The organism is Mucilaginibacter sp. JRF (genome assembly GCF_015223065.1).
Classification (GTDB): domain Bacteria; phylum Bacteroidota; class Bacteroidia; order Sphingobacteriales; family Sphingobacteriaceae; genus Mucilaginibacter.
In genome coordinates this window covers 57,672-115,342 of sequence record NZ_JADFBY010000005.1, presented here as the reverse complement: position 1 = coordinate 115,342, position 57,671 = coordinate 57,672, and the positions used below count along the sequence as shown (strand labels likewise).

Below are 57,671 nucleotides of genomic sequence, written 5' to 3'. Positions count from 1 at the left end.
CATTAAAATGGCGGTATTGGTCAACTCGTTAAAATACCTTATACCCATAGTTTTTATCCAGCTATCAACAAGATGCTGCGCTTCCTTAATTTCCATAAATCAATATCTTTATTTTTTTCCGGAAAGGAGTTTATTCCTTCACCTTTGTATCTATAGTGATGGTTACCGGGCCATCATTGATCAGGCTTATCTTCATATCGGCACCAAAAATACCGGTGGCGGTGGGTTTGCCGGTGAGTTTTTCCAGCTCAACTATCATTTGCTCATAAAGGGGAATAGCCTTATCAGGCCGGGCAGCACGAATGAAAGACGGACGATTACCCTTTTTAGTTTGCGCGAACAGTGTGAATTGCGATATCAGCAGTATGCCGCCATCAATATCGGCCAGGGCTTTATTCATCAGCCCGTTCTCATCACCAAATACACGCATGTTGGCTATCTTTTGGGCCAGCCACTGTACATCGTCGGTGGTATCGGCATCTTCAATACCTAATAAAACCAAAAAACCGGCTTCAATTTGCCCGGTAATATCGCCATCAACACGGCAGGCGGCCTCGCTCACTCGTTGTAGTACTGCTCTCATGCTACAATATTACAATGTTTAAACACTCCTGTTGTAAATAAAGAAATTTAACCATTGGTAAAAACCACGATTTAGCTTCAAAACAACGCAAGTGGTTTAATTTTATAACAACTGTTTATAAACTAATTGTAAAAAACGGCAACATTTCTTTTTTTAAATCCGTTAATAAGTTAAATATCAATCCTATGGCAAAGTTACGAGCATCATTACACAGCAGAGTCCACAAATGGATCGACAAAGTCGGGTTCAGGCTCAACTCACAAACAAGCAAAGATAATGTAACTACTAAGCATTATTTTTTTGAAACATTTAACTTAATAGAAAAAGAAAAAACAGATGATCCGGGCAAGTCAAAGTACTTATGCTTTGATGTTTACGGCGAAAAAATACCCGTTCGCTCGCTACTTGATCTACAATCGGCATTTTTTGATAATCTGAGTCAGCTTAAGTAAGTCCATGACTCAGATCCTGCGTTTCAAAGTAAGCACCACATGGTCGGTTTTGCCACTATGGTATATTTCGAGCAGCATGGTGCGCTCATGCCTTGATTTAAAAAGGTTGTCGATCTCCTCCAGGCTCATCTTGTAAACAGGTTTAAAGTTTATAGCTACTATCTCATCCCCCCGTTCAAGCCCAACATCATAACCGGATGAGCCTGGCTCTACTCTACTAATAATAATATGCTCCAGCCCCGGCCCCGAGGCATAATATTCAATACCCGTCATATCGTGTTCAAAAGGCTCCTTAAATCCGTATCCCTTTTTGAGGTATACGGCACCACCCGTATAATCAAACGTCACCTTAAAACGCTTTAAGATCTCCATACCTACGTTACCGTCCCGCGGTACCGATGGTTTGATATTGGTATTATTAGCATCCGGAAAGGCGGTAAGCGGCGCTACGACATGATAGCCACCCAGATCAAGCAGTTTTGCCCGGCTAATAAACCCGGTGATAGGCCCGTTAAGGCCCATACCCAAATTACCGGCGATGAACTTATCGGGCATACCTTTTTTTTGCAGCAGGTAATCGAGCGAGAGCGCATGGCCAGCCCCCAGATCGATCAACAATTTATTCATGGATGATGAACCATCGGGCAGCGTAACCTTGCTGATAAGGTAGGGTTTCTTTTCTTCGACCAGCAGCGGCACTTTAGTGCCTTTCCTTTTTATACGGGTAATGTCTTTAGGCCGATAGATGTTCAGTACTGTATCGGCAAAGTTTACCTGCACTATCAGGTTGTTAAAAAACTCGTAGCCTATAATTCCGTGAATTGGCATCCCCACAAAGCCGGACAGATTGAGGTTATCTGTTTTTAGTATAGCGGCAGATATACCATATCCCTTAACACCCGGTACGCTTACATCTAACTGACCGGTTATGTAGGCCTGAGCATCATCGCCCTCGCCGAGGCCGGGGATAGTAACCAGCCGTTTGTAGCTAATGTTTAATGAGTCGACTAATTTAGGCTCAGTGATCAGCATCAGCCCAACTCCCGAATCTAAAATAAAATTGTAGGGACCATTACCGTTTATGGTTACCGGGATGATTACAGAATTACGTTCGAACTTAAAAGGCAGCGTTACCTTTTTACGGGGACCATCAATATCAAAGTGCTGGGCTTGGGCAGTGCTTACCAATGCGCACCATATAGCAATAAAGCATAGTGCCACCCGTAAGCGGAACCGATGAGCGCCCGGAAATTTCAATTTGGTTTTATAACTGGTATATAAATTTACTAACTATACCAGCCATAAAACAAATTAATTATCAGGATTTTATTTCATCCTCGCATTCGGGTTTACCCTTATCGTCGGTATCGCATTTCAGCACACCTTCCAGTTCGGGGTTTTGCAGCGGCATTTCGGCGGTTTTGCTTTCATATTCTGTTTGCCTGATCACTACAGCATAAGGAGCCGGTTCAATACGGCTGCCCTGGGCTTCGGCAAATACTTGTGTAAACTCGGCGCCTACGTATAAAATGGCAGCGGTATAATATATCCAAACTAATATAATAATGATCGATCCTGCCGTGCCATAAATAGAACCCGTAGCTGTATATTGTATATATAAGCTGATAATATACTGGCCTAATATGAACAAAAAGGCCGTGAATATTGCCCCTGCACGCACATCTTTCCATTTTATTTTAACATCGGGCAATACCTTAAATATAATACCGAACAGCACGGATATCACTATCAGGGTGATAGCAAAATTAACAGCAAACAAGAATGTTTCTCCCAAAAAATCAGGCAACATTACCGCCAATTTTTTGCTAACCGCGCTAATAACAATGTTTACCAGTAAAGATGCCAGCAGCAAAAAGCCCAAACTAACTATAAGTGAAAATGATAAGAAACGGTTTTGCAACATTTTAACCCAGCCCTTTTTGGGTTTGGCTTTAACACGCCATATCAGGTTAAGTGAATCCTGTATCTCTAAAAATATACTGCTTGCACCAAGTAATAGTGTAACTATACTTATAACCAGACCTATGCCGCTTTTACCGGCTATATCCTGCGATGCTATAGTGCTTTTTATTTGCGCCGTTCCCTGTGGGCCTATATATTGTTGTATCTGCGCATAAAAATCATTACGAAAGTCATCCTCTCTTAAAAAAAGGCCGGCAAGTGATAGTACCAGCAGCAGCAATGGCGCTAACGAAAATATGGTATAATAAGCCAGCGATGCGCTCAGCTTTAAACCGTTATCGGCACCAAAATTACTGAAGGTGGCCATCAGTACTTTCCAAAATTGTTTAAGATATTCTTTGCTGAACATTTTCATAGGCGCACAGTATGTATTGTTTTTTGAACACTAAGGCTAACAGCCTTGCAGATAGTAATGTTTTACTGTAAAAAGCAATTATGATGCCTTTGAGGCATTATGCACGCAAAAGTATCATTACAATTGCGCAAAGGGAATGTTAAGCAGCTCAAAACGTTCCCAACCGATATAGTCAAAGTGCCACCATTCGCTGGAGTATACTTTGAAACCATGCCGCTCCATAACGCTACGAAGCAGTTGACGGTTGGTTCGCTTTTTTGCAGACAGGTTTTTATAATTAGCGGATGCTTGCGGGGTAAAGCTATCATAACCGGTAGGCATATCCAACTCGTGGCCGGTTTTAAGGTTGATAATAGTGAGATCGATAGCGCAGCCACGGTTATGGCGCGAGCCTTTGCGCGGGTCGGCAACAAAGGTGGTATCCTTAGCTATCTCAAAAAACTTAACGGTGATGGCATACGGGCGATAGGCATCATAAATTTTTAAGCCGAGGCCTTTCTTTTTTAATTCGGCCTGAATACTTTTTAACGCTTGTGCCACCGGCATGCGGGCAAAGGCCATAGCGCTATTATACACGCGCTGCCCGGTAAAGTTATTGGTTGTGGCGTACCGGATATCAAGCACCAAACCAGGGATAAAATCTTTAAGATTGACGAGCCGTTTTTCCGGATCAGCGTTAACCTGCTTTTTATAAGCCGTGTAGGCGGTAATTTTATTGCTATCGATATACTTGTATACCTGCGCACCGGCTGTGATGTTCAGCAAACAGAGCATACAAACCACAACCAGCAACCGCATAGGCATTATATGCTTGATACGATAAGCAAATCCAGATCTTTACAAGGGATGTTGAAACGCTCGCCCAAATGTTTATTGGTGAGGTGCCCCTGGTAAATGTAAACGGCGTTGCGCACACCGGCTTTTTGCCATATCACGTTCTTGATGCCACCATGATCGCCAATATCAACCAATATAGGGGCGAAAATATTAGTGAGCGCATAGGTTGCGGTACGTGCCACACGCGAGGCTATGTTGGGTACGCAATAATGTATCACATCGTACTTGCGGAAAACCGGGTTGGTATGGTTGGTAACCTCTGATGTTTCAAAGCAGCCACCCTGATCAATGCTTACATCAATAATCACCGAGTCGCGTTTCATGCGACTAACCGTTTCTTCGCTGATGATGCATGGGCTACGGCCTGCCTGTGCACGCAGCGCGCCAATGGCCACATCGCAGGTGGTAATTGCCTTTTCAAGCACTATGGGTTGTACTACCGAAGTAAATACCCGGCTGCCTATGTTATTTTGTAAGCGGCGTAATTTATATATAGATGGATCAAAAACCTTAACCTCAGCACCTAATGATATGGCCGTACGCGCGGCATATTCGCCTACGGTACCGGCACCTAATATTACTATCTCGGTAGGTGGTACGCCTGTTATGCCACCCAGCATTAAGCCTTTGCCTTCAAAAACATTGCTCAGGTACTCGGCGGCTATCAATATGGAGGTAGCGCCTACTATCTCGCTCATGGCCCGCACCACGGTAAGGGTACCGCCTTCATCAAGCAGATACTCAAAGCTGATGGCTGTGATCTTTTTATTGAGCAGGGCCTGTAAAATCTCGGCCTTCATGGTGGCCGGTTGCAGGGTTGATATCAGCAGTTGCCCCGGTTTCATCAGTTCTATCTCGGCCAGTGTTGGCGGCGCTATCTTGATGATGATGTCGGCCTCGTAAACGGTTTTGGTATCGTAAACTATACGGCCACCCTGTTCGCTGTAATCCTTATCCAAAAAGTTGGCGGCTTTACCGGCGTTGCTTTCCAGCATTACATCGTGCCCGTTGTTTACCAGCAACGCTACTGATAGCGGCGTTAACGGTATGCGGTTCTCCTGAAACGAAACTTCTTTAGGTATACCTATGTAGAGCTTGTTTTTGCGGGTTTTAACCTCCAGCATTGATTCCTGGGTTTGCATCAATGCCTGCCTTGCCACATCGCTAAAACCGCTGTATTTACCTGAACTCATTTGGCTTTCAATAAATTTTACGGATGTTGAAGATACAGAATTATTCAATAACCGGGCCTAAATATTTTCAACCTCAAGTTGTCGTTGGTTATCACTTAAAGCGGTGATGGCAACACGGGTATAATGAGCAGGCAGCAGATCAGGAATTTTTTCGGGCCACTCAATAAAGCAATAATTGCCTGAGTAAAAGTATTCTTCATACCCCATATCAAGCGCTTCGCTTTGGGTTTTAAGGCGATAAAAATCAAAGTGATACACCTTGCCATCAGCGATCACATACTCATTAACTATAGAGAATGTAGGACTGGTAACCGCCTCGGTAACACCAAGCGCGGCAGCCAGTTCCTTTATCAATGTGGTTTTACCCGCCCCCATATCGCCATAAAAAACAAATATTCTATTTGCTCCCGCATGGGTAATTATTTGTTGGGCAGCATCGGGTAATCCGCTTAGCGATAAAACGTTAATTTGCACTTAGTCACAATTTTCAATTAATAAAAATTCGCCATATGTAAACTAAAAGTGGTTACACATGGCGAATGACAAAATTCATTAAGTCAAAAATAATTATTTAGGTCCGTAAGTTGCTATCGGGATGATCATCTCCTCTAACGATATACCTCCATGCTGGAAGGTTTCGTTATAAAAGTTCACAAAGTGGTTATAGTTATTCGGGTAAACAAAGTAGCCATCGTTTTTAGCGAACACAAAGCTTGAGCTTACGTGCAGCTTAGGCAGCATGGCATCGTGCGGGTTACGTATGTGCAGCACATCCTTAGCGTTAAAGTTAAGGTTACGCCCTTGTTTATAACGCAGGTTGGTATTGGTATTACGGTCGCCGATGATTTTGCTTGGGTTTTTAACCTTGATAGTACCGTGATCGGTAGTAATGATCACCCTCACCTGTTTTTGCGCCAAAAACTTCAGCAACTCAAATAGCGGCGAATGCTCAAACCACGACAGGGTTAACGAGCGGTAGGCAGCATCATCGCTGGCCAGCTCGCGGATCATCTGCATATCGGTACGGGCGTGCGATAGCATATCCACAAAGTTGTAAACCACTACGTTCAGGTCGTTCTTCATCAGGTTGTTAACCGACTCGTTCAGCGAACGGCCTTCATCAAGGTTCAATATTTTATGGTACGAGAATTTGCACTCCTTACGTAACGATCGTTTAATGTTATCGCCCAAAAAGTCTTCCTCAAACAGGTTCTTGCCACCCTCGTCCTCATCATTCTGCCATTTATCAGGGAAACGGCGCTCCATCTCCAATGGCATCAAGCCCGAGAATATGGCGTTACGGGCATATTGCGTAGCCGTAGGCAGTATACTAAAGTAAATATCTTCTTCCTCCAGCCTGAAGTATTCGGATATAAGCGGATTGATGATACGGAACTGATCGTAACGTAGGTTATCTATCAATATAAAAAACAGCGGTTTGCCATCATCTTCCAATCTCGGGAATACCTTTTTCTTGAACAGTTGCGGTGAGCTGATCGGGCCACTCTCCGGGTTTTTTATCCAGTTCAGGTAATTCTTTTCAATGTACTTACAAAACTGCGTATTGGCCTCGGCCTTTTGCATGGTAAGTATCTCATGCATACCGGCGTCCTCCAACTGCTCAAGCTCAAGCTCCCAGTATATCAGTTTTTTATATACCTCTATCCATTCCTGGTAATCCAGGTTATCGTTCAGCGTCATGCCCAGCGTACGGAAATCCTGCTGATAGGCCATGGTTGTTTTCTCAGTAACCAGGCGTTTGTTCTCGGTAAGTTTTTTTATGGTGAGCAGTATCTGCTTTGGGTGTACGGGTTTTATCAGGTAGTCGTCTATCTTTGAGCCGATGGCATCCTCCATCAAATATTCCTCCTCACTTTTGGTGATGAGTACAATGGGCACATCATTATTTAAGCTCTTGATCTGCGACAGGGTTTCCAGTCCGGTTAAGCCCGGCATGTTCTCATCCAGAAAAACCAGGTCAAAGTAACCGTTCTTAAAAGCCTCAATGGCATCATTACCGCTGGTTACGGTAGTTACCTTATAACCCTTCTCGTTCAAAAAAAGTACATGGGGCTTTAAAAGGTCGATCTCGTCATCGGCCCATAATATGGTGGTATCTTGCATGGTATTCTTATTTAGTTGGGTTATAACCGTAAATTGTGGGTTTTGTTGTTCGTAAATAGAGGCGTTTAACAAAAAATAACAAATATAAGATACTTTAGTTAAGCATATTTAACACATTTGCACAGTTTTTTAAAGCATTGAATAAAAAGAAAATCATAAATGATCCGGTATACGGATTCATCAGCATACCTGAAGGATTGGTGTTCAGCTTAATTGAGCACCGTTACTTTCAGCGACTACGTTACATCAAGCAATCGGGGATGACACACATGGTGTATCCCGGCTCTATCCACACCCGCTTTCACCACGCGCTGGGCGCCATGCACCTGATGGGGCTGGCCATTGAAACCCTGCGCAACAAAGGCCATGAGATAAGCGAACAGGAGGAGGAAGCCGTTACCGTTGCTATACTACTGCATGATGTTGGGCACGGCCCTTTCTCGCACGCGCTGGAGAGCACCATTGTACAAGGCATTAGCCACGAGGATATATCGGCCATGTTAATGCAACGCCTTAATGTTGAGTTTGACGGCCGGTTGGATATGGCCATCAATATATTTAACGATACCTATCCGCGCCGCTTTTTGCATCAGCTGGTATCGGGCCAGTTGGATATGGACCGATTGGATTACCTGAACCGCGACAGCTTTTTTACCGGTGTTACCGAGGGCATTGTAGGCAGCGACCGTATCATTAAAATGCTTAACCTGCACAATGGGCAGATAGTGGTTGAGGAAAAAGGTATTTACTCGATAGAGAAATTCCTGGTAGCACGCAGGCTAATGTACTGGCAGGTTTATCTGCATAAAACTGTAATATCGGCCGAGCAGTTGCTGAACAAGATACTGGTACGGGCACGCGATCTGGCACTTGGCGGTAAAAAGCTGTTTTGCACACCGGCGCTATGCTATTTTTTGTATGATCAGATCAGCAGGGAAGAATTCATCCATAACCCTGAACACCTGGAGATATTCGCGCAGATGGACGATACCGACATAACATCGGCCATAAAAGTATGGGTTAACTGCGATGATGTAATACTGTCAACACTATGCCGCAACCTGGTTTATCGCAACTTATTTCACGTTGATATTACCAATACCAGTCCGGATGAAGCGGTGGTGCAAAACCTATTGCAAAAAGCAGCCGTATATTATGGTGTTAGCACAAACGATGCCGCCTTTTTTGTGTTTACCGATAAGGTATTGAATGATGCTTACAAGGTGGATGACACCAACATACGTATATTAATGAAGGATGGTAGCATAAAGGATATTACCACCGCCAGCGATAACGCCAACCTTACCGCATTAGCCAAAACCGTAACCAAATACATACTGTGCTACCCTAAACAATTGGCATAAAATATGAACGTTTGTACTATTTGTTGCTTTAATATTAACATATAACTTTGTGCGATGCAATTTACCGCCCAGCAGATATGCTTATTATTGAACGGAACTGTTGAAGGTGATGCCTTGGTAGCGGTTGATAAACTGGCTAAAATTGAGGAAGCTACACAGGGTTCCCTATCATTTTTAGCTAATCCCAAATACGAGCAGCACCTGTATACCACAGGCGCTTCGGTAGTTATTATTAATAAGGATTATGTATTAACAGCCCCCGTAAGCGCTACGCTTATCAGGGTTGATGATGCTTATAGTGCTTTTTCGGTATTACTTGAGCAGTATAACACCCTTAAACTTAATAAAACCGGTATTGAGCAGCCAAGCTTTATACATCCTACCGCGCAGGTGGGCAACAATGTATTTATTGGGGCATTCGCTTACATAGGCCCCAATGCCAAAGTGGGCGATAACAGCAAGATATACCCCAACACCTACATTGCCGATAATGTTACCATTGGCAGTAACGTTACGCTGTTTGCCGGCGTAAAGGTTTATTTTGATTGTGTGGTGGGCGATAACAGCATAATTCACTCAGGTGCCGTAATTGGCAGCGATGGCTTTGGCTTCGCCCCAAACCCCGATGGCTCATACAAAAAAATAAGCCAGATAGGCAACGTTATTATTGAGGAAGGTGTTGAAATAGGCGCTAATACGGCTGTCGACCGCGCTACCATGGGGTCGACCATTATACGCAAGGGTGCCAAAATTGATAACCTGGTGCAAATAGCGCATAATGTTGAGATTGGCTCAAATACGGTTATAGCCGGGCAGGCCGGTATATCAGGCAGTACCAAAATTGGCGACCAGGTTGTTATAGGCGGCCAGGTGGGTGTAGCGGGGCATTTAACCATATTAAAAGGCTCGCAATTTTCGGCGCAAACAGGGGTAAACAGCTCTACAAAAGAAGAAGGTAAGCAATGGGGCGGATCGCCTTACATGCCGCTTAAGGATTACTTTAAGGCTCATGTAAATATTCGCCGTTTACCAGAGCTTGAAAAGCGTGTGGCCGAATTAGAAAAAATAATTATTCAACTGCACAATGCTAAGTGATGAATGCAGTTAATGTTAACTATATGAACGTAAAACAACGAACTATTAAATCGCCTGTAACCGTTTCAGGCACCGGTTTGCATACCGGCGAAAAGGTTACCATGACCTTTAACCCCGCTCCCGAAAATCACGGCTACAAATTTCGTCGTGTTGATGTTGAGGGGCAACCGGTAATTGATGCCGATGTGGATAACGTTACCGATACATCGCGCGGTACCACCATATCGCAAAACGGCGCAAGCGTAAGTACCGTTGAACACGTATTGGCAGCCCTGGTTGGTCTGGAAGTTGATAACGTACTGATTGATGTTGACGGCCCTGAGATCCCGATTATGGATGGCAGCGCCATTGAGTTTGTTAACGCGTTAACAAACGATGGCTTTACCGAGCAGGAAGCCGACCGTGAATACTACCATATTACCCACAACATACATTATACCGAAGCCGACCGTAAAGTGGAGATGGTGGCCATGCCGCTTGATGATTACCGCTTTACCTGTATGGTTGACTATAACTCTGACGTATTGGGCAGCCAGCACGCCAGTATATCAAGCATTACTGAGTTTACTAAGGAAATAGCATCATGCCGTACCTTCTGCTTTTTGCATGAGCTGGAGATGCTGCTTAAGCATAACCTGATAAAAGGCGGCGACCTGAACAATGCCATCGTTGTTGTTGACAAGCAGGTTGATGATGAGGAATTAGCTCATCTGGCTAAACTATTTAACCGTAAGGATATTAAGGTTGCCCCGCAAGGCATCCTGAACAATATTGAGCTGCGCCACCAAAATGAGCCGGCAAGGCACAAACTGCTTGATATGATTGGCGACCTTGCATTGGTAGGCGTTCCGCTTAAGGGTCATATCATGGCGGCAAGGCCTGGTCATGCGGCAAACGTCGCTTTTGGCAAAAAAATAAAGGCCCTGATAAAAAAGGAGCGCAGCAAAAAATACATTAAGGTCTATGACCCGAACATGAAGCCGGTATATGATACCATGCAAATCATGAACATACTGCCGCACCGCCAGCCGTTCCTGATGATCGATAAGATATTGGAACTTACCAAAACTCACGTTGTAGGCTTAAAGAACGTTACCATGAACGAAGATCTGTTTATGGGTCATTTCCCCGGCGCACCACTTTTTCCTGGTGTGTTACAAATTGAGGCAATGGCACAAACAGGCGGCATATTGGTGTTGAATACCGTACCTGATCCGGAAAATTACATTACACTTTTCCTGAAAATAGAAAATGCGCGTTTTAAAGATAAGGTAACACCGGGTGATACCGTTATATTCAGGTGCGACCTTATAGCGCCTATACGCCGCGGCATCGCTCAAATGAAGGGTGTTGGCCTGGTTGGCGATCGCGTGGTGGTTGAAGCCGAACTGATGGCTCAGATAGTAAAAACAAAAAATAAAGAATAATACATGATACAGCCTTTGGCATATATACACCCGCAGGCACGCATTGCCGACAACGTGGTGATTGAACCGTTTGTGACCATACATAAGGATGTTGAGATTGGTGAGGGTACCTGGGTAGGCTCAAACAGCGTAATTATGGATGGCGCCCGTATAGGTAAAAACTGCCGTATATTCCCGGGGGCTGTAGTATCGGCTCCGCCGCAGGATCTGAAATACAAAGGCGAACCAAGTACCGTTACTATTGGCGATAATACCGTCATCCGCGAATGTGTAACCCTTAACCGCGGTACCGCGCTTGATAAGAATACCACCACCATTGGCAATAACTGCCTGCTGATGGCGTACGTACACGTAGCGCACGATTGCGTAGTTGGTAACAACGTTATCATAGCCAATTCGGTACAGCTTGCCGGCCACATCAATGTGTACGATCATGCCTTTATTGGTGGTACATCAGCCGTGCACCAGTTTGTGGAGATCGGTGCGCACAGCATGGTATCGGGCGGATCACTGGTACGTAAGGATGTACCTCCGTATACCAAAGCCGGTCGTGAGCCATTATCGTACATCGGCATCAACTCGGTAGGCCTGCGCCGCCGTGGTTTCTCTGCCGAAACTATTAACGAGATACAGGAGATATACCGTATCATCTTCCTTAAAAAATACAATGTTACCAAAGCCCTCGACATTATTGAGGCCCAGTTCAGCCCAACCGTTGAGCGCGACGAGATAGTAAACTTTGTGCAGAACTCACAAAGGGGTATTATGAAAGGGTTTGGGATATAGCAAGCAGTTCATAGTTTATGGTTCATAGTTAATAGCCGGATGATGCATTCGTTTCTGATATAAATTATTAACCATGATCTATTAACTATGAACCATGAACTAATGACCATCACCCTCACCGATATAGGACGACGCTTTAACCGCGACTGGATATTTAAGGGGGTGAACTATACCTTTACATCAGGTGAGAGTTATGCTGTGCTGGGGCCCAATGGCTCGGGTAAGTCTACATTGTTACAGGTAGTTAATTGTAGCTTGTCGCCATCAAAGGGTAGTATCATTTTTAATGCTGATGGTGCTGATTTGGAAGCTGAAAAAGTTTTTACACACCTTAGCTTAGCCGCGCCATACCTGGAGTTGATAGAGGAATTTACCCTTGCCGAGGTGATCGACTTTCACTTTAAATTCAAGGCATACAAAGCCGGTATCGACAAAAACACACTGATCGATTTGCTTAACATGCAAGCCAGCAAAAACAAGCTGGTAAAATACTTTTCATCAGGCATGAAACAGCGGCTAAAGCTGGCCCTTGCCTTTTGCTCAGATACGGCCATGCTGATGCTCGATGAACCTACCTCGAACCTCGATACACAGGGCGTTGACTGGTACCTAAGCCTTGTGGAGCGCTTCTCGGTCGGTCGCCTAACCATTATCTGCTCCAACCAGGAGCACGAGTACAGCTTTTGTAAACAGCAATTGAGTATAGTGGATTATAAGTAGAGATTTTAGACAGCAGATGTGAGATATGAGATAAAATCACACCTCTAAAAATTACTTAGCGGGTTTATAATTAACCCATTAGCGGGTGTGTTCAAGTACAAAATCTCAAATCTAACCTCTCAAATCTCAAATCAAATTCCTAAGTTTGCGCCTCAAATAAGATTTTTTTATGTCGAAGGCATCAGAAGTAAAGAACGGCAATATATTACGCTTTAACGGTGAGTTATTGCAGGTTGAAGAATTTTTACACCGCACACCGGGTAACTTACGCGCTTTTTACCAGGCACGTATGCGCAATGTTAAAACCGGCAAACTGGTTGAATACCGTTTCCGTACCGATGAGGAGGTTACCATTGCCCGTGTTGAAACCAATGATTACCAATACCTTTACGAGGATGGCGATGCGCTGGTAGTAATGGACAATACATCATACGAGCAATATAACATCCCTAAAGCCCTGTTTGGTGCCGCGGTACGTTTCCTGAAAGAAGGTGTGAACGTTATTGTTGCCTTCGAGAGCGAAGAACCGATCATGGCGCAACTGCCATCATCAGCCGAGCTGGAAATTACTTATACTGAGCCTGCCGTTAAAGGTGATACCTCAACCAACGCCCTTAAAAGCGCTACTGTTGAAACCGGTGCCGAAATTCGTGTACCTCTGTTCATCAACATTGGCGATAAGGTTAAGGTTGATACCGCTACCGGCGCTTATGTTGAGCGTGTTAAAAGCTAATTATCAATTCAATAATATTATAAGGATGCCTTCATTATCATGAGGGCATTTTTTATTTTCGGGCTTTTAAACACCATCACATAAAACACAAACCATGGGACTTTTCTCGAGCCTGTTGGGCAATGCCGGTGTGGCAAACCCCGACGAACTAAACAAAGAATACGCGAACCTATTAACAGACGGCGAAAACATTGAGATAGGCTTTAAGCTGATACGCGATGTATTCATCTTTACCAACAAACGCCTTATTTTGGTTGATAAGCAAGGCATAACCGGCAGCAAGGTTGAGTACCTCTCCATAGCCTACAAAAGCATATCAAGGTTCAGCGTACAAACATCAGGGCATTTTGACCTGGATGCCGAGCTGCGCATCTGGATATCGGGCGAAATACAACCCAGCCTCACCAAAAAGTTCAACAAACAAGTAAATGTTTACGATCTGCAACGCATACTCGCTCAGCACGTGTTGTAAAAGCATTAAAGACCGGGTTGATATCAAGCCCGGTCTTTTAATTTTAAAACAACAATAACACCTATCTAAAAACCCCGTTAAAGTTGCCCATACACACAATATTGCTATTTTTGCTATCGAACTCTTAAGCCTTAAATTTTCGATATGACTAAATTGAAGTTTAGATCAGATATTAATGCCCTGCGCGCAATAGCGGTTATTGGTGTTGTACTCTACCATTTTAAGGTGCCTTATTTTCAGGGCGGCTTTTCGGGCGTTGATATCTTCTTCGTAATTTCAGGTTATTTGATGAGTAAGATCATCATAACCGACATCAGCCAAACCAAGTTATCCCTCTCCAACTTTTACGGCAAACGCCTTAAGCGTATAGTGCCTGCGTTGCTTTGCATGATAGCCATTGTAATGCTGGCAGGTTATTTCCTTTTCTTTCCGGATGATTTCGCTTTCAACTCTAAATGCGGCTTTTTTAGTTTACTGTTTGTATCAAACATGTTTTACTGGAAAAACTCCGGTTATTTTGATCCATCGTCAGAAACCAATGTATTTCTGCACACCTGGTCATTATCGGTTGAATGGCAGTTTTATATGCTCTATCCAATAGTTTTGCTGTGGCTTAGCAAACTGGTTAAAAAGCGTTCGCTTTTCATCGGTATTTTTATTAGCGCCACTGTTCTTATCATCATAGCATCATTCGTTTTAGATAAAAAATACAGCCTTACCGCCTTTTATCTTTTACCAAGCCGATCATGGGAAATGATGATGGGCGGAGTAGCTTTTTTGCTTGAGCCTTATTTGAGCAATATCAAATTCAAAAAAGGTTATATTCTGTTATCATACCTCGTGCTGTTACTCGGCCTTGTGTTTTTAAAGGACAACATGGGCTGGCCATATTTTTACACGCTGATACCGGTAACCGCCACCTTTTTGACCATCACATTAAACAACGATTTTGATTTTTTAAAATTCGCCCCGGTACAATTCATCGGCAAAATATCGTACTCACTGTACCTGTGGCACTGGCCGGTGTATGTTTATTTTAACTATGTAGGCGTGCCATTAAATACACAGAGCATTTTGCTGATGATCTTTATTTCGATGGTATTGGGTACACTATCGTTCAGATTAATAGAATCAAGAAAGTACGAGAACAATACCCGGATATTGGTAACTGACATGGCATTAGCGCTGGTAGTATGTTCATTCGCCTATGTATTGAACAACCGGGCCATGTTTAGCGACGAATCGTTATACCTGTCAACATTTACAAGTACTCATCGTAAAGAACGTGATAAGCAATTTGACGAAGGCTGTTGTTTCTTAAACATCGTATATGATGGCGACCATGCTTTTGATACCGCTAAATGTGTTAAGGCCAAGCCTAACGAAAAAAATTATATATTGATTGGAGATAGCCACGCGGCACATTTCTCGCAATCGTTAAAAGGACTGTTCAACAAAAACAATACGCACCTTATACAGGCCACAGCCAGCCGATGCTTCCCGGTTTTGACTGAGAACGGTAATGCTAACTGCTTTGCCATGATCAATTATGTTTATAATGATTTTATCCCTAAAAATCGTGAGCAGATTGATGGCGTGATCATCAGCGCTAACTGGTACAACTATCGCGTGCCCGAAAAACAAATTGTTGACGATATTAAGAAAACAGTTGACCACATTAAAAAGCTAAACATTAAAGTGGTGGTTATTGGTCAAAATGAGGTGTACAATCTTTCGTATCCGTTGGTACGGGCTAAAGAAATACAATATGGTACCACGCTCACCAAAAACTTCAAACATCAAAAATCATTCGATATTAACAATTACCTCAAGGCAAACCTGGGTGCCGATTATATCAATATTATTAACGATGGTGATGTTCCGCCAATTGGCGAAAACAACACGCCTTACATGTTTGATGAAAATCATTACACCAAATACGGAGCTGACCTTATACTGAAAAGATTCATCGGTTCAGAAAAGGGCAGGAGCTTTTTTGGTAACGATCTGAGCAAAAACCTGCTTAGCTACAATGCCAAATAAAGGCTCGACTTACTCAAGCCCGATATTCGCATCCTGCTTCTGTCTCTTAACATAAAGCTCATCAACTAACACTATCACTACAGCCAGTATTGGAGTAGCTAATAATATACCCAGTACACCAGAAAGTGTTCCCATTAGTACCTGGCTGATGATGGTTAGCGCGGGTGGCAGGTCGATCATCTTTTTTTGCACCATTGGGGTGATGATGTTGCTTTCCAGCGTTTGTATCAGTATGTACATAATGGCTATAATGATAGCGGTATTTGCGCTATCCATAAAGCCCAGGAGCACGGCAGGTACCATAGCTATCAGCGGACCAAAGTTGGGTATAAAGTTGAGTAAACCTGCTAATAAGGCTAAGGTCAGTGCCATCGGGATACCAACAACGCTTAGTCCTGTAACCGTGAGTACAGCTATAAGACACATGGCCAGCAACATACCTTTCATCCAGCCTTTTAAAACAAAGCTCAACCTGTCTAACACTACATGGGCATTCTCTTTAGCTGCGGGTGGTACCAGTTTAATAATACCATTTTTGTAAAGCGATGGTGCGGAGGTGAAGAAAATACCGAGGAAAAGGATGATATACAGATCGCCAAGTACGCCAAAGCTGGTGCTGAAAAAGCTTTGAGCGGTAGTCATGAGCTGGGTGGCATCATATCCCGAAACATTTTTTACGAGCTTGGCGCCCCACGATGTTTGCTGTAATTTGGCCTGAGCTGCTTTTACTACCTTCGGAAATTCATCGCTCAATGAGGCTATTTGGTGTTGTATGGTATTACCCATAAACCAAAACAGGGTTCCTAATAACAGGAATGTGCCCAATACCGAGATAATGACACATGGCGCACGTTTCCATTTTGTCCAGCGTTGTATCATATCGGCAAAGCCGTGAAAAAATACGGCTATCAGCGAACCGGCGAATACCATCAGCAGCACATTAAAGGCCACACGCAGTATCAGTATCAGACAAACGGACAATGCCAGTATGCCTACTACTATCCATACTTTGTGCGCAAATGAAAGTTCATCATCGGCCTTGCCTGTGGGCCGGTTTCTTGGTTCTGCCATGTTTTTGTGTCTGTTTCCCTATCAAATACTTTTTGAATTGTATTTGTTTTGTGGCGACACAATTTTTATTCCGCAGCAGAGTAGCAGCGCAAAAACAAAGCGGGGCAACCTGATTGGCTGCCCCTCTTTTATAATTTAAGATAAAGCCTCGTTCAAACTTTCGGCCTGTTGTATTGCCGGTGGCGCGGCTGCTTTGTTCTTCACCATTACGCTAACGCGATATACCATGTACAGGCATAGCACAATGGCGGTACAAACCACATAGCCCAAAATATCATAATGCTGTAACGGGCCATGCTTATGCGGCTGGGTAACTATTAAACCCGCGCACAAGGCAGCAACACCGCCCGCCATTTGCTGTAGCGATGAGTTAACACTCATGAAAGCGCCACGGTCAACCATCTCCGGGATTGCCGTGGTTAAGGCTGTTGATGGGATGATACGGCCCATAATGCCGATGAACATGATCATGTTAAGCACCACCACTTCCCAAAGGGGCACGCGTGGTAGTTGGGTGTATATCAATATCATCACAATAGCTAATGCCGAACCTGCCGCGAAAAGTTTGAATTTATCATATCTGTCGCTCAGCTTACCTATCATCGGCATAATGATGATAGAGGCCAGTCCGCTGCATAAAAACACGGTCGGCAATTGCTCTTGCGATATGCCGATATTATTGATAAGATAGGCGCTACCGAAAGGCATCATCATAAAGCCACCAATAGACAGGAATGCCGTTGCCCAAAACCCGGTTTGGTATTTAGGGTTGGCTATGGAATGCCACAAGTGCACAAAAGGGTTTTTATCTTTTTGTAAGCCGATGTGTTTGGTAACGGGCTGCATCCTTAAAAGCACCACCAGGCCAATAACTATAGCCAGGAACACGATCATGATGAACGGCGCATGCCAGCCCCATTTGTTGGCAAAATATAACCCCACAGGTATGCCCAATACCTGGCTGGCGGCAAAGCCCATTTGTACCACGCCCATTACACGGCCGCGTTGGTTTATCTCAAAAACATCGGTAACTACGGCTAATGATATAGCGCCTATAACGCCACCAAACAAGCCGGTGAATATGCGTGCGCCAAGCAGCATCCAATAGCTATTGGCCAGGCCGCAGCATAGTGTGCCGATAATAAAGCCGCTGTAGAAAAACACCAGTAGTTTCTTACGGTCAAACCTATCGGCAAAGCCGGCGGCAAGCAGGCCCGATGCACCCGCGCTAAAGGCGTATGATGATACCACCATGCCAAAGCGAGAGGGCGTCATATCTAACGATTTCATCAGGATATCGCCAAGGGGCGATAACACCATAAAATCAAGCACCACGGTAAATTGCAGCAGTGCCAGTAGTGCTATCAGTAATTTTTGATAAGCGGTAAATGTTACCGCTGTAGTATCAGGTTTCATTTGTTATCAGTTAAATAAGTTCAATACACAGGTAACCTTTTTGGTTAACCAGTTCAATAACATCCATTGCACAAAGGCGGTGGGTTACAACACGCAGCACCTTATCGCAATCATCCAGATCAATGTGCCAATCGTTGATAGCCTCATCGGCATCAAGCAACCGGCTAATGTTGGCCTTATCGGTTGAGGTACTGATGTTGGTTTTAAAAACCAGCACCCCGGCAGGGTTTATTGACGAACCATCCATAAAAACATTTTTACAACGATCATTTTTTTAGCGCTTTCAATACCAGCTCAAAGGTTTGCCATATCATATCATTGGTTAATACGAATGACCGGCCGCCAATGCTACGCCCCTCGTTATGAAAACGCACCAAATTATACAGCGGCGCAAAAGCTACCGACCAATATACCTCCATCGGCATAGGGTTGATCTCGCCACGGTCGATAGCGTTTTTCATAAAGCGGCTCATCTTCACCTTAAACTCATCAAAGTAGCTCTCGTATATCACACTCTGATAGGTTGAACTTCGCAGCTGCTCAAAAAACAGTGTGGTTTGCTGGTTCTCTATCATATGTATTGAGCGGTTTTTCCACTGCTGTTTCAATCCCTCGGCAAAACCGGCTTCGGGGTCAAAATCATCCAGCATCATACTGCTCATGCGCTTGGCCTCCTCCTCGGCTATCTGTATAATAAGGTCATCCTTATCCTTGTAATAGATGTACAGCGTACCTACCGATATTCCACAGGCTTTGGCCAGCTTGTTCATACTAAAGCCTTCAAAACCTTCGCGCACCATCAACTCTATCGCTTTTTGTTTTACAAGCAATTGTTTATCAATATCCCTGCTTCGCATTAATTATTCTTTCATAAAGTAAAAATAAATGAATATTCATTTATTTAAAAATTATTTTAATGGGAATACAGTGTTAAGCTAATTTTTTATTGCGCTGTGCTATCCTTACGTGCGGGCTGGGTAGGCGCTGGTTTAACCGTAGCGGTATCTTTTTGAGGGATAACCGCAGGCATAATTACAGGGGCAGTGTTTAACGTGCCGTCAGTAACGCGGTTGCGGTTCTCATTCTTTAGATTACCGGGAAGCAGGTTGATGCTTGAATCTCGGGCTGTACTATCAGTAGCGTTCACCTTTTGCATAACCGCGGGATTTTGCGGAGCGCCCTTAACCGGAGGCTGCCCTTTGGCACCCGTAACTGGCTTAGACGCGGCAGCTTTTTTGGCTTCGGCGGCTTGTTGCACGGCGGCTTCAGCCCGTGCAGCGGCACGGTTGGCGGCCTTGCGTTTTGCCGAATTGATCACCATCTCTTTTGATGCCGGGCGCTCCTTTGGTTTCCATATAAAGCCTTTAAGTATGCGGTCATCTTCGGTTACTTTACCAATAGGCCCATACTTGGTATCAACTTTCGACATAAAAGCCATAGTGATAGGCTTATTAGCATTAAATCTGATACGCATACGACTGCTAAGCGAGCGCCCCATGCCGCTAACAACCTTGGTGGTGCTATCACGGTCAAAGTAAATACTCTCGGCATTGCCGTCAACAAACATTACGTTGAGCTTATTATCCTTGAAAAAGCCGCGCATTTTTTTACCGCCCACCTGGTTAAAGTGGGTCGAATCATCCTTATCCACATTGACCACAAATGAGTTATAATATATGTCCATATTGTCCAGCTTCTTATTCTTCATTTGCAGATTGATGGTATCGCCGGATAGTTGCGAGCCCTGCGTCCACATAATGGGTTTTATATAACAACGGATGGTGGAGTCGGCATAACTATAGAACATCGAGTCGGCTTTAGCCTGCAAGTCCGACTTATAGATCTTGGCATCGTGATAGGCGAATATCACCCTTACGCGGCTGGTATCGCTCAGCTTAACCTTGGTGGTCATGTAAACAGAATCTACCTTGCCCGGTACATTTCCCAGTTTGCGCGCGCTATCGGCTTTGGTGACAATAGCGCTATCGGGTTTACCCTTGGCGGTGCTATCCGTTTTTGCCGCGGCCTTTTTAAGTGCGGCACTATCAACCTTAACCGGTGCAGGTTTTGGTTTGCCGAATAACAGCGGAAGACGGTAACCGGTATCAAAACGCATTTTAGGCGGATCAACACTCAGCACCTTTGGCGATGTTTTGTAAACAATAGGTTTCGGTTTCGCGGGAACAGCGGGGCGTGCGGCGGTATCGCGCACGTTGGCCAGTCGTCGTAATTCCTGTAAGGCCTTCAGCTTTTTATAGGTGATGATCTGCGTTTCAAGCGTATCGGCACTCATGTATACCGAATCGACCTTGATGCGCTCGCCCTTCTCGTTAATAACAATGGTTGATGTAGAGGTTGGCACCGGTGTTTTTGACTTTCCGGCGGGCTTCGCTGCCGGTTTCTTCACCGTTGCCGCCGGCGCTTTTACCTCAAGTGGCTTTGCCGGTTTTTTGGGTGATACCTTTTCCAAACTGTCGGTTTTTATTTTGTCGAGCTTTTTGGTGGTATCGGTTTGTGTGGTGTCCTTTTCTTCGGTAACCAGTATTATGTAGGCATTCTCGGTAACTACGGTGCGTTCCTCCTTGCGGTTAAATACGCCGAGGTCGCCCTTCATGGTTACTTTCTGCTCCTTATCATTAAACGTAATATGCTTAACCGCACGCCCAAGCCCCAGCAACCGGTCGTAAAACAAAGTATCACCTTTTAACGATTTGGTGCCTTGCTTGTACAAATTGTTCTTGGTGAAGAAAGCTTGCTCGTTCACCGTATTGTAGGTTCCGTATTCGGTATACAGGGTATCTTTATCCTTAGCCTTGCCGTAAATATTGGTAGGCCCGTAAAAATAAGCAATGCGGCTGCCGCTGTTGTAGCGCATGGTATCGGTCTTGATCAGCGCGTCAACCGTGTTCAACACTACATCGTACCTAAAATAAGCATCGCGCGAACCGGCAAAGTAATAGCCGTTTTTACTGGTGAGGGTATTATCCTTATTGATGAGTTTACCGCCGCCGGTATACGTACCTATTTTGGTAGCTGTGTTATAGGTCAAATAATCAGTGGTTAGGATGGCATCCTTGTCGATCATCTTTACATTATTGGTAAGGATAGCCGTTTTGGTATTGCCGCTATAATTCAGCTTATCCGAGTAAATGTTCAGCGTATCGCCCTGAATGATGTGCACATTACCAAACGCGTCAAACATGTTCTCTTTAAAATACAGATAGGCACTGTCTGATTGCATCACCGTATTTTCATGAACAAAGGTGCCATTATAAATCTTCTGGACTTCTTTGCCGGAAATCCTGAAAACCTCGCTCCGATCAGACTTGGTAACCTGTACCTGCGTTTTCTTTTTTTGAGCAAAAGCTACGCCTGTGATCAGTAGCAACAGTAAACTTAAAAGGCATTTATTCACGTTGGCAAAATTAGTTTTTTGCGGGGCTTATTAAATTAATAATTTTGATGCATGCTCCCTGTTAAGCGTTTTACCGAATTTATTGAGCAAAATAGTCTTTTTACGCCTCAAAACAGCATTTTGTTAGCTGTTAGCGGGGGTATTGATTCTGTTTTGCTTGCCCGGTTATTCAGCGCGGCAGGTTACAGCTTTGGCATAGCACATTGCAACTTTGGCCTTCGAGGCAGCGAGGCCGATGCCGATCAGCAATTTTGCCTCGACCTGGCCACGCAACTTGGCGTACCATTTCATACCATCAATTTTGATACCACGCAGTATGCCAACGCTCATAAAATCTCCATACAAATGGCGGCAAGAGAGCTGAGGTACAATTGGTTCGAGCAAATAAGGCAACAATATAATTACCGCCTTATTGCGCTTGGCCACCACAAGAACGATACTATTGAAACAATATTGTTAAACCTTACACGTGGTACCGGCATTGCGGGCCTGCATGGCATATTGCCTAAAAACGGCGTGTTGGTGAGGCCCCTGCTTTTCCTCACGCGGGAGGAGATAGCAGCCATTGTTAAGGCTGAGGATATAGCTTATGTTGAGGATAGCTCGAACGCCTCAACCAAATACGCGCGCAATAAATTGAGGCACGAGGTAGTACCCAAACTGCGCGAGCTTAACCCCAACCTGGAGAATACTTTTGATAACAACCTGCGCCACTTTCGGCAGTTGGAGGAATTGCTGGAGCTAAAGGTTGCGGAGGTAAGGCACGACCTGTTTATTCCGCATAATGATGAGATTCATATAGCTGTTGATGCCGTTAAAGCCTTGCAGCCACAACAGCTGTTGCTGTACAAACTGCTGCAACCTTATGGTTTTACCGAACCTGTGGTTGATGACGTAATAGCTTCGCTGGATGCGCAAAGCGGCAAATGGTTCGCTTCGGCAACGCATAGGTTAACTGTTGACCGGGGCAAGTTGATATTGGTTGAAAACATCACTGCATCAACCGAAACAGTAATCATTAATGAAACCGACCACGAGGTGCGTTTTGATGGGCAACGTATAGCCATTTTGCATGATGATTCGCCGCTGATAGTTAAGGATAACCCTTTCGCGGTATCTGTTGACGCGGATAAGCTGATCTATCCGCTTAGCATTCGCCACTGGCAGCAAAGCGATTATTTTTATCCCCTGGGGATGAAAACCCGCAAAAAGCTAAGCGACTTTTTCATCAACCTGAAAATACCGCTACACAAAAAGCAGCAAAAACCGTTATTAGTGAACGGCAACGGCGATATTATGTGGGTTGCCGGTTACCGGCCCGACGAACGCTACAAGGTAAGCCACAACACTAAAAAAGTTACTATATTCGAACTGTTTAAATAAGGCATGAGCGACAAACCTGTTTACATCGAGAAACAATACCTGGGCAGGGAGTTTATCCCGCTAACTATCAGGCTGGTACTGGCCATGTCGTGCTTTGCGGCCTACTTTTTTACTGAGGGTAATAATAGCAATGGCGATCTGCTTATTGTAGTAGGCTTCGCCATTATTATCATCTCCATCATTATGGGCTTCTTGCTGCACTTTCGTACCCGTGTGCAAAACAAAAGCATTATGCTGGATGGTTTGTGGACCACCCGCCTGGTAAAAATAGATCTGAACAGTATTGTTAAGGCCGAAAAGGGCACTTACAGCCGTTACCTGTTCAATAACCCGGTTTACAATTTGCATACCCGCGGCACCATCCGTTTTTATGCGGGCGGGCGTGAGGCTATTCACCTTACCGATCGCGATGGTTTGCTGTACATCATCGGGTCGCAGCATGCCAATGAACTGCTAAGGGCCATCCTTAGCGAAATGAGGCGATAACCTGATCATCGCTTCGCTGTACTATTAATTTTTTCTGCATGTCATCATCACTTCGTATCATATCGCTTTTACCATCAGCTACCGAAATTATTTGCGCTTTAGGCTTGGAACAAAACCTGGTTGGCCGCTCGCACGAGTGCGACTACCCGGAGAGCATACAAAACCTGCCTGTTTGCACCGAAGCCAACATTCCGGATGGGTTGAGCAGCGGCGAAATTGATAGTAAGGTAAAAGAGATACTGAACGACGCGCTATCGTTATATACCGTAAAAAAAGATGTGATCAGGGAATTACAGCCTGATATCGTTATAACGCAGGACCAGTGTGATGTTTGCGCCGTATCATTACCCAAGATACAGCAGGCATTGCAGGATCACCTCGATAAACCGGCTCAAATAATATCATTACAGCCCAATAGTATTGATGATATGTTGGCCGATATTAAGCGCGTATCATCAACATTAAATGTGGCTGATGCCGGTGATGCGTTGATAGAAGACCTGGAGGAACGCATCAACATTATTCGCCATAAGTTAAAATTTATTGACGCTAAGCCTACCGTAGCTTGTATCGAGTGGTTAGACCCACTAATGGTATCAGGCAATTGGATACCCGAATTGGTAAGCATTGCCGGTGGTAAACCTGTATTGGCCGATGCCGGTAAACATTCGCCGTATGTGGATTGGGATGATATTCGCCTGGCCGACCCGGATGTTATTGTGCTGATGCCTTGCGGCTTTTCTATCGACCGCACCATGCGCGAAATCAGTTTATTGTTAGATAAACCCGGCTTTGCCGAGTTAAAAGCCATTAAAAACAACCGGCTTTATATTGCCGATGGCAACCAATATTTTAACCGCCCTGGCCCACGATTGGTCGATTCGTTAGAGATCATGGCCGAGATTATCAACCCTAAGCAATTCATATTCGGGTTTGAGGGCAATGGCTGGATAAAATTCAGCGTATAAATAAAAACGGCCTTTAGCGCATTGCTAAAGGCCGTTTTTGTATAGAGATGCTTACCATTAAAACTCCGCGTTTTTAGGGAACCTTGGGAAAGGTATAACGTCCCTGATGTTACCCATACCGGTAACAAACAGCACTAAACGCTCAAAGCCTAAGCCAAAACCGGCATGTGGGCAGGCACCAAAGCGGCGGGTATCCAGGTACCACCAAAGCTCCTCTTTAGGTATGCCCATCTCGTCCATACGTTGTTCCAGTTTGTCCAAACGCTCCTCACGTTGCGAACCACCTACAATTTCGCCAATACCCGGAAACAAGATATCCATTGCGCGTACCGTTTCGCGACCATTGGCGTCCGGCTCGTTCTGGCGCATGTAAAATGCTTTGATCTCCTTCGGATAATCCGTCAGGATAACCGGCTTTTTAAAATGTTTTTCAACCAGGTAACGCTCATGTTCTGATTGCAGATCGGTACCCCAGCCCTCAACCAGGTACTGGAATTTCTTTTTCTTGTTCGGGGTCGATTCCTTTAATATATCGATAGCCTCGGTGTAAGTAAGGCGCACAAAATCGTTATCCAGGCAAAATTGCAGTTTTTCAAGCAGCGTCATTTCTGAGCGCTCGTTCTGCGGCTTTTGCTTTTCTTCTTCCTGCAAACGCTGGCTCAGGAATTCAATATCCTCGAGGTTCTTATCCAAAGCGTATTTGATCACATACTTCAGCAAGCCTTCGGCCAGATCCATGTTATCATCCAGATCATAAAAAGCCATTTCGGGCTCTATCATCCAAAACTCAGCCAGGTGGCGGGTAGTATTCGAGTTTTCGGCACGGAAGGTAGGGCCGAAGGTGTAAATGTCGCTCAGCGCCATCGCACCCAGTTCGCCCTCTAACTGGCCAGATACGGTAAGGTTAGTGGCTTTGCCGAAGAAATCCTGTTTGTAGTCGATCTCGCCCGTTTCGGTACGCGGAATGTTATCCAGATCAAAGTTGGTTACCTTGAATGCTTCGCCTGCGCCCTCTGCATCCGACGCGGTAACAACCGGGGTATGCAGATACACAAAGCCACGCTCCTGAAAAAACTGGTGTACCGCGAACGACAAGCTGTTACGCACCCTGAACACCGCGCCAAACGTATTGGTACGGAAACGCAGGTGCGCTATTTCGCGCAAAAACTCCAGGCTGTGCTTTTTAGGTTGCAGCGGGTATTTTTCCGGGTCGCTATCGCCCAGTATTTCTATCTCTTTAGCTTTAATGTCGATTTTTTGGCCTTTACCCAGTGATGGCACTACGGTACCGGTTACGCTTAAGGCCGCGCCGGTGGTAATGCGCTTCAATAAAGCGGCATCGGTATTCTCAAAATCAACAACTATTTGTACGTTATTATTGGTTGAACCATCGTTTAAAGCTATGAACTGATTGTTGCGGAAGGTACGCACCCATCCCTTTACGGTTACATCAATGTTGGTATCATCGCTCTCCAACAAGGCTTTAATCTTAATTCTCTGGCCCATGATTTTATATTATTTGAGCGCCAAAAATACAATTATTTAGACAAAGCCAACCTGAATTGCCCTTTTGAAAAATAAAATTCCGGATCGGGGTTTCCGGGCAAACTCGTCATCCTTGTTTTCATGTTAACCGTTAGGGTTCCACTTAAAATACCGGTGGTTTCATCGTACTCATCCACATCAAACGAGTTGACGGGCGAAAGATCGGCATAGTAATCGATCCCGTTTTCGTTATAAAACCGGCAATTGGTGCCTGCCAGCTTGTAACTGCCCTTGCCCTTAAAGTCTTCAATTAGTAAAATAAAGCTTTCCGAAGTGGATTTTGCTTCTAAATATAGCACCCCACGATTTGATAAACTAACGTATGGCTTTCCAACCCATGCAGTATCACTCTTGAATCCGTACACATAAAAATCAGGCAATTGCGGGGCAGCAGGTGCATCACAGCATACCTTTTCGCCCTTTGAGCATGATGACAGTGCGACCATCACGATCGCTATAAAAAAAATAATATTTCGCATATAGATCTGCGTGCAATTTCGGATTAATGCACCATCAAACCAATTATTTTGGCAGATCAACCCTGAATTTGCCCTGCTTTATATTCAAATTTGTTGACGATGAACTTTCGCGCGTGGGATACTTCATGGTCAGGTTAGCGGTTACAGTACCCTCAATAACTTTTTTTGCTTCGTCGTATTTGGTAATGTTCAGCGTACCGCCACTATTACCTGTTGAATATTCGCCTATTATTACATCGCCGCCTACCGTTTCAGTGTATCGTGCCTGATCGGTACCGAGCGTGTATTTGCCTTTGCCATTAAACTTCATTTTAAAGGTTACATGTTGCTCGCCTTTTGACGCGTGCACATACAACGTATCCTGGTAATATGATGTTTGCAGTGATGATGCCCAGACCTTATCCTTCAACTTCATCTCGATATAATTTTGTTTATCGGGCGATAAACTGTTTTTATTACACGCGGCTAATAACAGGGTTACAAAAGCCAGCATCACTATCGTTTTTCTTATCATACTTATTCAGATAAAACTATATTATTGGTAAGGTATATCTACCCTGAACTTCCCCTCAATAAAACTCACCTCATTATCCAGGCCGGAGCTTGCGTAACGTGGGTTTATAACAAACGTAGCGCTGAATTCGCCTTCGGCAAATCCCCTGGTAGCATCGTACCGGGTAATATTAATATAATTTGAGCTTGAGGCTGTGGCGCGGTATTCGGCACTGGTTACATCGCCGCCCGTAGTAAGGGTAAATACACCGTTTTGAGGAGTGATAGGATATCTGCCTATGCCTGTCGGCTTAATGTTAATGATCAAATGCTCCTCCTTATTAGTACCGTATATAGCCACCGAATCCTCATAAAATATTAATCCTGTTCTGCCGGCCTGCCATGTTGTGTCGGCCTTTTGGGCACGCATAAATATCGTGTTATCCTCTGGTGCGTCGCAGCACACCTTTTCGCCTTTTGAGCAGGCCGTTAAGGCAAATGCGGTAAATAGTATTAAGTATAGTAGGTTTCTCATTCGGTATATCATTCCCGGCAAAGCTATAATTCTGATGTTAATTAATTATTTAGGTATTGCTGCCCTGAATCTGCCCTTTGTAAAACTTATAGTATCAGGAAGATCAGCATTAGAGCTATTCGCTATTTTTACAAATTTAGCTTTAAACTCGCCATTAATATAGTATGTGGCCGGGCTGTATGTAATTACATTAATATAGTTAGAGGTATCGGCAGTTGCACGGTATTCACTTGCGGTGGTATTACCCTTAAGTGTAACATTATATATGCCGTTTATAGGAGTGATAGCGTATTTGCCTGTATCAATAAGTTTAATGCTTAACCTGAGCTTTTCGCCATTGGCGCTTGCGATTAAAACAAGTGAATCTTTATCATGACTTAATGCTAATTCATTTGTTCGCCATGTAGTATCGGCTTTTGTAGCACTTATAAAGTTGCCCGGTTTGGCACAGCAGAAGATAACATCATCATCTTCTTTTTGATCTTTTGAACACGCTGTAAATAAGCTTGCCGCGGCAAGTAATGCAATAAGTAGTTTGGCTTTCATAATTGATCGGTTTTTAGGTGATTATAAATTATTACGATAATTCCTGCACAAACGCTACAACATCATCACATTTAATTTTTTGTAAGTTTGAGGTCTGTTATTTCACCAGTTTAATGAACCCGAAGCTTAGCCTCGCCATAGGCATTATATTTATATCCTTTTCGCCCATATTTGTGAAGCTTGCCGCCGAGCCGGCCATCACCGCGGCCTTTTACCGCATATTTATGGCCTGGATATTTTTGCTGCCCTACTGCGTAGCCAAAGGCCTACTGAAAATTGAGCGGAAGGATCTGACCATCACCCTCATCTGCGGTATCATCTTCGCTGCCGATATTGCCGTTTGGAATATATCCATACTAAAAATAAGCGCTACCGTATCAACCCTGTTGGCTAACCTGGCGCCGGTATGGGTGGGGCTTATCAGCTTTTTTATTTTGCGCAAGCAAACCGGCAAATTGTTTTGGGCGGGTACGGTTATCGCTATCATCGGCATGGTGGTATTGGTAGGCTTTCGCAACATACTGGCGCTGCACATTAACGATGGCGTGCTGCTTGCCGTGCTGGCCAGCTTTTTTTACTCGCTGTATATTGTTATCAGCAAGGGTGTATTGCAGCGGGTAAATACACTCACCTTTATGTTTTACAACATGCTGGCTTCCATGATATTTTTATTGGCGTTGGGTATTGGAGGCGGGTATAACCTAACCCATTTCCCGGCGGCTACGTGGCTTTACTTTTTGGCTACAGGCCTTATTTGCCAGCTTGCCGGGTGGATCACCATTAACTACGCCATTAAGTTTTTGGCGCCTACCAAGGTATCCATCACCCTGCTTAGCCAAACCGTGGTTACGGGTTTGCTGGCCGCTGTAATGCTGCACGAAAAGCTTGGCCTTGCCGAAATTGCTGGCAGCCTGATAGTACTTGGCGGTATAGCCATTACATTTTTAAAGCCCTCACAATCAAAAATTTCTTAATTTAACGTTTACAACAAGTTAAGGCATTGCCACAATTGCCCTACCTTTGCATTTTAATATCATGATCACCAAAGCTACCGTTGACCGAATAATGGAAGCCACCGACATTGCGGAGGTTATAGGTGATTTTGTGCAGTTAAAAAAGCGCGGCGCTAACTACATCGGCCTGTCGCCTTTCAGTAACGAACGCACCCCGTCGTTCTCGGTATCACCGGCTAAGGGTATTTTTAAGGATTTCTCGTCGGGCAAGGGTGGTTCGGCCATTACTTTTTTGATGGAGCTGGAGAAGTTCACCTACCCCGAAGCGTTAAAGTGGCTGGCCAAAAAGTATGGCATCGAGGTAGAGGAAACGGTTGACAGCGCCGAGAACCTGGAAGAAGCCAACCATCGCGAAAGTTTGATGATCGTATCGGGTTTCGCGGCTAAGTTTTTTCAGGATAGCATGTGGGAAACCGACGAGGGCCAGAGCATTGGCCTGAGTTACTTTAAGGAGCGCGGCTTTTCCGCCGAAACCATGCGCAAGTTTGAGCTTGGATACTCGCCCGACCAATGGGAGGCTTTTACTTCGCAGGCCATAAAGGAGGGTTACCAGGCGCAATACCTGGAAGAAACCGGCCTATCAGTAAAGCGCGATAATGGTGGCATGTACGACCGTTACCGTGGCCGGGTAATGTTCCCGATACATAGTTTTACCGGCCGGGTAATAGCCTTTGGTGGCCGTACCCTAAAAAGCGACAAAAGCGTACCCAAGTATGTAAACTCTCCCGAATCGGAGATATACCATAAATCGAGCGTACTTTACGGACTGTACTTTGCCAAAAAGGCTATTCGTGATGAGGATAATTGCTATTTGGTTGAGGGTTATGCCGATGTTATTTCGGTACATCAGGCAGGTATCGAAAATGTGGTGGCCTCATCGGGTACCTCATTAACAGTTGAGCAGATCAGGCTGATTGGCAGGCTCACCAAAAACGTTACCATTTTATACGATGGCGACGCGGCGGGCATCAAGGCATCACTGCGCGGGTTGGATATGATATTGGAGGAAGGCCTCAACGTTAAGGTAGTGCTGTTTCCTGACGGGCACGACCCTGACTCGTATGTACGAAGTGTGGGTACCAATGCCTTTAAAACCTACATCGATCAAAATAAAAAAGATTTTATTCTATATAAAACCGGCATCCTGCTAAAAGAGGCCGGTACCGACCCTATCCGCAAGGCCGGGGTGATACGCGAAATTGTGGAGAGCATCGCCAAAATACCTGATTCTATCAAGGCATCAGTATTTGTTAAGGAGTGCAGCCACATTATGCAGATCGATGAGCGCGCACTACTATCTGAGCTGAACAAAATGCGTATGGCCAAGGCCAAAAAAGATTCGCAGCAGCAATACAACCATAACCAGCGCGCATCGCAACAGCACCCGGACATGCCGCCCGAGGATCTGTTTTTTGATGAACCGGGAGCAGCACCCGCAACACCATCTATCGAGAAAAGGGAGGAGGCTTACAATCAGGAGCGGGAGATAATCCGTTTACTGTTATTGTACGGCAACCGCATGATAGATTGGGATGGCATTGCCAACACCTACATAGGGCCGTTTATGATAGCCGAACTGAGCGACGTTACCTTTGACAGCGCCGTTTGCAAAGCATTTGTAGAAGATTATCGCCGTGAGGTAGAAAATGGCGTACTGCCTGATGAACAGCATTACATTCACCATAAGGAAAAGGGAATAGTTGACCTTACGGTTACTATGATAGCCACCAAATACATTTTGAGCGAGAACTGGTACGATATGCACAACATATCAGTACCCGACGAGCAGGTGAACATGAAGGCTACCATATTAGGCGCTATCTTTCACCTTAAAAAACATAAGGTCGCTCAAATTTTAGAGAATCTGCGTAAAGAACTACAAAACACCCCAAGCGAGCAGGATCAGGAAATATTGCTTAACCAGTACATGCGCATGAAAAAGGTTGAGAAGCATATATCCGATTATCTGGGCTCGGTAATTCTAAAATAAATGGCTGTACACCTTGAGCTTGGCAAGCGGGGCGAAACATTGGCCAAAACTTATCTGGAAAATTTGGGTTATGAAATACTGGATGAGAACTGGACCTATGGCAAGGCCGAAATTGACCTGATAGCTTATAAAAACAGGGTGATTATATTTGCCGAGGTTAAAACCCGTACCGGAACCGGTTTTGGAGCGCCCGAGGATTTTGTTGACAACCGCAAGCAACGCCTGATGGCACAGGCTGCCGACGAGTACATCTACATAACAAACCACCAGGGCGATGTGCGTTTTGATATAATTTCGGTACTGTTTAATAAAAGCGGAAATTACACGTTAAAACATATTGAAGATGCCTTTTGGCCATCTGCTGATTTATAAATATGAACAAAAAACTTAAACTTTTTTTAGCCGGAGCAGCACTGTTAGCCATAGCCAGCTGTGGCGACGACAAACCAAAATCTGCCGATATCGCTATTAGTCCGGAGGCGGGCACAAGCATTAATTCAGGCAAAGAACTTTCGGTTAAGGTAACTCTGCCCGATGGCATGACCGCCGATTCAATAGTGTATATGTTAGATACCCTGCACATTGGTTCGCGTAAAGATACTACTGCCATTACCGTTAAAACCGATGGCATGCCGCTGGGTAATAAGGTGATCACTGCCAATGTATTTACAGGCGGCAAAAGCCAGGAAGTTACCAGCAATATTGTATTACTTGCCGCCAAAGCGCCGGAGGTTTACACTTTTAAGGTTGAAAAAGTTTTTCCGCATGATACTTCATCATACACCGAAGGCCTGGAATACCATGATGGCTTTTTATTTGAGAGCGACGGCGGTTATCTGACCCCTCCGGAGGGCGAGGATGTAACCGGCCAGTCAAGCCTGCGCAGGGTTGATCTGAACACCGGCAAGGTAGTTCAGCAAACCATGATAGACCCGAAAGTATTTGCCGAGGGCATCACCATAGTTGGCGATAAAATTGTACAGCTTACCTACAAAGAGAAGATAGGCTACGTGTACGACAAAAAATCTTTCAAACAACTAAAAACCTTTAGCTACACCGCTGGTACCGAAGGTTGGGGCCTATGCTTCGACGGCGAAAAGATCTACAATACCGATGGCAGCAACAGCATTTTACTGTTGGATAAAAATGATTACCACCAGATAGGCGCCATCAATGTTTACGATAACGAGAAACAGATAGACCAGATAAACGAGCTGGAATACATTGACGGCAAGTTGTACGCCAACGTTTACATGAAAGACGATATATTGGTTATCGACCCTAAAACCGGTGCCGTATTAGCCAAAATTGACATGAGCGCCCTGTACCCTAAAGACAAGCGCAACGCCAATGCCGACGTACTTAACGGTATAGCTTACGATGCCAAAGGCAAACGCATCTTCGTAACCGGCAAAAACTGGGACAAACTTTTCCAGGTAAAGTTTTTAAAGACTTCGGAGTTGCCGTTGTAGCACCCTCCTAAACGGCGAAGCCCTCATGAGCACCATCTAAAAAAATTCATAGCGAATAATCCTCCCCGAGGGGGAGGACTTCAATACCATTTTAACAAGTATGTCATTTCGAACGAGGTACGAGAGAGAAATCTATCTGCGTTCATAGCAAAGCGACAGATTTCTCGCTATCGCTCGAAATGACAAGGTTAGATGGGGTGTTATGAAAACCGAATCAATCTTTTTGAACGGTTTGTGAACCCCTCCCTGCCCTCCCCAGGGAGGGAATTGATCTTGATTCAAAATCACGTCATTGCGAGGGACGAAGCAATCTCTTTAGGATATTCCAACGGGACAAGTCGCTCGAAGATTGCTTCGTACCTCGCAATGACGCGGTGGTGAAAATGGGGTAATCTTGACGATTGACCTAACATAAAAAGCTACTGAAAACAGAAAAGGGCCTGCATAAGCAGACCCTTTTTCATATTAACATAATAAACTAAAAACTACTTCTTTTCTTCGCCGCCAAAGAGTTTTGATTTGTCTACTTTCTCTACTTCCTCATTATCCTTCAAGGTTTTTGATATGGCCGAGTATGGTGCTGATACTACCTCGTCGCCTGCTTTTAGGCCCGATAGTATCTGGATATAGGTATCATCCTGAATACCGGTTTTTACCGGCACCTGTTTTACTTTACCGGCGTTGTATACAAATACAAAGGTTTTAACGGGTTCGCTAAGCTTTTTCGCTTCCTCATCGTCATCATCCTTTTTAGGGGCGGCGTTCTTCTTTTCCTCGATACGTGTGGTTACTGATTGTATGGGTACCGACAAGCTTTTTACGTTGCTGGTCTTGATCTCGACAGTAGCGGTAAGTCCCGGACGGAATGGCGACGGGCTGCCTGCCTTATCGCTCATCAATGCTTTGTACGATTCAGGATTGATCCTCACCTTAACAGTGAAGTTAGTAACCTGATCGGCATTGGTACCTACCACGTTGGCCGAGCTGCCTATCTCAATAACCTTGCCCTTGAATTTTTTACCCAAAAAGGCATCTACCTCAATATCCGACTCATTGCCCACGGCTACACGGTTAATATCGTTCTCGTTAACATCAACATTAACGTCCATGGCGTTCACGTCAGATATGGTCATGATGTCCGTACCCGCCATTTGGATGGTACCCAGCACACGCTCACCTTTTTCAATAGATAGTTTTGATACCACACCATCCACCGGAGAGTAAATTGAGGTTTTAGCCAGATTATCCTGAGCCTCTTTTACCGAAGCCTGTGATTGATCCAACCCAAATTTTGCACCGATAACGCTTTGCTTTGATGCTTCAAGGCTGGCTTTGGCGCTTTCGTAATTAGCTTTGGCAGTTTCAAACTCAGCAGCGGTAACTACCTTGCTATCATAAAGCTCTTTATTGCGTTTGTATATTGATTCCTGGTTGTTAAAGTTAGCCTCGGCCTGTTTTAGCATTTGGGCTGAGTTGCCCACGGTGGCCTTTTGGGTATTGTATGATGCCACGGCACGCTCATAGCCCGATTGCAAAATGTCAGGCCTGATACGGCATAACAGCTGGCCTTTTTTAACCACGTCGCCTTCCTTTATCGGCAGGTCAACCACCTCGCCTGATACCTCGGCACTTATTTTTACCTCAACATGCGGCTTTACCTTACCACTTGCCGATACCGATTCGGTTATGGTACGGTCGGCAGCCTTTTCGGTTGCTACCTGTGTTTTATTTGATCCGCCTAAAAAGCCGGACACTTTGCCGATGATCAGCAGTACAACAAGTACCCCGGCAATTATCAGAATATATTTTGTAGTCTTTCCCATGATTCAGTTAATAGTTATAGCGTAATAGGTTTTCCCAGATAATAATCGATCACTTTGCTTCTGAACACCATTTGGTAGCGTGCCTGTATCATATCAAACTCAGCTTTGTTCAGGTTGGTTAACGAGGTATTCAGATCAAGCGAATTTACTAAACCTACATTAAACCGTTGCAATATGGCGTTATAAGCATCCTTATTGGCCTGGTAGGTTTGCTGTGCCGATACAGAGCGTTTTTGGGCCGCCTGCACATCCCACACAGCCTGGTAAATGATCTTACTCAGGTTATTGCGCGATAATTGTGCCTGAACTTCGGCATTTTCATATTGAATTTTTGCCTTGCGCACCGCGGTACGGGTAGCAAAACGCCTAAAGATAGGTATCTGCAAGCTCACCCCTATTGATTGATAGAAATTATCGCTCAACTGGCCAAATACATTTGGCTTATTAAATGGCGTTGCAAATGCTGGCGTAACAACCGTATCGCGGGTCGCATTATTAACCACGCCTATCGGGTTGAACTCGCCGGTAGCGTAAGGCTGACCGGGGCGCTGATAAATGCTTGAATAGTTTGATCCTAATGAAGCGAACAATACCAAATTGGGATAGTAAGCGCCTTTGGCAACCTTTACCGCTTGTTTTAATACATCGCGCTGTAATTCGGCCAGGCGAACATCGGGGTTTACGGTAAGTGCCGTATTCAATACATCCTGCGCATTGAACAGGGATTGTACCGATAGCTGGCTAACATCAGGCCTAACCACCTCTATTGGTGTTTCGGGCGGCATTTCCATGTATTGTTTCAACGTAAGTACTGATAGCTCCAGCTGGTTTTGCGCGTCGGTACGGTTAAGCTCGGCGGTTGATAGTTGCGATTTGGCTTGCGACAGATCAACAACGGTTTGGTTACCGGCCTTAAAGCTGATATTAGCACGATCAAGCGTTTGCTTTGAAATAGCGATCTGCTGATCGGCAGCCGTAAGTAAATCCTGATTGGTTAATACGGTAAGGTAAGTGGTCACTACATTCAGTATCAGGTCGTTTTTAACCTTGGTAGTGTTGGTACGGTCGGCCTCTAATTGTATCTTGTTCTGGATGATCTGGTTACGCAGCTGCCCGCCCTGGTACAACACAATTTGCGATGTTAACGAGCCAAAGGCCGTAAAAATACGCTGATTGGTGAACGAGTAGGTAGACTGATCTAAGCTTCGGCCCCAGTTGAATGAACCTTGTGTGTTCACATTCAGATCGGGCAGCCGGTTGTATTTTGATTGCTTCAAATCCTCACCGGTAAGGGCTTCGCTTAACTGCGCCTGCTTAATGGTGAGGTTACGCTCCAGCGCCAGTTCAACGGCACGTTGCAGGGTTATCTTTTCCTGAGCGGCGGCGTTTAATGCCGGTATGCTTAGCATCAGCATTAAAAATATAGCCCTCAAGCTTTTTAGTATATGGTGTTTCATAAGTGCCTTTTAATGGATTAGCCGGTTTTAGGTTGCTCCTGTACTTAACTTATATTTTATAAATGAAACATTTGCTTATTTTGTACCTATGTACCTGTTTAAAACTCCGCGCCTGCTAAAATTACTGTACCCCAACCTAACGTGGGACATAAAAACCGACAGCCGCAGTATTTTTTTGACTTTTGACGATGGGCCTATACCTATTGTTACACCGCATGTATTAAATATTTTAAAACAGTACCAGGCTAAGGCTACCTTTTTTTGCATTGGCGATAACGTGCGCAAGCATCCGGATATTTTTGAGCAGGTAAAACGCGGGGGGCATGCCATAGGTAACCACACCTTTAATCACCTTAAAGGATGGAAAACTGATGATGACACCTATACCCAAAACTTTAAACAGGCTGATGACCTGCTGCATACCAACCTGTTTCGCCCGCCGTATGGGCGTATAAAACGCTCGCAGGCGGCAAGGTTAAAGGCGTTGAACCCAGAGCTGGATATTATTATGTGGGATGTATTAAGCGGTGATTTCGACATGACGCTTAAACCCGAGCGCTGCCTTAAAAAAACCATTAAATATACCCGACCGGGCTCCATTGTGGTATTTCATGATAGTTTGAAGGCCTTTAACCGCCTGGAGTATGTGCTGCCCAGGGCATTGGGCTTGTGGAAAAGCCAGGGTTACACATTTGAGTTGCTGCCCGTGCAAACACTTTAAGTTTATATCTTTGCCAAAAATATATACATAAAAAATGCTTCAGGTAAATTACATCCGCGAGAACAGGGAACAAGTGCTGGAACGCCTGGCTGTTAAAAATTTTAAGCAGCCCGAACTGGTTGACATCATTATTGAGCTTGACGAAAAACGCAGGCAAACCCAAAACCTGTCCGACAGTGTATCTGCCGAAGCAAATGCCGCCGCCAAAAAAATTGGTGAGCTGATGCGCACCGGTCAAAAGGAAGAAGCCGAAGCCATTAAAGCCAACACCGGCAAATGGAAAGAAGATATTAAGCAATACGGTGAGCAACTTAACGCTTTGGAGGCCGAGCTGCAACAAAAGCTGGTATTGCTGCCCAACCTGCCGCACAGCTCGGTACCCAAAGGCTTAACGCCCGAGGAGAACGAGATTGTATTAGAGCATGGCAACAAACCCGAACTGCCGGGTAATGCACTGCCGCACTGGGAACTGGCGGCTAAATATAATTTGATAGACTTTGAACTGGGTGTTAAGATAACCGGTGCCGGTTTCCCGGTTTACAAAGGCAAGGGTGCCAAACTGCAACGCGCGCTTATCAGCTTCTTTTTAGATGAGGCCGAAAAGGCCGGTTACAGCGAAATGATAGTGCCGCTGCTGGTTAACGAAGCATCGGGCTTTGGTACCGGACAGCTGCCTGATAAGGAAGGACAGATGTACCATGTAGGTGTTGACAACCTGTACCTGATACCTACCGCCGAAGTACCGGTTACCAACCTGTACCGCGATGTGATATTAAAAGGTGAAGAACTACCGGTTAAAAACTGTGGTTACACGCCATGCTTCCGTCGCGAGGCGGGCTCATACGGTGCCCATGTACGTGGCCTGAACCGCTTGCATCAGTTTGATAAGGTGGAGATAGTGCAGGTAGTACATCCTGATACATCATACAGTGTGTTAGAGGATATGAGCGCTCACGTGCAAGGCCTGCTGCAAAAGCTGGGTTTGCCTTACCGTGTGCTGCGACTTTGTGGTGGCGATATGGGCTTTGCATCAGCCTTAACTTACGATATGGAAACCTGGAGCGCGGCACAACAACGCTGGCTGGAGGTATCATCAGTATCAAACTTTGAAACCTTCCAGAGCAACCGCCTTAAACTGCGTTTCCGTAATGCTGAGGGTAAAACACAGTTAGCCCACACTTTGAACGGCAGCGCCCTGGCCCTGCCACGTATTGTTGCTACCTTATTAGAGAATAACCAGACAGAAGACGGCATCAAAATACCGGAGGCATTAGTGCCTTATACTAAGTTTGACTGGATAAAGTAATTTTAGTCCACCCCGTCATTACATTAACTATCTAACTTGTCATTTCGAGCGATAGCGAGAAATCTGCCTGCGTTTACAGCAAAGCGACAGATTTCTCCTCGTACCTCGCTCGAAATGACAAAAAAGTGGTATAAAAAAAATAAAAAAGAGCGTAGGGCTGGCAGAAAACCGGGCCAGGGAATATGGCCTTGCGGGCGGAAGGTTTTTCTGCCTTGACTTTTGGTTACTTTGTGTCTAAGACAAAGTAACTGGGCTCTGCGCCCAAGAGCAGACTGACGATAATTGTAAGCACAATCCCTTAAATTAAGCACAGCACCTTCATTACTTGTCCTCAATTTCTTTTGAGCGATCAAAAGAAACAAAAATCGCCGGCTGTTTAATTTTCTATTAAAGTCAGTGCATTTTCAGTGCTACCCGAAAATTAAAAGGCCGGTGGGATTGAGTATGATTGGTTTGTGACTTTATCAAAAAAATATTGTCATTTCGAGCGATAGCGAGAAATCTGTCGCTATGCAATAAACGTTTGCAGATTTCTCCTCGTACCTCGTTCGAAATGACAAGTATTTGTTAACTCCCTCTCCTGAAAGAGAGGGCTGACGTGGAGCCTACCTCCAAGCCTTATACTGATTGATCAACCCGTTGGTTGAAGCATCGTGCGTGGTAATATCATCAGCGGTACGTAACTCAGGGAGAATTTTACCGGCAAGTTGCTTGCCCAGTTCAACACCCCATTGGTCAAAGCTGTAAATGTTCCAGATGATGCCTTGTACAAATATTTTATGCTCATACATGGCTATTAATGCGCCCAGCGTGTGCGGGGTTATCTTTTTAACCAATATAGAGTTGGTTGGGCGGTTGCCTTCAAATACTTTAAATGGCGCTAATACTTCTATTTCAGCATCGCTTTTGCCTTGTGCTTTTAATTCGGCTACCACTTCTTCTTCAGTTTTGCCGTTCATTAAGGCTTCGGTTTGAGCGAAGAAGTTTGATAGCAGTAAGGTATGGTGCTCGCCAACCGGATTATGCGTTTGTGCCGGAGCAATAAAATCGCAAGGGATCAACTTAGTACCCTGGTGTATTAATTGATAAAAAGCGTGCTGGCCATTTGTACCCGGCTCGCCCCAAATAACCGGACCGGTTGAGTAATCAACCACCTTGCCGTTACGGTCAACATACTTGCCGTTACTTTCCATATCGCCTTGCTGAAAATACGCGGCAAAGCGGTGCATGTATTGATCATACGGCAAAATAGCCTCGGTTTCTGATTCAAAGAAGTTGTTATACCAAATACCTAACAAGGCTAATATAACCGGTACGTTCTGTTCAAATTCGGTATTACGGAAGTGGTTGTCCATAGCATGGGCGCCACCAAGCAGCTCCTCAAAATTATCAAAGCCGATGCTTAACGATATGGAAAGACCGATAGCGCTCCACAATGAGTAACGACCGCCTACCCAATCCCAAAAACCGAACATGTTAACGGTATCAATACCAAACTTGCCCACAGCATCGGCATTGGTTGATAGTGCCGCGAAGTGTTTGGCAACATCAGCCTCAACAGCGCCGCTCTCTAAAAACCAGTTACGGGCGGTATGGGCGTTGGCCATGGTTTCCTGCGTGGTAAAGGTTTTGGATGCGATCAGGAATAACGTAGTTTCCGGATTAACAGTTTTCAGCGTTTCGGCAATGTGCGTACCATCAACGTTTGATACAAAGTGCAGGTTCAGGTGGTTCTTGTAAGCTTTCAAAGCTTCGGTAACCATTACCGGCCCCAGGTCTGAGCCGCCGATGCCGATGTTCACCACATCCGTTATCGGTTTGCCGGTATAACCTTTCCACTCGCCGCTTATTACGGCATTGCTAAACTCCTTCATGTGCTGTAGTACCGCATTCACGTCGGGCATTACATCCTTACCTCCGGCCAAAACCGGGGTGTTGCTGCGGTTGCGCAGGGCGGTATGCAATACTTCACGACCTTCGGTAGCGTTTATCTTTTCGCCGTTGAACATGGCCTCAATGGCATCCTTAACGCCGCACTCTTTGGCCAGCTGTATCAGCAGGGCGATGGTTTCATCGTCGATACGGTTTTTAGAGTAATCAAGCAATATCTCCTCAAATTGGATAGAGAACTTGCTGAAACGATCGGCATCACCGGCAAAAAGCTCACGCAGGCTTTTAGGAGCGATATCTATGTAATGATCAGTAAGGTACTTGAACGCGTTGGTTGTGGTAAAATCAGTTGAAGGTAGCATAGTGATCTAAAGTTTTTTGACAAAATTAACTTTTTGAGCTACTTATAAAAGCTTTTAAAGTAAACAGCGCGTCACGTTTTTAGCAACAACTTGTTATGCGCATGTTTTTTGCCCGCTGTTAAAACCGTTTTGTTAATAGCCACGTTTACAAATTTCTATATTTGCCATATGACCAAGGAACAGATACAGGATTTAAGGGATAGAACAGCTTCCCTGAGGAGGCATCTTTGACATTGATGCCAAGCTTGAAAAACTGAACGAAGAACAGGAAATAACTATAGGCCCGCATTTTTGGGACGCCCCGAAAGAGGCCGAAAAGGTACTGGCATCCATCAAAGCCAAAAAAACATGGACCGACGCTTATCAGCGTGTAGCATCAATTGTTGATGACACACAGGTATTGTACGAGTTTTACCAGGGTGGCGATGCCAGCGAAGCTGAAATGAAGGAGCAGTTTGATACCGCCATTATAGCCATTGAGGAGCTGGAATTTAAAAACATGCTATCGGCAGAGGAAGACCAGCTGAATGCCGTATTGCAGATAACCGCCGGTGCCGGTGGTACCGAAAGCTGCGACTGGGCCAGCATGCTGATGCGTATGTACATTATGTGGGGCGAAAAAAATGGCTACAAGGTTAGTGAGCAGGACTCGCAGGAGGGTGATGTGGCCGGTATAAAAACCGTGACCCTGCAATTTGAGGGCGATTTTGCTTATGGCTACCTTAAAGGAGAGAATGGTGTACACCGCCTGGTGCGCGTATCACCGTTTGATGCCAATGCCAAGCGCCATACCTCATTCGCATCGGTATACGTATACCCATTGGTTGATGATACTATTGAGATAGAGGTTAATCCGGCCGACATCGAGTTTGAAACCTTCCGCTCGGGCGGTGCCGGTGGGCAGAACGTGAACAAGGTGGAAACCGCTGTGCGTTTATACCACAAACCATCGGGCATTATTATCAAGAACCAGGAATCGCGCTCGCAGTTGCAGAATAAGGAGAACGCCATCCGCCTGCTTAAATCTCAGTTATATGAGATAGAGATGCGTAAGCGTATGGAAACTACCAATGCCATTGAGGGTAACAAGAAGAAAATAGAATGGGGGTCGCAAATACGTAACTATGTGTTGCACCCTTACAAGCTGGTTAAGGATCTGCGTACCGACCACGAAACATCAAATGCGCAAGCTGTACTTGATGGCGACATCAACGACTTTTTGAAAGCCTACCTGATGGAATTTGGCGGCGATAAGTAACCGCGTTTTTGGCATCGATTTTGAATTATACAAAGCCCTTAACAATAAATTAAGGGCTTTTTTAGTTTAATAAGTTTCGGCATTTATGAGGTGTGTAAAGAATTAACATTCTTTTAAAAAATAAATGCTTGATATTGTGAGTAATACAGTTTAATTTTAACCACCCCTAATTAACTGAGCATGACACGACAACGTTTTAAAAACGTACTACTTGTAGCCCCCGACAACTGCCCTCGTCGTTTAGCAGCTGAATACGATTACGTAAAGCATATAGCTGACCCTGCCCGTATATTCCCGGTAATATTTGAGATGAAGCCCGACCTGATCCTGTTTGATCATGAGTACATCAAAACTGATATTGAACGGATAGTTCGTCGCCTGCGCATGAACACCTTTTACAAAAAAACCAAAATTTGCTGTTACAAGCTAAAACCCCATACCGAAACGGATGAACTGCTGAAAGCCATCGGCGTAAATAATTTTATTTATCCCGAGGACTTATACACCGATAGCACCGAAAAGGTAAACATATTTACCGCCATACTGGATGCCTCGCTGATGCGGGTGTTGGCTAAGTTGGCGTAAGCTTGATTTTAAGAGTCCTTTATTATTTATGTCATTTCGACGAAGGAGAAATCTCTCGCTTTTTAATAAGCGCAGACAGATTTCTCGCTATCGCTCGAAACGACAGGGTTAAAACAGAAGCACAAACCCTAAATAACCTCTATTACCGGCATCAGAAATGCCCGGAGTAGCACAAACCCTGCCAAAGCACAAACTTTCACCGGGCAGGGCGTAGCCGGCGATTTTTGTTTCTTTTGATCGCTCAAAAGAAATTCAGGACAGGTAATGAAGATGCTATGCTTTTATGAACAGTTTGTACTTTATTTCACAGGTTGTGCTTCTACTATCGTCAGTCTGCTCTTGGGCGCAGGGCCCAGTTACTTTGTCTTAGACACAAAGTAACCAAAAGTCAAGGCAGAAAAAACCTTCCACCCACAGGCCATACTCCCTGGCCCGGTTTTCTGCCAGGCCACCGCTCTTTTTTGAAGAACGCGTCATTTATAAAAAGTCCTCCCCTTGGGGGAGGATTTAGGAGGGGTTGTACGAGGCGCAATGAACGTATACAGATTTCTCCTCCGCCGAAATCACATAATTATTAAAGCGGCATCGAAGTCCTCCCTCTCGGTGAACATTTACAAAGAGCACTCTTTTTCTCCCTCTGAAATATATTTCATTACTTTGTTGTCCTGCTTTTAAATGGTGAAAACATTTTTGGGCGGAGGCATATTTTATTTGTAATGCAAAAGCAACCTAAAAAAATAGCGGTAATTGGTGGCGGTAGCTGGGCAACGGCTAACATCAAGATACTGACCGATAATAATACTCCCAAAGAAATATACTGGTGGATGCGCAGCGCCGAGGCAGCAGAGCATATCCACAAATTCAGGCATAATCCTAATTATTTGAGTTCGGTTGAGATAAAGGTTCCGGCGGAAAATATATCTACCGATATAAAATACATTATCGGCGCTGCCGACATGATATTGCTTAATGTTCCCGCGGCTTTCTTAAAGGATGCGCTTCGGGGTATTACGGCTGATGATCTGAAAGGGAAAAAGATCATATCGGCCATTAAGGGTATAGTGCCGGACGAAAACCAGATCATCGGTGAATTTTTACAGCAGCACTGCATGATACCGGCAAGCGACATCATCGTGATCAGCGGGCCATGCCATGCTGAAGAGGTGGCGCTTGAAAAGCTATCGTACCTCACCATAGCCTCGCAGGATGTTGAACTGGCTACCGAATTCGCGGGCATGTTCAGCAACAGGTATCTGAAAACCATCGTGTCCGACGATATATATGGCACCGAATGGTCGGCTGTTTTGAAAAACATTTATGCCGTTGCCAGTGGTATTTGCCATGGTGTGGGCTATGGCGATAATTTCCAGGCGGTACTGATATCAAACGCCATTCGCGAACTGAAAGACTTTTTGGATGCCGTACATCCTATTGATCGTGATATAAAGGAGAGCGCCTACCTGGGCGATCTGTTGGTTACCGCCTACTCACAGTTTAGCCGCAACCGCACCTTCGGTAACATGATAGGCAAGGGCTACACCGTAAAATCGGCACAGTTGGAAATGAACATGGTTGCAGAGGGCTATTACGCCATTAATTGCCTTTATGAAGTTAATAAGCAATACAAGGTGCACATGCCTATTTGCAACGCGGTGTATGCTATATTGTATCAAAAGAAATCGCCGGTAGTAGAGATGAAAAACTTGGCAGAGAAATTGAGTTGATTAATCAACTTAATTATCTGTAACCATGAAAAATATATTAAAAGTTGCTGTTGTAGCAGCTGGCTTGCTGGCCTCATCATACGGCCATGCACAAAGTGTAGGCAAGGATGTAAAAAAGACGGCCAAAAAAGTAGGCAATAAAACATCAGAGGTGGCCTCAAAAGGAGCGTCGTCAGTAGTTGATAAAAAATATGATGGCAAGGCCGGGCCAAATAACGAAACCATCTTTATCGATAAAAACTCGGCCTATTACTACATCAACAAAAAAGGCAAAAGGGTTTACATACCTAAAGATCAACTGCGAGATAAGGTTGAATAATAGAAACGCCCCGCTGAATAATCAACGGGGCGTTTCCATTTTATAAGGTCAGCGTAATTTATGATTTACGTTGCGGGTTATTTATATCAAGCTTTTCGATTATGCCGGTTACTACTTTAGGCAGATCGTTAATGGCTTTTTGCGGGTTGCGCACTTCGCCTACACCGTAACCACGCCATACCATTTTACCGGTTTTACGGTCTATCAGGTCAATAATAACGGTGCCTTCGCGGTATGGTACACGTTCGGCAAAACCGCCGCCGCCACCCCAGCCGCCGTAGCCCCAGCCACCGCCCCAAAACGGACGATAGCCCCAGCCACCCCAGCCGCCCCAACCAAAGCCGAAGCCCGGGTAACCCCAGCCGCCCCAGCCACCACCATAGTAGTTGGTTTTATAACCACGGCCGGTCATGGTGGTATAGTTCACCAATAGGTCGGGCTCGCCTGTTTGTTCAACAAGGCCTTTTGCTTTCAAAGCTTCAACGGCCGCGTCCTTAATGTTGGCGTCGGCAATATCGTTAGCGTAAATTTTACGTGGATTGTTACTTGGTTTTGGCGCTTCAACAAAGCCAAAGCTGCGGTACACGCTCAGGTTAGTTTTGTTTTTGGCAGCGGTATAGTAACGGTAGTTTGAGCAGGCGCTTAGCCCGCCAAGCAGGAACAACACCAGCCCTGCGTATATCAATCTTTTCATGACGCTTATATCTCCCTTTTTTGTTTAGACATTTGGCACTATAAATGGTTTAACATCTTTTTAAATATTTTTACGACAGATACTTACCCACTATTGGCATACGGCGCCCCATACCAAATGCCTTTGGCGATACACGCAAAATAGGCGGCGTTTGGTAACGCTTATGCTCGGCGGTATTTACCAGCTTTATCACCTTGCGCACAATAGCTTCATCGTAACCCATCTGTATTATCTCTGACGATGAACAGCGGTTCTCTACATACTCCTGCAATATCTTGTCCAAAACATCATATTCGGGCAGCGAATCAGTATCTTTTTGATCTGGCCTTAACTCTGCCGATGGTGGTTTGACGATAGTATTCTCAGGTATAATCTCGCGCTCGCGGTTCAGGTACCTTGCCAGTTGGAAAACCTGGGTTTTAAACACATCGCCAATTACTGATATACCACCGCACATATCGCCATATAAAGTGCCATAACCCACGGCAGCCTCGCTTTTGTTGGATGTGTTGAGCAGTATATAGCCAAACTTATTACACATGGCCATCAACAACACGGCACGACTGCGCGATTGTATATTCTCCTCGGCAATATTGAAGGGCAAGGTTTTGAATTGCGGCGCCAATGCCGTTTCAAAGGCATCGGTAACATCTTTTATAGCGATAGTTTCTGACTTACAGCCCAAATTACGCACCAAATCCTCGGCATCTTTTAGTGAATGATCTGTTGAGAATTTTGATGGAAGCAACACTGCCATCACATTCTCCGGACCTAAAGCCTCGGCAGCCAGCGCACACACCACCGCCGAATCAATACCACCCGACAAACCCAGGGTAGCCCTTGTAAAGCCCGATTTATGAAAATAATCGCGGATGCCTAAAAGCAAGCCTTGATGTATCTGCTCAATATCAATAGGGCGGGTAGGTTTAACGCCTGATTGATGATCGAAGCTAACCGCACCATCAGCATCCAAGGTATAATAAGTGATGCTTTCCTCAAAATAAGGTAGCTCGTCGAGCAGGTTCCCTCCTTTGTCAAACACCATTGATCCTCCGTCGAATATCAGCTCGGTTTGCGCGCCTACCTGGTTCACATAAAACAGCGGCAGGTTGTAGCGGGTGGCATTATCTTTTAATATCTCAATACGCTCCTCATCATGGTTATAAGCAAACGGCGAGGCTGCTATATTGATCATTACCGTTGGTTGCTGCTGTATCAGCGTATCCATAGGGCGGGTAATGTACAGCGGATTTTCAATGGTATTCCATAAGTCCTCGCAAATAGTTAGCGCTATGCGGTGACCCTTAAAATCGATACAGTTAAACTCGGTCGAGGGTTCAAAGTAGCGGTATTCATCAAATACATCGTAGTTTGGCAACAAAGCCTTATCTACCCGGTGTTGTATTTTCCCTTCGCTGATAAAATAGGCTGAATTACTCAGATCCTTACCCTCGGGTTTATTATTCTCCGTTGGGATGCCTATAATGCAGGCAATATCGATACACTCCTGCGCTATTTTTTGGGCGGCATCTTCGCAAAGGCCTATAAACTCGCGGAATTCCAGAAAATCGCGCGCGGGGTAACCGCATACGCATAGTTCGGCAAATACAACCAGGTCGGCACCCTCGCCCTTAGCCTTTTTGATGGCCGAGATTATCTTTTCTGTATTCGAATCAAAATTACCTATATGATAGTTAAGCTGTGCTAAAGCGATCTTCATGAGAATGTATACTTATTTTTTAAGTTTGTACAGAATGAGCATGATACCCACCCGTAACAAAGCAAAACAAATTTACTTAATTTTTAGCATCATACTGCTGTTTTGCGCCTGTGGCGACAGCAAAAAGGTTGATGTAAGTAATATTGACCTCAATGTTACCATTGAGCGTTTCGATCAGGATTTTGATAAGATGGCCGTAAAGCCCATGCCACAGCAGGCCGCTTATCTGCAAAAAAAATACGGCAGCTTTTACCAGGATTACGTTGAGCGTGTATTACAGGCCGGCAGCGTTGCCGATACCGCCTACTTTGGCACACTGAAACAGGTATTCGCGGGTAAGGCCTACCAGGATCTGAAACACGAGGTCGATTCGGTTTACCCGACGATGGACATGCAGGAAGCTGAGCTGACCGATGCCTTCAGGCATATTAAATACTACTTCCCGCAGTTTAAGCCGATGAAGGTTTACGCTTACTTTTCGGGCTTTCAGGCGCAAACATCTATTGGTGATGGTTATGTGGCCATTGGGTTGGATATGTTTTTGGGGGCGAAATCAAAATTCTATCCCGCGCTGGTACAATCGTATCCGCATTATTTATCGCGCCGCTTTACGCCCGATAATATTACCCCGCGTGTGGTAGAGGCTGTGGTGCGCGAGGATATGTTCCCCGAGAATAAAGCAGATAAAAGTTTGCTGGCCCGAATGGTTTACAACGGCAAGATCATGTACCTGATGGATCAGGTATTGCCCAACGTGCCCGACAGTACCAAGATAGGCTACACCACCAAACAACTGGAATGGTGCAATACCTTTAAAAAAGACATTTGGGCTTATTTTTTGGATGAGAACCTGCTGTACAATGCCGATTACTTGCAGATACAGAAATACCTGACCGAAGCCCCCTTCACTCCCGGTCTTGGTGAAAAAAATGAGTCGGCACCCAAGCTGGCTGTTTGGACGGGTTGGCAGATAGTCCGCAAGTATATGGAAAAGCACCCCGACACTACCCTGCCCCAACTGATGGCCGAGCGCAACGCGCAGAAGATATTGAACGAATCGAAATATAGACCGTAAAGCCTGATGCTATAAAATAGAAACGGCTGCCTTATTGGGCTGCCGTTTCTATTTTATAGCATCAGCCAATTATTTTGTAGGTATAAGCTTCAGCAAAGCGCCCGGGCCTTCGCTCAGGGCGTAGATGTAACCGTCAGGGCTTTCGGTTACGTACCTGAAACGGCCCTTGTTTTGCAGCAAGCGTTGTTCTGATTTATATTCAGTGCCATCAAGCGTTACACGGTTAATGTGCATCAGGGCAAGCGCGCCTACCAGCAGGTTACCTTTCCAACCCGGGTATTTATCGCCGGTTACAATGCTTAAACCACAGGTAGCAATTGATGGTACCCAATAATGCTTAGGGTTTTCAATACCCGGCAATTCCTTATTAGGTGTAAGCACTGTACCATCATAGTTAATACCGTATGATGTTTTTGGCCAACCGTAGTTCTTACCTTTCTCTATCAGGTTAAGCTCATCGCCGCCTTTAGGGCCGTGCTCAACTTCCCAAATACGATTGTTAACCGCATCGTAAACCATACCCTGCGGGTTGCGGTGCCCTAAAGTCCAGATAGAGCCATGCGCGCCTGCCTGACCAACAAACGGATTATCGGGCGGAATGCGGCCATCATCAAATAAACGGTGAATTTTACCGTGGTCGTTATCCAACTCCTGCACCTTTGGTTGTGTACCACGCTCGCCCGAGCTTACGTACAGGTAGCCATCCTTATCAAACACTACACGGCTGCCAAAGTGAAAATCGGCACCGATGTATGGCTTCGCGGTATAAATATCAGCCAGATCGGTTATGGTATTCCCTTTAAGCTTAAAACGGGCCAGGGCTGTAGTAGCACCGCCTTCAACCGGTTTTGAGTAGGTAATGTATATCCAGCCGTTCTTTTTATAATCGGGGTGTAGCTTAATATCCATTAAACCACCCTGCCCTTTGTTGAATACGGCAGGTACGCCTTTCAGCTTTTCGCCGGTGAATTTGTCGTTCTTAAAAACCAATATCTCCCCGGCACGCTCGGTAACCAGCATACGGCCATCGGGCAGCCAAACCATACCCCAGGGATTGCTTAACTCGGTGTAAATGGTTTTTACGGTAAAGCCGGTACTATCGGCAACAGTGGTTTCCTTAGTTTTTTTACTGTCGGCAGGATTCATGCTGCACGACAGGACTATAATTGCCGAAGCCAGTAAGGCCGGCATAAAAAGTTTCTTCATAATGGTATTATAAGGTGATGGTGGAATTTTCAAGCATAAAGCTACACCATATACTTATAAAACGTATGTACTTTTTTAGCAAAAGCCTCTATTGTATCAACCAAATTACGAAGCGTACAACCTTGGCATTTAAGCTTGAGCAATAAATATTCTAAATACATATGTAACCGGTATTTATATGCCTGCAAACAAAACATTTTGTGTTTATGCTCTATTATAGTACCGGATATTTTTCATATTTGTTATAATTCTTTACTTAAAAATACAATTCCCCCCTTATGTCATTTAATGTTGATCTGAATAATTGCGATAGAGAACCTATTCACATTCCCGGTCAAATTCAACCGCATGGTTTTCTGATCGCTGTTGATGATGAATTCATCATCCGTTATCACAGCGAAAACGTTAGTGACTTTATACAAGGGCTACCCACCCGTTTGCTCGGCAAACACCTTGACGAGGTAGAATATGTGCTTTACCCCAGCGAGCAAACAGGCTACATTAGTCAGCTGATCACCCTGGGTAAAAACACCAAAACATTTGAGCAGATCAACCCTTTTCAATTCGAATTTAACGGCCGGGACTATTACCTGATCATACAACCGGTAAATGATCTGTATTTATTGGAATTTGAGCTTGTAACCGCCGAAATGAGTGTGGATATGCAGAAGATGATCGGCCGATCAATATCAGAAATGCTGGCCGACAAGAACTTGCAAAACCTGCTTAACAACTCGGCCGAACAGGTAAAGAAAGTTATAGGGTACGACCGCGTGATGATTTACCGTTTCGCGGCCGACGGGCACGGCGAGGTTATTGCCGAAGCTAAGAACAACCATTTGGAACCGTGGTTGGGTTTGCATTACCCGGCATCAGACATACCCAAGCAGGCCCGCGAGCTTTACAAGCTCAATTTTACCCGCCTTATTGCCGATGTTAATGCCATACCCTCAAAAATAATTACCCTTGCTGATGGTGAGCCGGAGCCTTTGGATCTGACCTGCTCGCAATTACGCGCGGTATCGCCCATCCATATTCAGTACCTTAAAAACATGGAGGTGGGCTCAAGCTTCAGCATATCACTGCTGTATAAAGGTGAGCTTTGGGGATTGATAGCCTGCCATAATTATACACCGAGATATATTGACTATAAGGCCCGCGAATCATCAAAACTGATCGGGCAGATATTATCGTCGGCATTGGAGTTCAGGCAGGATGAGGAGAGCCAGCATTTGCAGGATCGTCTTTTTGCCAGTGTTGATAAGCTATCAAAACACATGCAGCGCAGCAACAGTATTGAGGATGCCCTGAGCACCCAGGATGTTACCGTGCTTGATGTTACCTATGCCGAGGGCGCGGTGTTGCTGTACGAAAACAACCTGATCAGCTTTGGCAAAGTACCCGCTGCCGATGACCTGAACGGACTGATTAACTGGATAAAAACGGATATTACCGATACCTTTTTCAGCACCGATCATCTATCCAAACAATACCCTGCGGCGTTGGCCTTTAAGGATGTAGCCAGTGGTATCATCGTATCAACCATTTCAAAGGAGATGGGCGAATACATTATTTGGTTCAAGCCTGAGCAGTTGCAGCACATTACCTGGGCAGGTAATCCCGAAAAACCGGCCGAGGTTGACAGTAGTGGCATACTTACCATATCGCCCCGGAAATCATTCGAGGCATGGTCTGAAACCGTTACGGCGCGCTCAGCAGCCTGGAGCAATGAGGAGGTTAAGGCCGTTATCCGCCTAAAGGAGGAGCTTACCTACGCCATCAACCAAAAAGCAAGCGCCATACGCTTGCTTAACGAGAAGTTAAAGCAGGCTTACGAGGAGCTGGACACTTTCAGCTTCACCATATCGCACGACTTAAAGAACCCGTTATCGGTTATTAAAAGCTATTCGCAACTGCTTACCCGCGATAGCTCTATACGCCCGGAAGCACAGCGTGTTATTGAGCGCATTGTTGATCGTACCAACAAAATGAATTACATGATAAACGAGGTGCTTGATTACTCGCGCATCGGTCGGTCAGATATTAATTTTGTGAATGTAGAGGTTGGGCCCATGGTAAACGAGATACTTAAGGATCTGAGCCTGGTTTACAGCAACGCCACGATACAGCTTACCATTGGCGAAACGCCCGACATTCAGGGCGACCAGGTGATGATATCGCAAGTGTTTGCCAACTTGCTGAGCAACGCGGTAAAATACTCCCAAAAATCAACCCCGCAGGTGGTGAACATTGAGGGCAAAGCCACCGATAACGGTGTGCTTTACCAGATAAAAGATAATGGTTTGGGGATCGATATTAAGCAACTCCCTAAAATATTTGAACTGTTTAACCGCACCGACGATGTGAAAGACATTGAGGGCAGCGGTGTTGGCCTGGCCATAGTAAAGCGTATTGTTGAAAAACACCGCGGCAAAATATGGGTGGATAGCGAACCCGGCAAAGGCTCAACCTTTTTTGTAGAGTTTAGTAACCCGGCTTAATTAGCGCGGGCTATCCAGCTGGCAAAATGCTTAAAGGTGCTGTTGGCTGTTTCAACAACGGCGGCTTGCTCTGCTTCGGTTTTAGCCTGGGCATCCATTTTTTGCTTAAATGAGTTCCACATATTTACGGTATCCTCGCCATAGCTGTTAAAAAACGTTAGCGCTTCGCCGTTTGATGCATCCAGCTTTTGGCCTATCATCTTACTGATGATCTTACCGCCAAGGGTTGACCCCTCAATAACATATAGCGCGCCTAAAGCTTGTAAATGGTTTTCAATTACGGGCAGGTTATCAGCACCGGCTACAGTAGGTACAGGGGCATCAAGCGCTTGCAGGTCATCGGCAATGGCTGATGTTTTGCGGCGCTGGTGATAATCGTCCATCAGCGTGGTATCAATAGCGGCATCAATATGCTTTTCAAGGCCGCCAAAGTAGCCGTAGAACATTTTTAGCAGATCGGCGTAATCCTGTTTATCTTTTATGGCCTTTATGCGGCCTATCAGTGCCACCTCGGTTTCGTAGTGGTATGTTTTGGTTTCGTCTTTCAGTTTTTCAGATAGCATGTGTTGGGGTATTTTTTATAAAAACTTTAAAAATGGCGGTTTATTTCAACAAGCCCGAAAATATGATAAGCTGCAATACTATACGGGCGTAAACACCGGCAAGCACATCATCCATCATAACGCCCAAACCGCCCTTAAGCGCTTCCATACGGCGAACGCCCAGGGGCTTCACCATATCAAAAAAGCGGAATAATATCAATCCGGCAATAAGCAGTTTGATGTTATTTAACGGAACGAACAGCATGGTTATCCACATACCGGCTACCTCGTCAATAACTACACGGTAGCTATCCTTGCCCCAAAAGGGTTCAACCTTATCGCCGGTATAAATGCCGGCGAATAATATAACCAGTCCGATAGCAATTGCAGGCAAAGGGGCAAGTACCGCCGGCACCTGCCACAAAAAGTAAATAACCACACAGGTAACTATAGAGGCGTATGTGCCCCCACCCTTTAAATAGCCTATACCAAATATGGACGCGATCAGTTTATTCATTAGCTCTTTTTCAGTACTTCTTCGGCATCCTCGGCAACCTCGGGCTCAATGGTGTGCCTTTTCGGGAAGTTGAACAATAACGATGTTACTACCGGTATAACAAATATGGCCACGGTAAATATGGATACGAACAGATCGGTACGCTCACCCTCAATAGCATGCGCCAAAGGTGTTTCCGGGTAAAAATGCGTGTATAATGATGATGATAGCTTAAGCCCTAATACACCAATTACGATAAAAGCGATAGTTTCCAGAAAGGTGAACTTCTCCATCAGTTTAACAAAAGCCTGCGCCACAAAACGCATGGCCAGTATACCAATGAAAACGCCCGTATAGATCAGGAACACATGATCGGTAAATGCCACCGCCGCGAACACGTTATCAATAGAAAAGGCAAGATCCATTACCTCAACCAGGGCTACGGTTGCCCAAAAGTTACCCATCAAACCAACGGTTGATTTGTATATCCAGCTCTCACTTTTATTAACGGATTCATCCTCATTCTTATCGCCACCGGCTTTGCCCTTAAAATAGTTAAAGGCCAGGTACAACAGGTACAAACCACCAAGCGGTTTAAGCCACCATATTTTTACCAGCCATGCCGCCAAAAACAAACAGATACCCCTAAATACATACGCGCCGATGATACCGTAACGCAATGCTTTGTTACGTTGCTCCTTCGGCAGATCGAGTACCATGGTGGCCAGCACCGCGGCATTATCAACCGAAAGTAAGCTTTCAATAACTATCAGGTTTAAAATTATAAGTAAACCCGCTTTAATATCTTCCCCTAAAAGGGTGTGTAAAAAGTCCATCTTTTAATATATGTGTTTTAATGTTTAGAGTAAGTATATATGCCTAATGTTACCGGCTTTAAATGATATCCGTATTCAGCATAGTTTTAAGGATATTCGCCTGCGCATCAAAACTCGCAATATTCTGCAAGAAATCAATATCCGATATTTTTTTGTAGTTCTCGCCCAGCAGATCTTTTACCTCGGCGGGGATGTTTATGCGGATTAAATGGGCACGACTTTTCAGCTGATCATTTTTATCCTGTAATTCCTGTATAATGCGCTGGTTACGGGTAATATCAGTACTTAAGTTGATACCGTTAAGCTTATTTTCATCAAAGAGCAAAAACAGGTTACGCGATGGGTAAAACAGGTAATATTCATCCTGATCATCAATAAACCTATACACTTCAACCAGCAGATCACCGGCACGCAGGCCGCAGTAAAATTCGGTACGAAAATCAAACTTACACAAACGCCCCATCAGCTTACGGTGTATAAGCGCGTGGGCATTGGTATAAACCTCGGCTGGCTCGTAGTCGGTAATTTCGGCAAGCAGTTCGGGGGTAATGTTGTAAAAATAGTCCTCCGCGTAGCGTACACCAAAGGCGTTGATGTTTCGCACCAAAGTGTACTCCTGCCCCCCGTCAGACAGTTGCTGATACAACTTGCGCAGCGAATTATTGATGCGAAGGGCCTGGCGTTGCTTATCGTTATTAAAATCGGCCTCGCTAAAATCAGCGCTTTTAATGCTGTTTATCAGCTCCTCGTTCAGGTGTATCTCATCAAACAAAAGGCTCACCTTGCCCTCGTTTATTTTTTTGATACGCCTTAGCAAATCAATGGCGGGCAAAGTGAACTGGGTATGAAACAGGTCGAGCTTGTTAATATCAAGCTCGGGTTTGGTTTCATAAAGCTTATGAATAACCTGTGTACGCAAGTATATCTTATAAACTATCTCATCCTCAAAAAATGCGGAGAGCAGGTGCAGTTTATTCAGTGTTTTTGTCGACTCACGTAATGTCAGGTTATCATCCATTCGCTATCCTCATCGGCCGGTATTTACGTTGGTAACGTTCTTTTTTAATTCAGTTTCCAGGTTTTGCAGTTCAGATGTAAGCACCTTACGGTTTTGCGCACCCTGCTCATGTATCTGTTTAACCTCGTTAAGGGTTTCGATCAGCAATTGCGTGGTGCGTTTCAGCGTATCTATTGACACGACGGTCTTTTCATTCTCGCGCGCAACATCAATACTGTTTTGCTTAAGCAGCTCGGCATTTTTTTGCAGGATGGTGTTCGTCGTGTCCGATATTTTTTTCTGCATCTCCACATTGGCCTTTTGCCTGTTGAGAGCCACGGCAATGGTGAGCTGGTTTTTCCAAACCGGTATGGTTGTGGTTACAATGGATTGTGCTTTTTCGGCAATTGAAGTATTGTTGTTTTGCACCACCCTTATTTGCGCTAATGATTGCAGCATGATAAAGCGCACCACTTTCATATCGGCCAGGCGCTTATCCAGGCGGTTCACAAAATCGCGCAGATCGGCAATTTCATAATCGTTGTAGGCTGATGGATTGCCTTCCATTTCGGCCAGTTTTTCGCTCAGCTCGTTATGTTTTATATGGCCCGATATGATGAGCGATTCCATCTGCTTAATGTACTCCACATTGCTCTCGAACATGGTTTGCAGCGAACTGTTATCCTTAATGGCGTTCAACCTTCCGGTTTTGATCTTGTTGGTGATCTTATCTACGTTGTTGATCACCAGATCGTACTTCTGGAACAGCTTTTTAGCATCAAATACCAGCCTTTTTATCAGCGGTATGCGCGCCAAAAAATTGGTGAACGAGTTACGCTCCAGTTCATCAACATCAATATAATTAAGTTCGGTAAGCAGATCATTGATCAGGCCGCCTACCTCGCCCGAGTTATAGGTACGTACCGATGCCAAAAACTGGTTACTGTAACGCTCCATGGTGTTTTGCACCTCAACGCCATAATTTAATATAGAGTTGGCATCAGCCGGGTTAAGGCCTTTGTTCAGATCGGCATATTTGCTCAGGTCGGCGGTTGATGCCTGGGTAAGGTCAACGTTGCCATCCTTATCTATCAGCTTTACAGCGTTTGATACCTGGGCATTTTGTGAGGCATCATTCAGGTTAGGTTCCATATCAGGTAATGTTTAAATGTAAGTAATGCCGTTTAGATGCACTACTTACACATAAGTTACTATAAATACTTTTGAGTTACGGTTTGTACGGTTTCTTGCAGCTTACGATCCTTGGTCGGTTCGCCAATGGCATTCAGCTTCCACTCGCCGTTACGTTTGTAAAATACACCTAATACCATTGATACGTGCCCGGCAAAGTTACCACCCGCAATATTGTACTTGGCAAACTCCTCGGTAACGCGTTTTGGCGTACCCTCGTACACGCGGATAGAAGCGAACGGAATGCTGCCAAAATCCTGCCCGCGAAAGCTGTTCAATACAAAGGCCACATAAGCTGTAGTTGGATGCAGGCTGGCCAGGTCAACGCTGATCACCTCGTTATCCAGGCCATCATCGCCACCCATATCGCCGGTAAGGTCATCACCGCTATGTTTTACCGAGCCATTCTTTGATTTAAGGTTGCCAAAGTATATTACTTCCTGCAACTGCTTGTTCTCATCATACAAAGCGCAGCTGGCATCAAGGTCAACTGCCTCTTTTTTGGTACCAAAGAAGCCCTTTTTTTCAATTGCGCCCCAGTTAATACCTACACATATATTTTGCAGCTTGCTGCCATTGCTTTTTTCAAGACTAATGCGCTGGCCTTTTTCAAGATTGATTGCCATAGTTTAAGTTTATTAATTGTATTTGTTTAAGTAATCCTGCAAGCCACCTTTCATACCTACGCCAACGGCTTCAAACTTCCACTCGTTGTTGCGTTTGTATATGCGACCGAACTCTACTGCTGTTTCGATTGAAAAATCTTCTTCCAGCTCGTACTTCAATATCTCAACATTGGTAGCGCTATCAAATATGCGGATGAATGAGTTGCGCACCTGGCCAAAGTTTTGCCTGCGCTCGCCGGCCTCGTGTATGGTTATCACAATACATATCTCGGTAGCCTGGGCTGATATTTTTGAAAGGTCAACCTTTATCTGCTCATCATCGCCCTCGCCCGCACCGGTCAGGTTATCGCCGGTATGCTCAACAGCTTCGTCCGGCGATTTAGTGTTGTTGTAGAATACAAAGTACTCATCGGCCAGCAGCTTTTTGTTTTCGCCCAGTATGAATAATGACGCATCAAGGTCAAACGCCGAGCCGGTTGATGAACTGTTGGTATCCCAACCCAGGCCGATAGTGAATTTAGGCGCAGCAATGGCTTCGCGCTGCCCTTTTTGAAGATTAATAGCCATATATAGTTATGCTAAGTTTTTGTTGAATACTGATAATTGTTTTTTAATATAATTCAGGTTTGGCTGATAACACTCCATTGTATGATAACCGTTACCCAGGGCCATATCGTATAAATTGTTTATAAAATCCTCGGGCTTGTTCTGCAAAAACACACGGAAGCTATCGTGATCATAATTCAGGATATACTTTACTATACGTGTATTAATGCTGAATTTACCGCTCAGAATTATACTGTCCAGATCAAAAATAGTTTGTACCTGATAATAATTCAAATAATTTTCGATGCTGGGGTGTATGCCCTTGTTAATAAGCTCGGCAAAGTAGAGCATAAATATATTGTTATCCAACCCATACTCATCAACCATCTTCATGATCATGTGCTCGTGGCTGCCGGTTATCTTAATATCATCCAAAAACAATAGCGTTTTGCCTTTGATGAAGTCCTTATCAATATGGAACGAGTCGTTACCTATCAGTTTAAGGCGCTGCTCGGCATCCAGTTCGCCGTAATCTTCTTTATAAGTTATGGTTCTATGTACCTTGGCCTCCTGAACCACCGGCAGGTTATGGTGCGCCAGCCAGCGGTTAAGCGCCGATACAAAGTAATTTTTCAAGGTATACGTTGCCGTTGGGATGAACGAGTACGGGCTTGATATTACCACCAGCTGACTGGTGATAGGCTCGCCGTTAAGGTGCTCCTCAATAAAGCCCTGGGCAAGCGAGTTGCCAAAACTGCGTGCCACCTCGGCATCGCCATATTTAAAGCGACTATAATCCGCCGCGCTGAACCCGAACT

56 protein-coding genes (2 of these 56 cut by a window edge) are annotated in these 57,671 nt (G+C 44.9%); 24 read left to right on the top strand and 32 right to left on the bottom strand.

Features of this window, described 5'->3' with window-relative positions; all coding sequences use genetic code 11:
* Positions 1 to 96: the beginning of a nucleotide pyrophosphohydrolase gene (locus tag IM792_RS14270; protein ID WP_194102557.1), read on the bottom strand. 231 nt of this gene lie to the left of the window's left edge; 96 of the gene's 327 nt are visible here — the first part of the coding sequence; its start codon is at positions 94 to 96; its stop codon lies beyond the left edge, outside the window.
* A 34-nt stretch (positions 97 to 130) separates the two neighbouring features.
* On the bottom strand, positions 131 to 583 hold the full coding sequence (gene dtd / locus IM792_RS14265; RefSeq protein ID WP_194102556.1) for a D-aminoacyl-tRNA deacylase: 453 nt from the start codon (positions 581 to 583) through the stop codon (positions 131 to 133).
* Positions 584 to 768: 185 nt separating this feature from the next.
* On the opposite strand from dtd, the gene IM792_RS14260 reads away from it, so the two are divergent.
* Entirely contained in the window at positions 769 to 1,035 is a 267-nt protein-coding gene (locus tag IM792_RS14260; protein ID WP_194102555.1) for a hypothetical protein, read from the top strand.
* A 9-nt stretch (positions 1,036 to 1,044) separates the two neighbouring features.
* Here the strand turns inward: IM792_RS14260 and IM792_RS14255 are convergent, their stop codons facing one another.
* The 6 genes from IM792_RS14255 to IM792_RS14230 all read right to left on the bottom strand — a co-directional run bounded on the left by IM792_RS14255 (position 1,045) and on the right by IM792_RS14230 (position 7,527).
* The gene (locus tag IM792_RS14255; protein ID WP_194102554.1) at positions 1,045 to 2,292 is read right to left on the bottom strand and encodes a PDZ domain-containing protein; all 1,248 of its coding nucleotides are present in this window, start codon (positions 2,290 to 2,292) and stop codon (positions 1,045 to 1,047) included.
* Positions 2,293 to 2,353: 61 nt separating this feature from the next.
* Complete coding sequence (locus IM792_RS14250) at positions 2,354 to 3,373, bottom strand: YihY/virulence factor BrkB family protein (RefSeq protein ID WP_194102553.1); 1,020 nt, start codon at positions 3,371 to 3,373, stop codon at positions 2,354 to 2,356.
* 117 nt (positions 3,374 to 3,490) lie between these two features.
* Positions 3,491 to 4,171 (bottom strand): M15 family metallopeptidase, encoded by a 681-nt coding sequence (locus tag IM792_RS14245; protein ID WP_228085121.1) that lies wholly within the window; start codon positions 4,169 to 4,171, stop codon positions 3,491 to 3,493.
* A gap of 5 nt (positions 4,172 to 4,176) precedes the next feature.
* A complete protein-coding gene (locus tag IM792_RS14240) occupies positions 4,177 to 5,403 on the bottom strand; it encodes an alanine dehydrogenase (RefSeq protein ID WP_194102552.1) in 1,227 nt (408 codons plus the stop codon).
* A 57-nt stretch (positions 5,404 to 5,460) separates the two neighbouring features.
* Positions 5,461 to 5,877, bottom strand: coding sequence for a tRNA (adenosine(37)-N6)-threonylcarbamoyltransferase complex ATPase subunit type 1 TsaE (gene tsaE / locus IM792_RS14235; protein ID WP_194102551.1), 417 nt, complete (start codon positions 5,875 to 5,877; stop codon positions 5,461 to 5,463).
* A 93-nt stretch (positions 5,878 to 5,970) separates the two neighbouring features.
* On the bottom strand, positions 5,971 to 7,527 hold the full coding sequence (locus IM792_RS14230; RefSeq protein WP_194102550.1) for a bifunctional response regulator/alkaline phosphatase family protein: 1,557 nt from the start codon (positions 7,525 to 7,527) through the stop codon (positions 5,971 to 5,973).
* A gap of 137 nt (positions 7,528 to 7,664) precedes the next feature.
* Here IM792_RS14230 and IM792_RS14225 point away from each other — a divergent pair, with 137 nt between their 5' ends.
* From IM792_RS14225 to IM792_RS14190, 8 genes are all read left to right on the top strand, one after another.
* Positions 7,665 to 8,891: an HD domain-containing protein gene (locus tag IM792_RS14225; protein ID WP_194102549.1), complete on the top strand. Its 1,227-nt coding sequence runs from the start codon at positions 7,665 to 7,667 to the stop codon at positions 8,889 to 8,891.
* A 54-nt stretch (positions 8,892 to 8,945) separates the two neighbouring features.
* Positions 8,946 to 9,986, top strand: coding sequence for a UDP-3-O-(3-hydroxymyristoyl)glucosamine N-acyltransferase (gene lpxD / locus IM792_RS14220; protein WP_194102548.1), 1,041 nt, complete (start codon positions 8,946 to 8,948; stop codon positions 9,984 to 9,986).
* A 23-nt stretch (positions 9,987 to 10,009) separates the two neighbouring features.
* Positions 10,010 to 11,413 carry a bifunctional UDP-3-O-[3-hydroxymyristoyl] N-acetylglucosamine deacetylase/3-hydroxyacyl-ACP dehydratase gene (locus tag IM792_RS14215; RefSeq protein WP_194102699.1) on the top strand — a complete coding sequence of 468 codons (1,404 nt, stop codon included), beginning with the start codon at positions 10,010 to 10,012 and terminating at the stop codon, positions 11,411 to 11,413.
* A gap of 3 nt (positions 11,414 to 11,416) precedes the next feature.
* Entirely contained in the window at positions 11,417 to 12,199 is a 783-nt protein-coding gene (lpxA, locus tag IM792_RS14210) for an acyl-ACP--UDP-N-acetylglucosamine O-acyltransferase (protein ID WP_194102547.1), read from the top strand.
* Positions 12,200 to 12,301: 102 nt separating this feature from the next.
* Positions 12,302 to 12,919, top strand: coding sequence for an ATP-binding cassette domain-containing protein (locus IM792_RS14205; RefSeq protein WP_194102698.1), 618 nt, complete (start codon positions 12,302 to 12,304; stop codon positions 12,917 to 12,919).
* A 169-nt stretch (positions 12,920 to 13,088) separates the two neighbouring features.
* On the top strand, positions 13,089 to 13,652 hold the full coding sequence (gene efp / locus IM792_RS14200) for an elongation factor P (protein ID WP_194102546.1): 564 nt from the start codon (positions 13,089 to 13,091) through the stop codon (positions 13,650 to 13,652).
* Between the two features lie 94 nt (positions 13,653 to 13,746).
* The gene (locus IM792_RS14195) at positions 13,747 to 14,124 is read left to right on the top strand and encodes a PH domain-containing protein (protein WP_194102545.1); all 378 of its coding nucleotides are present in this window, start codon (positions 13,747 to 13,749) and stop codon (positions 14,122 to 14,124) included.
* A gap of 144 nt (positions 14,125 to 14,268) precedes the next feature.
* Positions 14,269 to 16,167 carry an acyltransferase family protein gene (locus IM792_RS14190; RefSeq protein ID WP_194102544.1) on the top strand — a complete coding sequence of 633 codons (1,899 nt, stop codon included), beginning with the start codon at positions 14,269 to 14,271 and terminating at the stop codon, positions 16,165 to 16,167.
* Between the two features lie 9 nt (positions 16,168 to 16,176).
* Here IM792_RS14190 and IM792_RS14185 read toward each other — a convergent pair whose 3' ends face one another.
* The 5 genes from IM792_RS14185 to IM792_RS14165 form a co-directional block, all read right to left on the bottom strand.
* Positions 16,177 to 17,238, bottom strand: a complete 1,062-nt coding sequence (locus tag IM792_RS14185) for an AI-2E family transporter (RefSeq protein ID WP_194102543.1) — start codon at positions 17,236 to 17,238, stop codon at positions 16,177 to 16,179.
* A gap of 135 nt (positions 17,239 to 17,373) precedes the next feature.
* Positions 17,374 to 18,654: an MFS transporter gene (locus IM792_RS14180; protein WP_194102542.1), complete on the bottom strand. Its 1,281-nt coding sequence runs from the start codon at positions 18,652 to 18,654 to the stop codon at positions 17,374 to 17,376.
* A gap of 10 nt (positions 18,655 to 18,664) precedes the next feature.
* On the bottom strand, positions 18,665 to 18,901 hold the full coding sequence (locus IM792_RS14175) for a hypothetical protein (RefSeq protein ID WP_194102541.1): 237 nt from the start codon (positions 18,899 to 18,901) through the stop codon (positions 18,665 to 18,667).
* 19 nt (positions 18,902 to 18,920) lie between these two features.
* Positions 18,921 to 19,511: a TetR/AcrR family transcriptional regulator gene (locus IM792_RS14170; RefSeq protein WP_194102540.1), complete on the bottom strand. Its 591-nt coding sequence runs from the start codon at positions 19,509 to 19,511 to the stop codon at positions 18,921 to 18,923.
* An 86-nt stretch (positions 19,512 to 19,597) separates the two neighbouring features.
* On the bottom strand, positions 19,598 to 22,069 hold the full coding sequence (locus tag IM792_RS14165) for an OstA-like protein (RefSeq protein WP_194102539.1): 2,472 nt from the start codon (positions 22,067 to 22,069) through the stop codon (positions 19,598 to 19,600).
* A gap of 51 nt (positions 22,070 to 22,120) precedes the next feature.
* Between IM792_RS14165 and tilS the strand changes: the two genes are divergently transcribed.
* The 3 genes from tilS to IM792_RS14150 are packed head-to-tail and all read left to right on the top strand — an operon-like array spanning position 22,121 to position 24,906.
* Positions 22,121 to 23,452: a tRNA lysidine(34) synthetase TilS gene (gene tilS, locus IM792_RS14160; protein WP_194102538.1), complete on the top strand. Its 1,332-nt coding sequence runs from the start codon at positions 22,121 to 22,123 to the stop codon at positions 23,450 to 23,452.
* Between the two features lie 3 nt (positions 23,453 to 23,455).
* Positions 23,456 to 23,938, top strand: a complete 483-nt coding sequence (locus tag IM792_RS14155; RefSeq protein WP_194102537.1) for a hypothetical protein — start codon at positions 23,456 to 23,458, stop codon at positions 23,936 to 23,938.
* Positions 23,939 to 23,976: 38 nt separating this feature from the next.
* The gene (locus IM792_RS14150) at positions 23,977 to 24,906 is read left to right on the top strand and encodes a cobalamin-binding protein (RefSeq protein ID WP_194102536.1); all 930 of its coding nucleotides are present in this window, start codon (positions 23,977 to 23,979) and stop codon (positions 24,904 to 24,906) included.
* Positions 24,907 to 24,963: 57 nt separating this feature from the next.
* On the opposite strand, the gene asnS is transcribed toward IM792_RS14150, so the two are convergent.
* The 5 genes from asnS to IM792_RS14125 are packed head-to-tail and all read right to left on the bottom strand — an operon-like array spanning position 24,964 to position 28,503.
* Positions 24,964 to 26,412 (bottom strand): asparagine--tRNA ligase, encoded by a 1,449-nt coding sequence (gene asnS, locus IM792_RS14145; RefSeq protein WP_194102535.1) that lies wholly within the window; start codon positions 26,410 to 26,412, stop codon positions 24,964 to 24,966.
* A 32-nt stretch (positions 26,413 to 26,444) separates the two neighbouring features.
* Positions 26,445 to 26,930 carry a hypothetical protein gene (locus IM792_RS14140; RefSeq protein WP_194102534.1) on the bottom strand — a complete coding sequence of 162 codons (486 nt, stop codon included), beginning with the start codon at positions 26,928 to 26,930 and terminating at the stop codon, positions 26,445 to 26,447.
* Between the two features lie 43 nt (positions 26,931 to 26,973).
* Complete coding sequence (locus tag IM792_RS14135; RefSeq protein ID WP_194102533.1) at positions 26,974 to 27,444, bottom strand: DUF6252 family protein; 471 nt, start codon at positions 27,442 to 27,444, stop codon at positions 26,974 to 26,976.
* Between the two features lie 21 nt (positions 27,445 to 27,465).
* Positions 27,466 to 27,957: a DUF6252 family protein gene (locus tag IM792_RS14130; RefSeq protein WP_194102532.1), complete on the bottom strand. Its 492-nt coding sequence runs from the start codon at positions 27,955 to 27,957 to the stop codon at positions 27,466 to 27,468.
* 45 nt (positions 27,958 to 28,002) lie between these two features.
* Positions 28,003 to 28,503 carry a DUF6252 family protein gene (locus IM792_RS14125; protein ID WP_194102531.1) on the bottom strand — a complete coding sequence of 167 codons (501 nt, stop codon included), beginning with the start codon at positions 28,501 to 28,503 and terminating at the stop codon, positions 28,003 to 28,005.
* A 113-nt stretch (positions 28,504 to 28,616) separates the two neighbouring features.
* On the opposite strand from IM792_RS14125, the gene IM792_RS14120 reads away from it, so the two are divergent.
* The 4 genes from IM792_RS14120 (at position 28,617) to IM792_RS14105 (ending at position 32,978) form a co-directional block, all read left to right on the top strand.
* On the top strand, positions 28,617 to 29,477 hold the full coding sequence (locus IM792_RS14120) for a DMT family transporter (RefSeq protein WP_194102530.1): 861 nt from the start codon (positions 28,617 to 28,619) through the stop codon (positions 29,475 to 29,477).
* Positions 29,478 to 29,538: 61 nt separating this feature from the next.
* Positions 29,539 to 31,506 carry a DNA primase gene (dnaG, locus tag IM792_RS14115; protein ID WP_194102529.1) on the top strand — a complete coding sequence of 656 codons (1,968 nt, stop codon included), beginning with the start codon at positions 29,539 to 29,541 and terminating at the stop codon, positions 31,504 to 31,506.
* Entirely contained in the window at positions 31,507 to 31,878 is a 372-nt protein-coding gene (locus tag IM792_RS14110) for a YraN family protein (RefSeq protein ID WP_194102528.1), read from the top strand.
* A gap of 2 nt (positions 31,879 to 31,880) precedes the next feature.
* Entirely contained in the window at positions 31,881 to 32,978 is a 1,098-nt protein-coding gene (locus tag IM792_RS14105; protein WP_194102527.1) for a glutaminyl-peptide cyclotransferase, read from the top strand.
* A gap of 485 nt (positions 32,979 to 33,463) precedes the next feature.
* On the opposite strand, the gene IM792_RS14100 is transcribed toward IM792_RS14105, so the two are convergent.
* Together IM792_RS14100 and IM792_RS14095 are read right to left on the bottom strand one after the other, a co-directional pair.
* Positions 33,464 to 34,801, bottom strand: coding sequence for an efflux RND transporter periplasmic adaptor subunit (locus IM792_RS14100; RefSeq protein WP_194102526.1), 1,338 nt, complete (start codon positions 34,799 to 34,801; stop codon positions 33,464 to 33,466).
* 14 nt (positions 34,802 to 34,815) lie between these two features.
* On the bottom strand, positions 34,816 to 36,258 hold the full coding sequence (locus IM792_RS14095; protein WP_194102525.1) for a TolC family protein: 1,443 nt from the start codon (positions 36,256 to 36,258) through the stop codon (positions 34,816 to 34,818).
* Between the two features lie 88 nt (positions 36,259 to 36,346).
* Between IM792_RS14095 and IM792_RS14090 the strand changes: the two genes are divergently transcribed.
* Positions 36,347 to 36,979 carry a polysaccharide deacetylase family protein gene (locus IM792_RS14090; RefSeq protein ID WP_194102524.1) on the top strand — a complete coding sequence of 211 codons (633 nt, stop codon included), beginning with the start codon at positions 36,347 to 36,349 and terminating at the stop codon, positions 36,977 to 36,979.
* Between the two features lie 34 nt (positions 36,980 to 37,013).
* Positions 37,014 to 38,285: a serine--tRNA ligase gene (gene serS / locus IM792_RS14085; RefSeq protein ID WP_194102523.1), complete on the top strand. Its 1,272-nt coding sequence runs from the start codon at positions 37,014 to 37,016 to the stop codon at positions 38,283 to 38,285.
* 605 nt (positions 38,286 to 38,890) lie between these two features.
* Here serS and pgi read toward each other — a convergent pair.
* Positions 38,891 to 40,537, bottom strand: a complete 1,647-nt coding sequence (gene pgi, locus IM792_RS14080; protein WP_194102522.1) for a glucose-6-phosphate isomerase — start codon at positions 40,535 to 40,537, stop codon at positions 38,891 to 38,893.
* Between the two features lie 168 nt (positions 40,538 to 40,705).
* Between pgi and prfB the strand changes: the two genes are divergently transcribed.
* From prfB to IM792_RS14060, 4 genes are all read left to right on the top strand, one after another.
* Positions 40,706 to 41,795 (top strand): peptide chain release factor 2 gene (gene prfB / locus IM792_RS14075; protein WP_194102521.1). Its coding sequence is split into 2 segments (ribosomal slippage): positions 40,706 to 40,765 and positions 40,767 to 41,795, totalling 1,089 coding nucleotides; the frame shifts between segments, so codons are not numbered across the junction.
* A 180-nt stretch (positions 41,796 to 41,975) separates the two neighbouring features.
* Complete coding sequence (locus tag IM792_RS14070) at positions 41,976 to 42,380, top strand: hypothetical protein (RefSeq protein WP_194102520.1); 405 nt, start codon at positions 41,976 to 41,978, stop codon at positions 42,378 to 42,380.
* Positions 42,381 to 43,096: 716 nt separating this feature from the next.
* Positions 43,097 to 44,104 (top strand): NAD(P)H-dependent glycerol-3-phosphate dehydrogenase, encoded by a 1,008-nt coding sequence (locus tag IM792_RS14065; protein ID WP_194102519.1) that lies wholly within the window; start codon positions 43,097 to 43,099, stop codon positions 44,102 to 44,104.
* Between the two features lie 25 nt (positions 44,105 to 44,129).
* Positions 44,130 to 44,423, top strand: a complete 294-nt coding sequence (locus IM792_RS14060) for a hypothetical protein (RefSeq protein WP_194102518.1) — start codon at positions 44,130 to 44,132, stop codon at positions 44,421 to 44,423.
* A 58-nt stretch (positions 44,424 to 44,481) separates the two neighbouring features.
* Here the strand turns inward: IM792_RS14060 and IM792_RS14055 are convergent, their stop codons facing one another.
* Together IM792_RS14055 and IM792_RS14050 are read right to left on the bottom strand one after the other, a co-directional pair.
* Positions 44,482 to 45,117: a DUF4136 domain-containing protein gene (locus tag IM792_RS14055; RefSeq protein ID WP_194102517.1), complete on the bottom strand. Its 636-nt coding sequence runs from the start codon at positions 45,115 to 45,117 to the stop codon at positions 44,482 to 44,484.
* A 70-nt stretch (positions 45,118 to 45,187) separates the two neighbouring features.
* Entirely contained in the window at positions 45,188 to 46,837 is a 1,650-nt protein-coding gene (locus IM792_RS14050; protein WP_194102516.1) for an NAD+ synthase, read from the bottom strand.
* Between IM792_RS14050 and gldB the strand changes: the two genes are divergently transcribed.
* On the top strand, positions 46,836 to 47,912 hold the full coding sequence (gldB, locus tag IM792_RS14045; protein WP_347343814.1) for a gliding motility lipoprotein GldB: 1,077 nt from the start codon (positions 46,836 to 46,838) through the stop codon (positions 47,910 to 47,912). The genes IM792_RS14050 and gldB overlap by 2 nt on opposite strands.
* Positions 47,913 to 47,981: 69 nt before the next feature.
* Here gldB and IM792_RS14040 read toward each other — a convergent pair whose 3' ends face one another.
* Positions 47,982 to 49,118 (bottom strand): PQQ-dependent sugar dehydrogenase, encoded by a 1,137-nt coding sequence (locus tag IM792_RS14040; protein ID WP_194102515.1) that lies wholly within the window; start codon positions 49,116 to 49,118, stop codon positions 47,982 to 47,984.
* A 278-nt stretch (positions 49,119 to 49,396) separates the two neighbouring features.
* On the opposite strand from IM792_RS14040, the gene IM792_RS14035 reads away from it, so the two are divergent.
* Complete coding sequence (locus IM792_RS14035) at positions 49,397 to 51,619, top strand: ATP-binding protein (protein ID WP_194102514.1); 2,223 nt, start codon at positions 49,397 to 49,399, stop codon at positions 51,617 to 51,619.
* Here the strand turns inward: IM792_RS14035 and IM792_RS14030 are convergent.
* The 8 genes in view from IM792_RS14030 to IM792_RS13995 are tightly spaced (at most 59 nt apart) and all read right to left on the bottom strand, a layout consistent with a single transcriptional unit that may run on beyond the window.
* Complete coding sequence (locus IM792_RS14030; RefSeq protein ID WP_194102513.1) at positions 51,616 to 52,182, bottom strand: biliverdin-producing heme oxygenase; 567 nt, start codon at positions 52,180 to 52,182, stop codon at positions 51,616 to 51,618. The genes IM792_RS14035 and IM792_RS14030 overlap by 4 nt on opposite strands.
* Before the next feature lie 40 nt (positions 52,183 to 52,222).
* On the bottom strand, positions 52,223 to 52,678 hold the full coding sequence (locus IM792_RS14025; RefSeq protein WP_194102512.1) for a phosphatidylglycerophosphatase A: 456 nt from the start codon (positions 52,676 to 52,678) through the stop codon (positions 52,223 to 52,225).
* Positions 52,678 to 53,493: a DUF475 domain-containing protein gene (locus IM792_RS14020; protein WP_194102511.1), complete on the bottom strand. Its 816-nt coding sequence runs from the start codon at positions 53,491 to 53,493 to the stop codon at positions 52,678 to 52,680. The genes IM792_RS14025 and IM792_RS14020 overlap by 1 nt, the downstream gene beginning before the upstream one ends.
* A gap of 58 nt (positions 53,494 to 53,551) precedes the next feature.
* Positions 53,552 to 54,511, bottom strand: coding sequence for a hypothetical protein (locus IM792_RS14015; protein WP_194102510.1), 960 nt, complete (start codon positions 54,509 to 54,511; stop codon positions 53,552 to 53,554).
* Between the two features lie 9 nt (positions 54,512 to 54,520).
* Entirely contained in the window at positions 54,521 to 55,642 is a 1,122-nt protein-coding gene (locus IM792_RS14010; RefSeq protein WP_194102509.1) for a toxic anion resistance protein, read from the bottom strand.
* Between the two features lie 59 nt (positions 55,643 to 55,701).
* Positions 55,702 to 56,307, bottom strand: coding sequence for a TerD family protein (locus IM792_RS14005; RefSeq protein WP_194102508.1), 606 nt, complete (start codon positions 56,305 to 56,307; stop codon positions 55,702 to 55,704).
* A gap of 12 nt (positions 56,308 to 56,319) precedes the next feature.
* Positions 56,320 to 56,874 (bottom strand): TerD family protein, encoded by a 555-nt coding sequence (locus IM792_RS14000; RefSeq protein WP_194102507.1) that lies wholly within the window; start codon positions 56,872 to 56,874, stop codon positions 56,320 to 56,322.
* Between the two features lie 6 nt (positions 56,875 to 56,880).
* Positions 56,881 to 57,671 carry the 3' portion of a phosphoribosyltransferase family protein gene (locus tag IM792_RS13995; RefSeq protein ID WP_228085119.1) on the bottom strand. It continues 43 nt past the right edge of the window, so only the last 791 of its 834 coding nucleotides appear in the window; its start codon lies off the right edge, out of view; it ends in the stop codon at positions 56,881 to 56,883.

Bases quoted from the DNA above. Each gene is read 5' to 3' on its own strand.
- dtd (WP_194102556.1), bottom strand. From the start codon at position 583: ATGAGAGCAGTACTACAACGAGTGAGCGAGGCCGCCTGCCGTGTTGAT.
- IM792_RS14260 (WP_194102555.1), top strand. From the start codon at position 769: ATGGCAAAGTTACGAGCATCATTACACAGCAGAGTCCACAAATGGATC.
- IM792_RS14250 (WP_194102553.1), bottom strand. From the start codon at position 3,373: ATGAAAATGTTCAGCAAAGAATATCTTAAACAATTTTGGAAAGTACTG.
- IM792_RS14245 (WP_228085121.1), bottom strand. From the start codon at position 4,171: ATGCGGTTGCTGGTTGTGGTTTGTATGCTCTGTTTGCTGAACATCACA.
- IM792_RS14240 (WP_194102552.1), bottom strand. From the start codon at position 5,403: ATGAGTTCAGGTAAATACAGCGGTTTTAGCGATGTGGCAAGGCAGGCA.
- IM792_RS14230 (WP_194102550.1), bottom strand. From the start codon at position 7,527: ATGCAAGATACCACCATATTATGGGCCGATGACGAGATCGACCTTTTA.
- lpxD (WP_194102548.1), top strand. From the start codon at position 8,946: ATGCAATTTACCGCCCAGCAGATATGCTTATTATTGAACGGAACTGTT.
- IM792_RS14215 (WP_194102699.1), top strand. From the start codon at position 10,010: ATGAACGTAAAACAACGAACTATTAAATCGCCTGTAACCGTTTCAGGC.
- lpxA (WP_194102547.1), top strand. From the start codon at position 11,417: ATGATACAGCCTTTGGCATATATACACCCGCAGGCACGCATTGCCGAC.
- IM792_RS14205 (WP_194102698.1), top strand. From the start codon at position 12,302: ATGACCATCACCCTCACCGATATAGGACGACGCTTTAACCGCGACTGG.
- efp (WP_194102546.1), top strand. From the start codon at position 13,089: ATGTCGAAGGCATCAGAAGTAAAGAACGGCAATATATTACGCTTTAAC.
- IM792_RS14195 (WP_194102545.1), top strand. From the start codon at position 13,747: ATGGGACTTTTCTCGAGCCTGTTGGGCAATGCCGGTGTGGCAAACCCC.
- IM792_RS14190 (WP_194102544.1), top strand. From the start codon at position 14,269: ATGACTAAATTGAAGTTTAGATCAGATATTAATGCCCTGCGCGCAATA.
- IM792_RS14185 (WP_194102543.1), bottom strand. From the start codon at position 17,238: ATGGCAGAACCAAGAAACCGGCCCACAGGCAAGGCCGATGATGAACTT.
- IM792_RS14180 (WP_194102542.1), bottom strand. From the start codon at position 18,654: ATGAAACCTGATACTACAGCGGTAACATTTACCGCTTATCAAAAATTA.
- IM792_RS14175 (WP_194102541.1), bottom strand. From the start codon at position 18,901: ATGGATGGTTCGTCAATAAACCCTGCCGGGGTGCTGGTTTTTAAAACC.
- IM792_RS14170 (WP_194102540.1), bottom strand. From the start codon at position 19,511: ATGCGAAGCAGGGATATTGATAAACAATTGCTTGTAAAACAAAAAGCG.
- tilS (WP_194102538.1), top strand. From the start codon at position 22,121: ATGCTCCCTGTTAAGCGTTTTACCGAATTTATTGAGCAAAATAGTCTT.
- IM792_RS14155 (WP_194102537.1), top strand. From the start codon at position 23,456: ATGAGCGACAAACCTGTTTACATCGAGAAACAATACCTGGGCAGGGAG.
- IM792_RS14150 (WP_194102536.1), top strand. From the start codon at position 23,977: ATGTCATCATCACTTCGTATCATATCGCTTTTACCATCAGCTACCGAA.
- asnS (WP_194102535.1), bottom strand. From the start codon at position 26,412: ATGGGCCAGAGAATTAAGATTAAAGCCTTGTTGGAGAGCGATGATACC.
- IM792_RS14140 (WP_194102534.1), bottom strand. From the start codon at position 26,930: ATGCGAAATATTATTTTTTTTATAGCGATCGTGATGGTCGCACTGTCA.
- IM792_RS14135 (WP_194102533.1), bottom strand. From the start codon at position 27,444: ATGATAAGAAAAACGATAGTGATGCTGGCTTTTGTAACCCTGTTATTA.
- IM792_RS14130 (WP_194102532.1), bottom strand. From the start codon at position 27,957: ATGAGAAACCTACTATACTTAATACTATTTACCGCATTTGCCTTAACG.
- IM792_RS14125 (WP_194102531.1), bottom strand. From the start codon at position 28,503: ATGAAAGCCAAACTACTTATTGCATTACTTGCCGCGGCAAGCTTATTT.
- IM792_RS14120 (WP_194102530.1), top strand. From the start codon at position 28,617: ATGAACCCGAAGCTTAGCCTCGCCATAGGCATTATATTTATATCCTTT.
- dnaG (WP_194102529.1), top strand. From the start codon at position 29,539: ATGATCACCAAAGCTACCGTTGACCGAATAATGGAAGCCACCGACATT.
- IM792_RS14110 (WP_194102528.1), top strand. From the start codon at position 31,507: ATGGCTGTACACCTTGAGCTTGGCAAGCGGGGCGAAACATTGGCCAAA.
- IM792_RS14105 (WP_194102527.1), top strand. From the start codon at position 31,881: ATGAACAAAAAACTTAAACTTTTTTTAGCCGGAGCAGCACTGTTAGCC.
- IM792_RS14100 (WP_194102526.1), bottom strand. From the start codon at position 34,801: ATGGGAAAGACTACAAAATATATTCTGATAATTGCCGGGGTACTTGTT.
- IM792_RS14095 (WP_194102525.1), bottom strand. From the start codon at position 36,258: ATGAAACACCATATACTAAAAAGCTTGAGGGCTATATTTTTAATGCTG.
- IM792_RS14090 (WP_194102524.1), top strand. From the start codon at position 36,347: ATGTACCTGTTTAAAACTCCGCGCCTGCTAAAATTACTGTACCCCAAC.
- serS (WP_194102523.1), top strand. From the start codon at position 37,014: ATGCTTCAGGTAAATTACATCCGCGAGAACAGGGAACAAGTGCTGGAA.
- pgi (WP_194102522.1), bottom strand. From the start codon at position 40,537: ATGCTACCTTCAACTGATTTTACCACAACCAACGCGTTCAAGTACCTT.
- IM792_RS14070 (WP_194102520.1), top strand. From the start codon at position 41,976: ATGACACGACAACGTTTTAAAAACGTACTACTTGTAGCCCCCGACAAC.
- IM792_RS14065 (WP_194102519.1), top strand. From the start codon at position 43,097: ATGCAAAAGCAACCTAAAAAAATAGCGGTAATTGGTGGCGGTAGCTGG.
- IM792_RS14060 (WP_194102518.1), top strand. From the start codon at position 44,130: ATGAAAAATATATTAAAAGTTGCTGTTGTAGCAGCTGGCTTGCTGGCC.
- IM792_RS14055 (WP_194102517.1), bottom strand. From the start codon at position 45,117: ATGAAAAGATTGATATACGCAGGGCTGGTGTTGTTCCTGCTTGGCGGG.
- gldB (WP_347343814.1), top strand. From the start codon at position 46,836: ATGAGAATGTATACTTATTTTTTAAGTTTGTACAGAATGAGCATGATA.
- IM792_RS14050 (WP_194102516.1), bottom strand. From the start codon at position 46,837: ATGAAGATCGCTTTAGCACAGCTTAACTATCATATAGGTAATTTTGAT.
- IM792_RS14040 (WP_194102515.1), bottom strand. From the start codon at position 49,118: ATGAAGAAACTTTTTATGCCGGCCTTACTGGCTTCGGCAATTATAGTC.
- IM792_RS14035 (WP_194102514.1), top strand. From the start codon at position 49,397: ATGTCATTTAATGTTGATCTGAATAATTGCGATAGAGAACCTATTCAC.
- IM792_RS14030 (WP_194102513.1), bottom strand. From the start codon at position 52,182: ATGCTATCTGAAAAACTGAAAGACGAAACCAAAACATACCACTACGAA.
- IM792_RS14025 (WP_194102512.1), bottom strand. From the start codon at position 52,678: ATGAATAAACTGATCGCGTCCATATTTGGTATAGGCTATTTAAAGGGT.
- IM792_RS14020 (WP_194102511.1), bottom strand. From the start codon at position 53,493: ATGGACTTTTTACACACCCTTTTAGGGGAAGATATTAAAGCGGGTTTA.
- IM792_RS14015 (WP_194102510.1), bottom strand. From the start codon at position 54,511: ATGGATGATAACCTGACATTACGTGAGTCGACAAAAACACTGAATAAA.
- IM792_RS14010 (WP_194102509.1), bottom strand. From the start codon at position 55,642: ATGGAACCTAACCTGAATGATGCCTCACAAAATGCCCAGGTATCAAAC.
- IM792_RS14005 (WP_194102508.1), bottom strand. From the start codon at position 56,307: ATGGCAATCAATCTTGAAAAAGGCCAGCGCATTAGTCTTGAAAAAAGC.
- IM792_RS14000 (WP_194102507.1), bottom strand. From the start codon at position 56,874: ATGGCTATTAATCTTCAAAAAGGGCAGCGCGAAGCCATTGCTGCGCCT.